General features: G+C 58.0%; 35 protein-coding genes and 1 pseudogene (1 of these 36 cut by a window edge). 14 read left to right on the forward strand and 22 right to left on the reverse strand.

What is annotated here, in order from left to right; translation table 11 throughout:
* From ACESMZ_RS02660 to ACESMZ_RS02670, 3 genes are all read right to left on the reverse strand, one after another.
* On the reverse strand, nt 1-1,144 hold the 5' portion of the coding sequence (locus ACESMZ_RS02660) for an OsmC domain/YcaO domain-containing protein (RefSeq protein WP_372956955.1). 1,067 nt of this gene lie to the left of the window's left edge; only the first 1,144 of its 2,211 coding nucleotides appear in the window; its start codon is at nt 1,142-1,144; its stop codon lies beyond the left edge, outside the window.
* Nucleotides 1,145-1,289: 145 nt separating this feature from the next.
* A complete protein-coding gene (locus ACESMZ_RS02665) occupies nt 1,290-1,769 on the reverse strand; it encodes a GNAT family N-acetyltransferase (RefSeq protein WP_372956956.1) in 480 nt (159 codons plus the stop codon).
* A 158-nt stretch (nt 1,770-1,927) separates the two neighbouring features.
* The gene (locus ACESMZ_RS02670; protein ID WP_372956957.1) at nt 1,928-2,461 is read right to left on the reverse strand and encodes an outer membrane beta-barrel protein; all 534 of its coding nucleotides are present in this window, start codon (nt 2,459-2,461) and stop codon (nt 1,928-1,930) included.
* 464 nt (nt 2,462-2,925) lie between these two features.
* On the opposite strand from ACESMZ_RS02670, the gene ACESMZ_RS02675 reads away from it, so the two are divergent.
* Nucleotides 2,926-3,588, forward strand: coding sequence for a DUF2202 domain-containing protein (locus ACESMZ_RS02675; protein WP_372972151.1), 663 nt, complete (start codon nt 2,926-2,928; stop codon nt 3,586-3,588).
* A 106-nt stretch (nt 3,589-3,694) separates the two neighbouring features.
* Here the strand turns inward: ACESMZ_RS02675 and ACESMZ_RS02680 are convergent, their stop codons facing one another.
* Together ACESMZ_RS02680 and ACESMZ_RS02685 are read right to left on the reverse strand one after the other, a co-directional pair.
* Complete coding sequence (locus ACESMZ_RS02680) at nt 3,695-3,952, reverse strand: TIGR02647 family protein (protein ID WP_372956959.1); 258 nt, start codon at nt 3,950-3,952, stop codon at nt 3,695-3,697.
* A 121-nt stretch (nt 3,953-4,073) separates the two neighbouring features.
* Complete coding sequence (locus ACESMZ_RS02685; RefSeq protein ID WP_372956960.1) at nt 4,074-5,663, reverse strand: ABC-F family ATPase; 1,590 nt, start codon at nt 5,661-5,663, stop codon at nt 4,074-4,076.
* 420 nt (nt 5,664-6,083) lie between these two features.
* Here ACESMZ_RS02685 and ACESMZ_RS02690 point away from each other — a divergent pair, with 420 nt between their 5' ends.
* Nucleotides 6,084-14,672, forward strand: a complete 8,589-nt coding sequence (locus tag ACESMZ_RS02690; protein WP_372972152.1) for a GH36-type glycosyl hydrolase domain-containing protein — start codon at nt 6,084-6,086, stop codon at nt 14,670-14,672.
* A 256-nt stretch (nt 14,673-14,928) separates the two neighbouring features.
* The gene (locus ACESMZ_RS02695) at nt 14,929-15,135 is read left to right on the forward strand and encodes a cold-shock protein (protein ID WP_248234132.1); all 207 of its coding nucleotides are present in this window, start codon (nt 14,929-14,931) and stop codon (nt 15,133-15,135) included.
* Nucleotides 15,136-15,281: 146 nt separating this feature from the next.
* On the opposite strand, the gene ACESMZ_RS02700 is transcribed toward ACESMZ_RS02695, so the two are convergent.
* The 6 genes from ACESMZ_RS02700 to ACESMZ_RS02725 form a co-directional block, all read right to left on the reverse strand.
* Complete coding sequence (locus ACESMZ_RS02700) at nt 15,282-15,668, reverse strand: DUF4168 domain-containing protein (protein ID WP_372956963.1); 387 nt, start codon at nt 15,666-15,668, stop codon at nt 15,282-15,284.
* Between the two features lie 224 nt (nt 15,669-15,892).
* Nucleotides 15,893-16,996: a histone deacetylase gene (locus tag ACESMZ_RS02705; protein WP_372972153.1), complete on the reverse strand. Its 1,104-nt coding sequence runs from the start codon at nt 16,994-16,996 to the stop codon at nt 15,893-15,895.
* A gap of 115 nt (nt 16,997-17,111) precedes the next feature.
* A complete protein-coding gene (locus tag ACESMZ_RS02710; RefSeq protein ID WP_372972154.1) occupies nt 17,112-17,501 on the reverse strand; it encodes a nuclear transport factor 2 family protein in 390 nt (129 codons plus the stop codon).
* On the reverse strand, nt 17,443-18,957 hold the full coding sequence (locus ACESMZ_RS02715) for an MFS transporter (protein WP_372972155.1): 1,515 nt from the start codon (nt 18,955-18,957) through the stop codon (nt 17,443-17,445). Before ACESMZ_RS02715 ends, ACESMZ_RS02710 begins: the two co-directional genes overlap by 59 nt.
* 267 nt (nt 18,958-19,224) lie before the next feature.
* A complete protein-coding gene (locus ACESMZ_RS02720) occupies nt 19,225-19,902 on the reverse strand; it encodes a glutathione S-transferase family protein (protein ID WP_372972156.1) in 678 nt (225 codons plus the stop codon).
* 99 nt (nt 19,903-20,001) lie between these two features.
* Nucleotides 20,002-21,120, reverse strand: coding sequence for an endonuclease/exonuclease/phosphatase family protein (locus ACESMZ_RS02725; RefSeq protein WP_372972157.1), 1,119 nt, complete (start codon nt 21,118-21,120; stop codon nt 20,002-20,004).
* A 332-nt stretch (nt 21,121-21,452) separates the two neighbouring features.
* Between ACESMZ_RS02725 and ACESMZ_RS02730 the strand changes: the two genes are divergently transcribed.
* Both ACESMZ_RS02730 and ACESMZ_RS02735 read left to right on the forward strand, forming a co-directional pair.
* A complete protein-coding gene (locus ACESMZ_RS02730; RefSeq protein ID WP_372972158.1) occupies nt 21,453-21,968 on the forward strand; it encodes a hypothetical protein in 516 nt (171 codons plus the stop codon).
* 63 nt (nt 21,969-22,031) lie between these two features.
* Nucleotides 22,032-22,295 (forward strand): DUF6506 family protein, encoded by a 264-nt coding sequence (locus ACESMZ_RS02735; RefSeq protein ID WP_372972159.1) that lies wholly within the window; start codon nt 22,032-22,034, stop codon nt 22,293-22,295.
* Nucleotides 22,296-22,333: 38 nt separating this feature from the next.
* Here the strand turns inward: ACESMZ_RS02735 and ACESMZ_RS02740 are convergent, their stop codons facing one another.
* Nucleotides 22,334-23,623, reverse strand: coding sequence for a PQQ-dependent sugar dehydrogenase (locus ACESMZ_RS02740; RefSeq protein ID WP_372972160.1), 1,290 nt, complete (start codon nt 23,621-23,623; stop codon nt 22,334-22,336).
* A gap of 245 nt (nt 23,624-23,868) precedes the next feature.
* Here ACESMZ_RS02740 and ACESMZ_RS02745 point away from each other — a divergent pair, with 245 nt between their 5' ends.
* From ACESMZ_RS02745 to ACESMZ_RS02755, 3 genes are all read left to right on the forward strand, one after another.
* Complete coding sequence (locus ACESMZ_RS02745) at nt 23,869-25,425, forward strand: BCCT family transporter (protein WP_372972161.1); 1,557 nt, start codon at nt 23,869-23,871, stop codon at nt 25,423-25,425.
* Nucleotides 25,426-25,598: 173 nt separating this feature from the next.
* The gene (locus ACESMZ_RS02750; protein WP_372972162.1) at nt 25,599-25,748 is read left to right on the forward strand and encodes an entericidin A/B family lipoprotein; all 150 of its coding nucleotides are present in this window, start codon (nt 25,599-25,601) and stop codon (nt 25,746-25,748) included.
* 139 nt (nt 25,749-25,887) lie between these two features.
* Nucleotides 25,888-26,211 carry a thioredoxin family protein gene (locus ACESMZ_RS02755; RefSeq protein ID WP_372972163.1) on the forward strand — a complete coding sequence of 108 codons (324 nt, stop codon included), beginning with the start codon at nt 25,888-25,890 and terminating at the stop codon, nt 26,209-26,211.
* Between the two features lie 59 nt (nt 26,212-26,270).
* Here the strand turns inward: ACESMZ_RS02755 and ACESMZ_RS02760 are convergent, their stop codons facing one another.
* The 4 genes from ACESMZ_RS02760 to ACESMZ_RS02775 all read right to left on the reverse strand — a co-directional run bounded on the left by ACESMZ_RS02760 (nt 26,271) and on the right by ACESMZ_RS02775 (nt 29,499).
* A complete protein-coding gene (locus ACESMZ_RS02760) occupies nt 26,271-26,435 on the reverse strand; it encodes a hypothetical protein (protein WP_372972164.1) in 165 nt (54 codons plus the stop codon).
* Between the two features lie 161 nt (nt 26,436-26,596).
* Nucleotides 26,597-27,223, reverse strand: a complete 627-nt coding sequence (locus ACESMZ_RS02765; protein WP_372972165.1) for a glutamine cyclotransferase — start codon at nt 27,221-27,223, stop codon at nt 26,597-26,599.
* A gap of 65 nt (nt 27,224-27,288) precedes the next feature.
* Nucleotides 27,289-28,509, reverse strand: coding sequence for a helix-turn-helix domain-containing protein (locus ACESMZ_RS02770; protein ID WP_372972166.1), 1,221 nt, complete (start codon nt 28,507-28,509; stop codon nt 27,289-27,291).
* 120 nt (nt 28,510-28,629) lie between these two features.
* On the reverse strand, nt 28,630-29,499 hold the full coding sequence (locus ACESMZ_RS02775; RefSeq protein WP_372972167.1) for a sulfurtransferase: 870 nt from the start codon (nt 29,497-29,499) through the stop codon (nt 28,630-28,632).
* 368 nt (nt 29,500-29,867) lie between these two features.
* On the opposite strand from ACESMZ_RS02775, the gene ACESMZ_RS02780 reads away from it, so the two are divergent.
* Both ACESMZ_RS02780 and ACESMZ_RS02785 read left to right on the forward strand, forming a co-directional pair.
* Nucleotides 29,868-31,952, forward strand: coding sequence for a putative bifunctional diguanylate cyclase/phosphodiesterase (locus ACESMZ_RS02780; RefSeq protein WP_372972168.1), 2,085 nt, complete (start codon nt 29,868-29,870; stop codon nt 31,950-31,952).
* 205 nt (nt 31,953-32,157) lie between these two features.
* A complete protein-coding gene (locus ACESMZ_RS02785; protein ID WP_372972169.1) occupies nt 32,158-32,985 on the forward strand; it encodes a MipA/OmpV family protein in 828 nt (275 codons plus the stop codon).
* Nucleotides 32,986-33,102: 117 nt separating this feature from the next.
* Here the strand turns inward: ACESMZ_RS02785 and ACESMZ_RS02790 are convergent, their stop codons facing one another.
* Nucleotides 33,103-34,662, reverse strand: coding sequence for an NAD(P)H-dependent oxidoreductase (locus ACESMZ_RS02790; protein ID WP_372972170.1), 1,560 nt, complete (start codon nt 34,660-34,662; stop codon nt 33,103-33,105).
* A gap of 176 nt (nt 34,663-34,838) precedes the next feature.
* Here ACESMZ_RS02790 and ACESMZ_RS02795 point away from each other — a divergent pair, with 176 nt between their 5' ends.
* On the forward strand, nt 34,839-35,270 hold the full coding sequence (locus ACESMZ_RS02795) for a hypothetical protein (RefSeq protein ID WP_372972171.1): 432 nt from the start codon (nt 34,839-34,841) through the stop codon (nt 35,268-35,270).
* A gap of 138 nt (nt 35,271-35,408) precedes the next feature.
* Here the strand turns inward: ACESMZ_RS02795 and ACESMZ_RS02800 are convergent, their stop codons facing one another.
* Nucleotides 35,409-36,062 carry an AraC family transcriptional regulator gene (locus tag ACESMZ_RS02800; RefSeq protein ID WP_372972172.1) on the reverse strand — a complete coding sequence of 218 codons (654 nt, stop codon included), beginning with the start codon at nt 36,060-36,062 and terminating at the stop codon, nt 35,409-35,411.
* 109 nt (nt 36,063-36,171) lie between these two features.
* Nucleotides 36,172-36,636, reverse strand: a complete 465-nt coding sequence (locus ACESMZ_RS02805) for a carboxymuconolactone decarboxylase family protein (RefSeq protein ID WP_372972173.1) — start codon at nt 36,634-36,636, stop codon at nt 36,172-36,174.
* 321 nt (nt 36,637-36,957) lie between these two features.
* Between ACESMZ_RS02805 and ACESMZ_RS02810 the strand changes: the two genes are divergently transcribed.
* The 3 genes from ACESMZ_RS02810 (at nt 36,958) to ACESMZ_RS02820 (ending at nt 39,054) form a co-directional block, all read left to right on the forward strand.
* Nucleotides 36,958-37,449, forward strand: coding sequence for a hypothetical protein (locus ACESMZ_RS02810; protein ID WP_372972174.1), 492 nt, complete (start codon nt 36,958-36,960; stop codon nt 37,447-37,449).
* Nucleotides 37,446-38,021 (forward strand): hypothetical protein, encoded by a 576-nt coding sequence (locus ACESMZ_RS02815; RefSeq protein ID WP_372972175.1) that lies wholly within the window; start codon nt 37,446-37,448, stop codon nt 38,019-38,021. Before ACESMZ_RS02810 ends, ACESMZ_RS02815 begins: the two co-directional genes overlap by 4 nt.
* Nucleotides 38,022-38,082: 61 nt before the next feature.
* The gene (locus tag ACESMZ_RS02820; protein WP_372972176.1) at nt 38,083-39,054 is read left to right on the forward strand and encodes a transposase; all 972 of its coding nucleotides are present in this window, start codon (nt 38,083-38,085) and stop codon (nt 39,052-39,054) included.
* 254 nt (nt 39,055-39,308) lie between these two features.
* Here ACESMZ_RS02820 and ACESMZ_RS02825 read toward each other — a convergent pair whose 3' ends face one another.
* The 3 genes and pseudogenes from ACESMZ_RS02825 to ACESMZ_RS02835 form a co-directional block, all read right to left on the reverse strand.
* Nucleotides 39,309-39,899, reverse strand: a complete 591-nt coding sequence (locus ACESMZ_RS02825; protein ID WP_372972177.1) for a hypothetical protein — start codon at nt 39,897-39,899, stop codon at nt 39,309-39,311.
* Between the two features lie 95 nt (nt 39,900-39,994).
* A complete protein-coding gene (locus ACESMZ_RS02830; RefSeq protein ID WP_372972178.1) occupies nt 39,995-40,588 on the reverse strand; it encodes a hypothetical protein in 594 nt (197 codons plus the stop codon).
* A 336-nt stretch (nt 40,589-40,924) separates the two neighbouring features.
* Nucleotides 40,925-41,060, reverse strand: a pseudogene (locus ACESMZ_RS02835) (NrdJb); the annotation flags it as partial.

Consider the following 41,060-nt stretch of genomic DNA (forward strand, 5'->3'; position numbering starts at 1 on the left):
GCGCCTGTACACCTTCCAGGATGTGGGGATACTGCTCCAGGACAGACAGGGGCACATCCGGCAGCGCGATTTCCTCTTCGATGATCTGTTTTTTCACCGCCCGCTCGAAGATTTCCGACAGGCACTGCACCTGGGCTTCCTGCAGGGTGTTGCCGGCACTCATACCGTTGCTGAGGAAGAGGTTCTCGATCAGGTTGGAAGGAAAATATACCACTTCTCCGTCAGACCGCCGTTCAAAGGGCAGGGAACAGATGCCCCGGTCCACCCGGCCGGAGTTGGTATCGATCAGGTTGGAGCCCTGCAGCTCGCCTTCCGGGTTATAGATGGCCAGGCAATGGTCATCCAGTATGCCCGAAGGCAGTTCGTCATCCGGTCCGGGTTTGAACCACTTTTCATTCGGGTAGTGGACGAACTCCCGGTTGGCAATGTCTTCGCCAAAGTACTGGTCGTTATAGAAGAAGTTACAGCTCAGACGCTCGATGAACTCGCCCAGGGCGGAACACAGGGCGCTTTCCTTGGTGGAACCCTTGCCGTTGGTGAAACACATGGGGGAGGAGGCGTCCCGCACATGGAGCGACCAGACGTGGGGCACGATGTTGCGCCAGGAGGCAATCTCGATCTTCATGCCCAGGTCCCGCAGGATTCCGGTCATGTTAGCGATGGTTTCTTCCAGCGGCAGGTCCTTGCCCTCAATAAAGGTGCGACTGCCCTCAGGCGTCGTCATCAGCAGGGCCTGGGCGTCTTCGTCCAGGTTGTCCACGGTCTCGATCTCGAAGGTCGGGCCGGTCTGGACCACCTTTTTCACGGTACAGCGGTCGATCGAACGCAGGATGCCCTGGCGATGTTTTTCCGGCAGGTCTTCCGGCAGCTCTACCTGGATCTTGAAGATCTGGTTATAGCGGTTCTCCGGATCGACGATATTGTTCTGGGACAGCCGGATATTGTCCGTGGGAATATCCCGGGCCAGGCAGTAAACCCGCACAAAATAGGCGGCGCACAGGGCAGAGGAGGCCAGGAAGTAGTCGAACGGACTGGGAGCGGAACCGTCACCCTTGTAACGGATAGGCTGGTCGGTGAGAACGGTGAAGTCGTCGAACTTCGCTTCCAGTCTCAGGTTGTCGAGAAAATTGACGTTGATTTCCATGGCGAGGCTACCGGATTCGGGAAAATGGCGGGCTTGCTGAACTGGCCGCCATTATCCAGATTTTGCCGGGTCTCGTCTTGGTGGATTACCCCGATATTTTAAGCGGACCGGCCGGAAACCGGTCCATCGTTGGGGCTGTGGGAGCTTACAGGGGCTTGCGCATGATATACCGCAGGAAGTGGGCACCACGCACCGTGGTCTGATGCTCCTGTTCCACCTCGAACCCGTGACGCTGGAAGAACGGCTTGGCGACCACGCTGGCTTCTGTGTGGAGCTCCGTTACATCAAGGGACCTGAGGTGTTCCTCGGCCTTGCGCAGCAAGGCGGAGGCCACACCCTTGCGGGCATAGTTGGGGGCCGTGTAGATAAGGTCAATCTGGCCGTTCCGTTCATAGGAAATAAAGCCCGCGAGCTGGCCGGCTTCCTCTGCCACCAGGGTCTCCAGTGACTCCAGCCGGTGCTGCCAGGTATCCAGGTTGGGTGTGCGGGACGCCCAGGCATAGCGCTGGGTTTCGTCATAGGCGGTCGCAGTCAACTCGTGCACCGACTCGGTAAACAGCCGGACCAGCGGACTGAGATCCTGAATCTGGTATTGACGGATACTGATATTACTGTCGAGCGGCATTGGCGATTCCATCGGGTATGTTACTGATAAACACAGTACGACAAAACCGCCCTGCGGCAAACCGGGAATTCAATTACAAACTGGCAGGATAGCCCCCTGAAAATTCCGGATGCGGATGCCTGATCCGTCAGGGGGCCAGCAGGGTGTGCGTCATATGATCAGAAATTGACCTGTATTCCGAGGCCGATACCATCGATGGTCACGTCACTGTCGTCGTAATAACGCATGTATTCAACATTGCCTGAGAGGTTCTGGGCCAGCTGGATATTAACCCCTGCGCCGTAGGAGAAATCCGACTCGTCATCGGAACGGGAGCCTGCCTCCAGTTCCACCCGGGTGAAGCCAAGAACGGCATAGGGTGTGACCGGGCTTTCGTTGGCCATATTGATCGTGGCATAACCACCGAAGAAATTATCCAGTTTGACCTTTGTGCCATTGACGGTGTCGTCGTTTACGCCGAACCCGGCCCGTGCTTCGGCCCCGAAATAGTCTGTAGCCTGAACGCCAACCTTGGCAGAGAGGGTGCCTACGTCCGCATCCTCCTGGGCATCAATATTCATAAAGGTGTAGTTCACGCCGGTGTAGAGTCCGCCAACACCAGACTTGTACATGTCTTGGGCGAGGGCAGCGGATGACAGGGTGAGACCGGTTGTGGCGATGGTGGCAACGAAAATCTTTTTGCTGATACCCATGCGAAATCTCCTTTCAATGGAAGGTCAGAAGCTGACCGTAGCCGGAACCAGGTTGTCCCGGGCCCGTATATCTGATGGCCAGGTTTCAGCAAGGCCTGACTTTACAGATACAGACTGCATCAACACCAGTGATCCTGCCAACGAGATTGCTGCTTTTTACACGGTCTTTACGCTCACCCGGGGTGGTTTGGGCGTATCTTTTCCTGGCCCGGGGCAGTTCTGGCGGGTCACTGCCGGAGCGACAGAGCGGTCCGTTAATAGGAAACGGAAAGCTGGAGCCGGCTCGCAACATAGTGGAAAACGAAACGAGGACACGTCGCGTTATCGCGAAAATGCTGCCAACGTTCTGCAACGTGACACCAAAATGTCATAAATGTCATGTAAAACGCCGAACCTTTTTGTGCGGGGGAGCGTCATAGCTGATGTGTAAGGGCATTTCCACGCCCATTTAAAGAGAGGTAGTTATGAATGCAAAATCCCTGATCACCGTTACGCTTGTCGGTTCCCTCATCCTTGGTGGCTCTTCACTTGCCCTTGCCGGTCCAGGCAACGGCAAGGGAGGCCAGGCTGCCGACGCTCCCGCATCAGCGGTCGTCGATCCGGATCTCACCGAGGTTGAAATCAGTGACCTCCGTTATATGAGGGAAGAGGAAAAGCTGGCGCGGGATGTTTACCTGACACTCGACGAGCAATGGGGTACACAGACCCAGGTGTTTGCCAGGATCGCCCTTTCCGAGGAAACCCATACATCGACGGTCGACTACCTGCTCGACAAGTTTGGTGTTGAGGATCCCGTCGTTAACGACACCATTGGCGTATTCACCAATCAGGAGTTACAGGCCCTTTATAACGAGCTGGTTGCCAGGGGCAAGGCATCCTTCATTGATGCCCTTTATGTCGGTGCACTGATTGAAGAAAAGGACATGCGCGACATTCTGGCGGCCATTAACCAGACCGACGAGCGGCCCATTATTATTGCCTATTCCAACTTGCTGGATGGCTCCAAAAGCCACCTGCGGGCCTTTGTCTGGGTAATCGAGAACCAGGGCCTGAGCTACGAGGCCCAGTTGCTGGACCCTGAAGAAGTCCGTCTGATCCTTGAGGATGAAAGTGCGGTTGAAGAGTAATCTGCTCTGAAAACAGCAAGGGCGGCCTCCCGGGGCCGCCCTTTTTTGTCCGTTTGCCCGCCGCGGTGCCGCCGGTGGCAGCCCCGAAAACGTCCGATGTGCTGTGCTAGGAAACGGTATTACCTGCGCTGCTGGTAAGGACAGCGAGGGTTTTCTGAACATGCTCGGCGACTTCCGCCCCCAGTGGTGTGAGATAGCCGCCATCCTTCTGGGATATCAGCCCCTTCTGATGCAGGCGTTCGGCCGCTGCCACTACAGCCGGGTCGGCGGTGTGTTGATGTACCTTGATGCCTTCCAGCGTAGAGGAAGAATCAAACAGCGCCAGCAGGTTGAGCTCGCTGAGGTGATCCGGGGAAAAGGGCATGGGGTTTTCCTTTTTGATGATGACTGGAACCACCGTAATCCCGACGGAAAGCCGGGGTGTATCCGGTCTGTGACTTTTCGCAGTGTCGGTCAGATCCACTGCCTTGTCCAGACAACAGCCGTTATACCGCAACACCCAGGTTACGGAGGTAGTCGTCGTAGGTACCGCTGAAGTCAGTGACGCCATCTTCGGACAGCTCGATGATGCGAGTGGCCAGGCTGGAAACGAACGCCCGGTCATGGCTTACGAAGATCAGTGTGCCCGGGTAGTGCTCAAGCGCCAGGTTCAGGGCTTCGATTGACTCCATGTCCAGGTGGTTGGTGGGTTCATCCATTACCAGTACGTTGGGCTTCTGGAGTATCAGCTTGCCAAACAGCATGCGTCCCTGTTCGCCACCTGAAATGACCTGCACCGATTTGCCGATATCGTCGTTGGAAAAGAGCATCCGTCCGAGTGTGCCCCGGACAAGCTGTTCACCGCCCTCGGTCCACTGGGACATCCACTCGAACAGGTTGCTGTCATCAGCGAAGTCGTCCCCGTGTTCCTGGGCAAAGTAGCCCACCTGGGCCGCATCCGCCCATTTTACGGTGCCCTCCCGGGGTGTCAGGTCTCCTACCAGTGTGCGTAGCAGGGTGGTCTTGCCAATACCATTGGGGCCTATGATGGCCACGCGCTCACCAGCTTCGATCTGCAGGTCCAGGTTGCGGAACAGCACCTCGTCGTCAAACCCCTGGCTGACCTTCTCTGCAACCACGGCCTGGCGGTGGAGTTTGCGGTGTTGCTCAAAGCGGATAAAGGGACTCATGCGGCTGGACGGCCGGATTTCCTCCAGCTGGATCTTGTCGATCTGCTTCGCTCGGCTGGTGGCCTGCTTGGCTTTGGAGGCATTGGCCGAAAACCGGCTGACAAAGGTCTGCAGCTCGGCAATCTGCGCTTTCTTCTTGGCGTTGTCGGCCTGGATACGCTCACGGGCCTGGGTGGCGGCGGTCATGTACTCGTCGTAATTGCCCGGGAACTGGCGCAGCTCGCCATAGTCCAGGTCGGCCATATGGGTGCAGACACTGTTCAGGAAATGGCGATCGTGGGAGATGATAATGATCGTGCTGTTGCGGGCGATCAGAATCTGCTCCAGCCAGCCAATGGTGTTGATGTCCAGGTGGTTGGTTGGCTCATCCAGCAGCAGCACGTCCGGGTCGGAGAACAACGCCTGGGCCAGCAGCACGCGGAGTTTCCAGCCGGGAGCGATCTCACTCATGGGGCCGTTGTGCTGGTCCAGCGGAATGCCAAGGCCAAGCAGGAGTTCCCCTGCCCGGGACTCGGCGGTATAGCCATCGAGTTCCGCGTATTCATTCTCCAGCTCACCCACGGCCATGCCGTCTTCTTCTGACATTTCCGGCTTGCTGTAGATACGTTCCCGTTCGGCGTGCACCTGCCAGAGTCGCTCATGGCCCATGATGACGGTATCCAGAACGGTATAGTCCTCATAGGCAAACTGGTCCTGCCGGAGTTTGCCCAGGCGAACGTCCGGGGCCAGCATAACCTGGCCACTGGAGGGCTCGAGCTCGCCCCCAAGGATTTTCATGAAGGTGGACTTGCCGCTGCCGTTGGCGCCGATCAGGCCATAGCGGTTGCCGCCGCCGAATTTGACAGAAACGTTCTCGAACAGGGGTTTCGCCCCGAACTGCATGGTGAGGTTTGCGGTAGAAATCAAAAGAAACGGTCCTGGAAGGAAGAGGGCGGCCCGGCGGAAGGGGGTTGCCCGAAAAATTGGGTGCATAGTGTACAGGTAGTTGCCGGGGGTTGATAGCCCAGGTTGCCAGAGGCTGGTCCTCCCCGCGCCATGCTCTGGCACAGGGCCTTCTGGCCACTTGCCCAACCGCTGGTGCGGGTCTATTGTCTACTCATACAGTGTGTTTCTCGTCCCTCCCCGAAATGGCCGGCTGCCAGTGCCTGCCTGCATTGTCCGCATAGCCATACGGCCTGCCTTTACGGACTCGTGTTCGGTCGTTACCGGTCTCGAACCGGGCTGCGTTGCTCATCTGAGGCCCGGACAAGGAGTCTTGCCATAGCCACCAAAACGTTCGGATTCTCGACACGCCACCACGGCCCGCGTCATGCACTGGATACCGGGTTGCTGCAGGCAGAGCTGTTCAGCATCGAGCAGCTGAAGCGCCATGCGGTAACCCTGGCAGACCAGCATCGGCGTGGTTTACGTACCGGACCGGACCGGCTCCTGCCCAGGCTGGCAGATAACGAGCGGGTGCTGCAGGAGGCTTATGACGTAGTGACCAGAGACGTGGCTTCGGGGCAGCAGGTTGTGCCTGCGGAAGCCTGGTTACTCGACAATTTCTATCTGATTGAGCAGCAGATCTCGCTGGCACGTCGTCACTTGCCCCGCGGATTCAGTAGCCAGTTACCCGGTCTGGTTACAGGCCCCCTGGCGGGGCTGCCCCGCATTTATGAGCTGGCGCTGGAGCTGATTTCCCACATGGACGGCCGTGTCGACAACGACAACGTGACCAGCTTCATTGCGGCCTACCAGAGTGTTGAGCCGCTGATGCTGGGTGAGTTGTGGGCGTTTCCGATCATGCTGCAACTGGCATTACTGGAGAACCTCCGCTGCGTGGGGTTACGGATCGCACAATCCCGTGAAGAGTATAACGCGGCGGTCAGCTGGGCAGACCGAATGCTGGCCACAGCAGAGACTGAACCGAAAAAGCTGATCCGGTTACTTGCCGAGTTTGCCAACGCCGATATTCCATTGACGGCGCCTTTTGTGGAGGAGTTCTACGAACGGCTCCGGGCGCAGGAGTCCGCGCTGGCATTCGTACAGACCTGGGTTGAGCAGCAGTTGCTTGAGCAGGGAGTGACCCCTGCCAGCCTGTCTGAAGCGGCTGGCCGTAACGCAGCGGCGAACCAGATTTCCATGGCGAACAGCATTGGCAGCCTTCGTTTTATAGACACCATGGACTGGTCGGACTTCGTAGAGTCACTGAGCGCCGTCGAACAGATACTGCGGGAAGACCCGATAGGTGTCGGGGGCAATGGCGAGGGATATGCCAGCCAGGATTTTGCCACCCGGGATCGCTACCGGCATGTTGTCGAGGACCTGGCCCGGTCCAGCCAGTTCAGCGAAATGGAGGTTGCGCACGAGGCCATTGTGCTCGCCCGCCAGAGTGCTGCAAAGATAGAGCACGGTCTCGATCGCAGATCGCACGTCGGCTACTACCTGATTGATGAAGGGCGGGCCAGACTGGAGCACGCCGTTGGTTACCGGCCCGGCATCAGCACCCGGCTAAGCCGCTGGCGTAGCAATCTCCGGTTGCCGCTCTATGTGGGGCCTATCCTGTTATTGTCGGTGCTGTTGACGGCGGTGGTGCTGGCTGCACCTGGCTCCTGGTCCGGTGGCCTTTACCGGGGCGGCTCTGATGGTCTCGGCTGGTGGGTTTGGTTGTTCAGCCTGCCCCTGTTGATCGCAGCGTCTGCGTTGGCGACACCCCTGGTGAACCTGCTGGCTGCACTGACCCTGCCGCCCCGCGTGTTGCCGCGCCTGGATTTTGCCAAAGGCATTCCGGAGCATCACCGGACCATGGTGGTCGTGCCTACCCTGCTGACGTCAGAGCAGGATGCAGACGACCTGCTTGAGGCCCTGGAAATTCGCTACCTGGGCAATCGCGACGCCAATGTCTTCTTTGCCTTGCTGACGGATTTTGCCGACGCGTCCGAGCAGACCCTGCCGGGGGATGAGGCCCTGCTGGATTATGCCCGTAACGGGATCAAAGCCCTGAACGAAACCTACAACGATGACAGGCCATGTGTTTTCTACCTGTTTCACCGGCCAAGGCGCTGGAATCCCTATGAGCGGGTGTGGATGGGCTATGAACGCAAGCGGGGCAAGCTGGCGCAGTTTAATGCGCGGTTAAGGGGCGAGGCGGTCACAGCCTTCTCGGCCATCGTCGGCGATTGTTCCGTTTTCAGGTCGATCCGGTATGTCATCACCCTGGATACCGACACCCAGCTTCCCCGGGACGCCGCCCACGCCCTCGTTGGCAATCTGGCGCACCCCCTGAACCGGCCCGTGTACGACGCCGGGAAGGGGCGTGTTGTCGAGGGGTACGCCATTTTGCAACCCCGGGTGTCCATAAGCCTGGTCAGTGCGGGGCAGTCGCGTTTTGCGAGGCTGTTCGCCGGTGACTCGGGTCTCGATCCCTATACGCGGGAGGTATCCGACGTCTATCAGGATGTGTTCGGCGAGGGCTCGTTTATTGGCAAGGGTATCTATGACGTTGATGCGTTCCGTGAGGCAACCAATGGCCGGTTTCCCGAGAACCTGATCCTGAGCCACGATCTGCTGGAAGGCGGTTACGCCCGCTCCGGGTTGGTAACGGATGTTGAGCTGATTGAAGCACACCCGGCCAGTTACACCCAGGAATCGAGCCGCCGCCATCGCTGGATACGGGGAGACTGGCAACTGGCAGGGTGGCTGCTGCCCTGGGTTCGCGAGCCTGCCGGCCCGGAGGGCGAGAAGCTGAGGTGGCACCGCAACCCTCTCACAGCGTTGTCCCGGTGGAAGCTTTTTGACAATCTCAGGCGCAGCCTGGTGGCGCCGTCGCTGCTCGTTCTGCTGATCGCCGGTTGGCTGACGGGCCCCGGGCCCGGCTGGCTTTGGACGTTATGGGTCCTGGCTGTGATAGTGCTGCCCGCTGCCATATCCAGCGTCATTGAACTGATTCGCAAGCCCAGGGAGCGGGACTGGCTGGTGCACCTGGCCCTGACCGGAAAATCCACAGGACGTCCGGTGGCGCTTGCGCTGTTGACACTGGTCTTTCTGCCTTACGACGCGCTGGTTACCCTCGGTGCGATGTTGCGCTCTCAGGGACGTATGCTGTTCTCCCGACGTGGGCTCCTGTTATGGCAGTTGCCGTCGTACGCCCGCCGCAATGCCTGCCGCACACTTTCCGGGTTTTTCCGGGAAATGTGGGTTGCGCCTGTCCTTGCACTGGCGCTCGCGGCGTTATTTTTGACCTCAGGCCAACCGGCGAACGGGCTCTTTGCTGCACCGGTACTGTTGCTCTGGGCGCTGTCACCGGTCTTTGCCTGGTGGATCAGCCTGCCCCTCGTCGCGCCACCACCCGGCCTTGGTGCGGGGCAGCGGGCCTTCCTGAGAACATCAGCGAGGCAAACCTGGCGTTACTTCGCGGACTTTGTGGGCCCGGATGATAACTGGCTACCTCCCGACAATTTCCAGGTACACCCGGCCCCGGCGATTGCATCCCGCACCTCGCCCACCAACATCGGCATGTCATTGCTGGCGGATCTGACCGCTGTGGATTTCGGTTACCTGACGGTAGGGGAGTGTCTGCAGCGTACTGAAAGCACACTGGCCTCCATGGAAAAGCTGGAACGCTACCATGGCCACTTCTATAACTGGTACGACACCCGGACGTTACAACCCCTGCGACCGTGCTACATCTCATCGGTGGACAGCGGCAATCTGGCAGGCAGTCTGCTCACTCTGCGGGGCGGGCTGGCCGAACTGAAAGACATGCCGATACTGCCCCCGTCGGCATTTGCCGGGCTGCAGGACACCCTGACGTTACTTGCGGCGCACCTGCCGGATTCGGTCCCTCCTGAGCTGGCGCAAAGGGTGGGGGTATTGCAGGTCTGTCTTGAGCGTCTTATCGGCGAGGCGGACCAGACACTGTCAGGGGGCCTCAGGGCGCTGAACGACATTGACGACGCCTGCAGTGACCTGGCCGACCTGGCGTCGGTCACCCCGGGCCTGGGCGATGAGCCGGTGTACTGGGCGAGGTCATTCGACAGCCAGCTCCGGGCTTTTCGTGAAGAGCTGACCGCTCTGGTTCCGGAAACCTGGCAGGGGAGCGGGCAGCCCTGCCGGCAGGACCTGGTTGGTGCCGGTGGGGAGGCATGCAGGCAGGTTGACCAGATTGACCGGTTGATCCGGCGCTGCGATGACCTGGCCGAGATGGATTTCAGCTTCCTTTACGATACCGCCAGCGGCCTGCTGACCATCGGCTATGACGTGGGGGAGCGACGCCGGGACCCGGCCTGCTACGACCTGTTGGCTTCCGAGGCCCGGCTGGCAAGCTTTCTGCTGATCGCCCAGGGTCAGGTGCCACAAAAGCACTGGTTCACGCTCGGGCGTCTGCTGACCAGTCATGGCAGTGATATCAGCCTGATTTCGTGGAGCGGCTCCATGTTCGAATATCTGATGCCCCAGCTGATCATGCCGAGTTACCCGGATACGTTGCTGGATCAGACCTGTAAGGCAGCAGTCATGCGCCAGATCGAGTATGGCCGACAGCGGGCGGTGCCCTGGGGGATTTCCGAGTCCTGCTACAACGCCACCGACGTGCACCAGGTCTATCAGTATCGCGCCTTCGGGGTGCCGGGGCTGGGGTTCAAGCGAGGGCTGGGCGATGACCTGGTCATCGCGCCCTATGCCACCGCCCTGGCCCTGACGGTCATGCCCCGGGAGTCATGCCGCAATCTGCAGGTACTGGCGGAGCAGGGTTTTGTCGGGTCCTATGGCTTCTATGAGGCCATTGATTACACACCCTCGCGGGTCCCCCATGGCAAGTCGTACGTCATCGTACGGACCTTCATGGCGCACCATCAGGGTATGAGCCTGCTTGCCTTCGCCCATGTGTTGCTCGGTCAGCCCATGCAGCGCCGTTTCATGGCCGATCCGCAGGCACGGGCTACGGAACTGCTGTTGCAGGAGCGAGTGCCCAGGAAGGGGGCGACGCTGCACCCCCACGCTGCCGAGGTCAGTGCCGCAGCGGCGCCGCCGGGCGCAGACGCCGATTCCACCATGCGCGTATTCAGCGATACGGACATGCAGCTCCCGGAAGTGCACCTGCTGTCCAACGGGCGCTACCATGTCATGGCGACCCATGCCGGAGGGGGCATCAGCCGCTGGCATGACATGGCCATTACCCGTTGGCGTGAAGATGCCACCACCGACAGCTGGGGCACGTTCATCTATTTGCGGGATGTTGATACCGGTGACTACTGGTCAGCCGCTCATCAACCCACCCGACGCCAGGCCGACGACTACAGTGCCATTTTTGTACAGGCACGAGCGGAATACCGGCGGTGCGACCTGGGTATTGAAACCCATACCGAGATCAGCGTTTCGCCGGAAGATGACGTCGAGATCCGCCGGCTCACACTCACGAACCAGTCCACCCATACACGCCATATCGAGGTGACCAGCTATGCGGAGGTGGTGCTGGCACCGTTAAATGCCGACCTGGCGCACCGTTCCTTCAGTAACCTTTTTGTGCAGACCGAAATTCTGCCGGAGCATCAGGCGATCCTCTGTACCCGCAGGCGGCGCACGCCCGGCGAGCAGGTACCCTGGATGTTCCATTTGCTGGCCGCACCGGGGGTGACCGCCGACCAGGCAAGTTACGAAACGGATCGTGCCCGCTTTATCGGTCGCGGCAGAACGGCGGCCAACCCCCTGGCCATGGAGAACAGCAATACGGGCGGGCCCGCAAATAACGCCCTGTCCAACACCGAGGGGCCGGTGCTGGACCCGGTCGTGGCCATTCGCAATACGCTGTCGCTTGCCCCGGACAGGTCGGCCACGGTACAGATCATCTCCGGAATTGCGGATACCCGGGAGGCGGCCCTGGCTCTGCTTGAGAAATACTGTGACCGACACTTTGTCGAGCGTGCATTTGAGATGTCCTGGTTCCAGAGCCAGGAGGTACTGCGCCATCTGAACGTCACAGAAGCAGACGCCCAGGTATTCGGCCGGCTGGCCAACTCGGTCATTTTTGGTAATGCCCTGCGTCGTGCAGAACCGTCGATCATTGCCCGCAACCGTTTGCGCCAGTCCTCCCTCTGGCCATTTGCCATATCCGGTGACCTGCCGATTGTGCTGTTACATATCGGTGATGTGCACAGGATTGACCTGGTCAAACAGGTACTCAACGCCCATGCCTACTGGCGAATGAAGGGACTGACTGCGGATCTGGTGATCATCAATGAGGACTTCTCCGGTTATCGCGCGGTGTTGCAGGACCTGATCGTCGGGCTGATAAACGGGGGATCCCAGGCACAGCTGGTGGACAAGCCGGGGGGGGTGTTCCTGCGGCGCGCGGAGGAGATTTCCCAGGAAGACCGGGTACTGCTGCAGACCGTTGCCCGTATCGTTTTCAGGGATACGGCCGAAACCCGCATTGAACAGGTGGAGCGCCGCATCTCAGCAGAGCGACGGTCCGACCGGCTGGAACCCCAGGAGCAGCCAGCTGATCACCCGGTGGTGCCACTGGAGGCGCCGGAGCGCATTTTCTTCAATGGCCTGGGCGGTTTTTCACCCGATGGCAGGGAATACGTGATTACCCTTGAACCGGGGCAGGTAACGCCAGCCCCCTGGGCGAACGTGATTGCAAGCCCCCATATCGGCACGGTGGTGAGCGAGAGCGGCAGTGCCTACACCTGGGCCGAGAATGCCCATGAGTTCAGGTTAACCACCTGGCACAATGATCCGCTGTCGGATATCAGCGGAGAGGCCTTCTATCTGAGGGACGAGCAGACCGGGGAGTTCTGGTCGCCGACACCCCTGCCAGCGGCAGGGCATTCCGGTTACCTGTGCCGCCACGGTTTTGGTTACAGCGTATTCGAACACCTGGAAGCCGGTATCGCCTCGAAAATGATTACCTATGTCGCTATGGATGCGGCGGTCAAATTCGTGGTGGTCACCCTGGAAAATCGGACGTCGCAGGCCCGGAGCCTGTCGCTGACCGGATACTGGGAGCTGGTCATGGGAGAGTGGCGGCACAGTAACCTGATGCATATCGTCACCGAGACAGACCCCCTCAGCGGCGCGTTGTTTGCCCGCAACGCCTATGGTCGAGAGTGTGCCAACCGGGTTGTGTTCGCCCAGGTCAGCGACCTGGAGCGCTCGGCGAGCGGCAACCGGGCCGAGTTCATCGGCCGCAACGGATCGCTGTCGGCGCCGGCAGTGATGCGCAGCAAGCGCCTCTCGGGGCGGACCGGGGCTGGACTGGATCCCTGTGCTGCCCTGCAGACCCGCATCGACCTGGCCGGCGGCGAGAAACATGAGGTTGTGTTCGTCTTCGGAGCCGCGGCCAACACCGCCGAAGCCAGACAACTGCTCCAGCGGTTTGGCGGGCGGGCTGGCGCGCAGCAGGCCCTGGATGATGTCGGCGATTACTGGACCCGGACCCTGGGGGCGGTGCAGGTGGACACACCTGATCCGGCACTCAATGTGCTTGCCAACGGCTGGCTTGTCTATCAAACCCTGTCCTGCAGGCTCTGGGGACGCAGTGGCTATTACCAGTCCGGTGGGGCCTTTGGATTCCGTGATCAGTTACAGGATACCCTGGCGCTGATCCATACGGTGCCATCCGTTACCCGGGAGCAGCTGTTGCGTCATGCCGGCCGCCAGTTCATGAAAGGCGACGTCCAGCATTGGTGGCACCCGCCCAAAGGGCAGGGCGTGCGTACACACTTCTCTGATGACTATCTCTGGCTCCCATACGCCACATGCCTGTATGTGCGGGCAACCGGCGATATGGACGTGCTGGATGAGCAGGTTCATTTCCTGGAAGGACGGGAGCTTTATGTCGACGAGGAATCCTACTACGACCAGCCGAGCCGCTCGACGGAAACCGCGAGCCTTTACGACCACTGTGTCCGGGCCATCCGTTACGGGCTCCGCTTTGGCGTACATCACTTGCCGTTGATTGGTTGTGGCGACTGGAATGACGGCATGAACCTTATTGGCAAGGAGGGCAAGGGAGAAAGCGTATGGCTGGGGTGGTTCCTGCTGGAAAACCTGGAGCTGTTCGCTGACCTGGCGCACCAGCGTGACGATATGGCGTTTTCGCAGCTGTGCAGGGAGCAGGCGACGAGCCTCAAACGCAACATTGAGGCCGAGGCCTGGGATGGCGACTGGTACAAGCGGGCCTGGTTCGACGATGGCACCCCGTTGGGCTCGTCCCGGAACGATGAATGCCAGATCGACTCGATCAGCCAGAGCTGGGGTGTTATCTCGGGCGGCGCGGAACCGGAGCGCGCATTGGCGGCAATGACGGCCGTTGACCAGCGCCTTGTGAGGCGGGACAAGCAGATCATACAGCTGCTGGACCCTCCGTTTGACCGGTCCGACCTGGAGCCCGGTTACATCAGGGGTTATATCCCCGGTGTGCGGGAGAATGGGGGGCAATATACCCACGCGGCCATCTGGGCAACCATGGCGTTTGCCCTGATGGGGAATACGAGCCGCGCATGGGAGCTGTTTGCGATGCTCAACCCGGTCAACCACAGCAAAACGCCGGAAGCGGTGGCTCGTTACAAGGTTGAACCCTATGTCATGAGCGCGGATATCTACGGGGTTGCTCCCCATATCGGCCGGGGTGGCTGGACCTGGTACACTGGTGCCGCAGGATGGATGTATCGCCTGACGGTGGAAACCCTGCTGGGGCTGGAGCTGGAAGGCGACTATCTGCGGATCACACCGCGTGTCCCGCCGGAGTGGGGTGGGTATAAAATCCGTTACGCCTTCCACGATACGGTGTACCACATAAGCATAGGGAAAATGAGCGGGCCGGCAGACGCCGACCTGCGTACCAGCCTTGACGGTACCGAATGTCCGGGTGGTCGCATCCCACTTGTAAACGACGGCGATGAGCATGTCGTCCATGTTGAAGCCCGGACCTGAGACCGCTTGTCACTTCCAGTTCCGGTTCAGAGGTTTGTACCTATAAAAATAAATTAGGTCCCAGGGACTTTATGGGTTACTGTGGGTGGGTAGAAAAGATTTGTTTCGAACTTCAAGAATAAGACGTTTCTCTGGTTATTACTGGTAGTCCACCGTCCTGTTTTCGAGTCTTCATATTTTTTCCGCATACCGCTGACCGGCCATTATTCTGATGAGCTGGCGGCAACCAAAATTAATGAATACAGGATATTTTTATATGTCTCTTACTACCGGCACAGTCAAGTTCTTTAACGAAGCAAAAGGCTTTGGTTTTATCACTCGTGAAAGCGGCCCGGACGTGTTTGTTCACTTCAGCGCCATCCAGGGCAGCGGCTTCAAAACCCTGGCAGAAGGCCAGCAGGTTGAGTTCAATGTCAGCGATGGCCAGAAAGGCCCGCAGGCAGACAATGTAGTCGCTATCTGATTCAGCGAACTGCATGACCTGAAAAGGCAGCTTCGGCTGCCTTTTTTGTTGCGCGCAGGAATGGAAAGCGAATACCCCAGACCGGCACGCAACAAAAAAGCCCCGACCAGTGGCCGGGGCTTTCCAGGGGACCGTGACAGCGCTGCTTACATCATGCTGTCGACACGCTCACGGGTTTCCGGATCGCTGTTGTAGGCGGTGGCGATCTCGTTGTAGGTCTCGATATCCAGATCTTCCCCTTCGATCGTACCTACCATTTCCTCGTTGGCCTCTTGCTGGAGTTTCTGTGCTTCCTCCTGGCTTTCAGCGGATTCGATCTTGGTCATGTACTCATCACGGATTTCGTTGATGCCTTCCTGGGCGGAAACGAACTTTTCCAGCTCGGCATCGTCAAAATTGGCCTGGGCACTTTGTTGGCCCTGCATGGCTGAACCGCCCTGTTCCTGGCCCTGCTGCTGAGACTGCTGAGCGATGGCCGGACCGGCTGCGAGCAGCGCCATGGATACGGTCAGTGAGGTCAGAAGCTTGTTCATAATGCTCTCCTTGGTTTGGTGCTAAGCACTCGGGACAGGGTTTAATGAGTCCCGAAGATGAATGCACTCTCTCCCTTACAACCCCCGTGCCAGGTTTTCCTTCTTCGATAGAATATTTAAAAAACGTTTTAAAACAATGCGATAGAAATTTTTCCGAGTTACTTTTGCTTAATGGGGTCTGTGGCAGATTGCCACATGAGGCATGGTGATGTGACATCGGGGCGTCAGGCTTGCTCACCGAAGGCCGAACGGTGGAACGCCAGGGCTTCTTCTGCCTCCGCAATACCGGGCTCCTTCAGAACAGGGGCATCACCGCCGGCGAGAATTTCCAGAACCGCATGCACACCACGGCCGAGGGACGTCAGGTTGTAACCCCCTTCCAGTACGCAGGCGATCCGTCCATGGCAGTGTCGGTCGGCAATGTCCCGAACGATGCTGGCCATCATCCTGAAACCGTCATAGGACACATTGAAGGCCATATCGTTGCGGTGGGGGTCGAAGCCGGCAGAGACCAGCACCAGGTCTGGCTCGAAGTAATCGGCGGCAGGCACCAGAATTTCCCGGAACACCTTCTCAAAAGCGATGTCACCGGCCGCCTCTGGCAGGGGGATGTTGATGGTGTAGCCCTCGCCCATACCTTCGCCCACGTCCTGCAGCAGCCCTGAGCCGGGGTAGAACGGCGCTGCACAATGGGTATCGAAGAACAACACATCCGGGTCGGCCCAGAAGATTTCCTGGGTCCCGTTGCCGTGGTGGGCGTCCCAGTCCACGATCAGGATGCGCTCGCAGCCGAGTTTGGCATGGGCATGGGCCGCCGCTATGGCGACATTGTTGAGCAGGCAGAAACCCCTGGCCCGTACCGGTTCGGCATGGTGCCCCGGCGGCCGCACCAGGGCAAACGCACTGTCAGAGTTCCCGGCAATGACGCTCTCCACGGCCGCAATCGCATTGCCTGCGGCGGCCGTGGCTGCGTGGATGCTGTCAGGGGATACAGCGGTGGTGTCCCGGTCGAGCCAGGCCCGCTGGCCCGTCAATGAAAAAAGATGGTCCAGGTAGGAGGTGGTGTGCACGCGGGAGAGCTGCTCATAGGTTGCCGCAGGCGCTCCCTGTTCAATCCGTACGCCAGGCACCGGGTAGTTGTCCAGCCAGGATTTGATCGCGGACAACCGGCCCGGGTGCTCCGGGTAGCTCCACTTGAATTCAAGGTTCTGGAGAATCGAGCGGACGCGTTTTTCCACACGGCTTGGCATGAAGGGCAGGTCAACCTGGGGATTATGCCCCAGCATGACTTCATCGTAGAAGACACTGACAGTTCGATCGCCTATCACGGGGTTTTCCCTTCCCAAGTGTTGGTTTATCTCCCTTCAGACTAGTCGGCCGGGGCCTGAATTGGGAGGAAAACAACGATTCGCGGGAAAATCAGGCCGTCGAGGCTCGCCGTGTTTAGCGGCTGGTGTCGACGGCAGAGGGAAGGTTGCCTCCCAGCATGTTCTCTACCACCGCCGCGTTATAGAAAGCTTCAACGGTCCGGATCCTCTCGCCCTGGACCCGGAACCAGAGGGCAAGCCGTACATCACCGATCGGCTCGAAGTGGGTCTGATAATCGAGGATGGCGAACACATGCTCTCCGTCAGCGCTGAGTTGACGAACAATCAGGTCTTTCTGGATGGCCGCCATGCCAAACTGGTAGGCCAGCATGTCGTCCCGGCTGAGGAAACGCATATTTGGACCGACATATTCGAAGCCTTCGGTGGCCAGCAGCTCTTTCGCCTCATCAAAGCATTGGGCATGAATATGAGCAATAAACTGTGCCACGAGATCTTTTGGTTTCATGAACGGATTTCCTTTGCCCAGCGGGCGGGTGACCGGTAGCCAATGCCCGGGCTTTATGCGTTGGCGGAGTCGGAAAGGGCTTTCCACGACACGCTTTCCGGCAAGTCTTCAGCGGACGCCAGATTTTCGGTTGCCAGGGAGCCCGGCGTCGACCCCGGCCTTCGTCGGCTTCCTCCAGCGCTGCTGAGCCCGCGGTGGGGGTAGGCGTAACAGGCCGGAAGGGCTCTCCGTGCTCGTCCTGTAACTGATAATCATACGCCGCCTGAAGGCCGGTCTCCTCTTCGCGCTCCTCATCGGACTCCGGTTCGAGATAGCGGGGATACAGGGGGGAAAGCATGGCTACCACAATGCCGGCTGCCGAGAATAGGGCGAAAGCAAAAGCGTAATCGGACTCCTTAACCAGCAAGCCGACCAGGGGAGACCCTGCAGCCTGCCCCAGGGAAATGGCCATGAAGGGCATGACCGGTCCCATGGACAGCCTGCCGGGCAGCAGGCGGATTCCGGTCATGAGATAGAGCCCGGTCAGACTCATGTAGGCCAGTCCGAACACCAGGGCGGAGAATACGGCGGTCACCATCTGGTCAGGGCTGGCCGCGAGCAGCGCCAGACTGGCAGAGAGCATAACCAGCATCAGCGCGTGGGTAATGGGGGGGTTATTGCGATCGGCAAGGTCGGCCACCACGGCGCCGCCCAGGCCTGCGACACCTACGGCGAGCCACAACCAGCCTGTCATACTGGCCGGCAAATCACCGAGGGTGACCATCAGATCAGGCGCAAACACCCAGTAGGCTGCGGAGACAAAGCCCATCACAAAGGCGAACAGCGATAGCCGGAACAGCCGGGACCATTGCGCAAGGGTAATGGCTGGGGGCGGTGCCGCGTTTGCCGGGGTGACCCGGGAGACCGAGGGAATGAAATACCAGGTGGCAACGATGCCGATAACCGCAAGGATAGCGAAGGAGGCATAGGCATAGCGCCAGGCATCCGCCAGCAGCAGCACCGCCGGCACGGACACGGCCACGCCAATACTGGTGCCGGCGTTCATTACCGAGCTGACCCGCCCATGCAGGGACCGCTTTACCAGCACCTGCATCGCCGCGGTGAGAGCAGGCATCATCAGCCCCGTGCAGATACCGCAGGCAAAAACGCCAACCCCAAGGGATATGGCCCCGGATGCCTGGCTGATCAGCCCCAGCCCCAGCGCTCCAAAACCGCCGGACAGGATGGCGGTATTGCGGGCGCCAAGGCGGTTAGCGGCCAGAGGGGCGACCAGGCTGGCCAATACAAAGCTGATGAGGGGCAGGGCACCGATCAGGCCGATCACGTCTGGGGAAAGCTCCAGTGCGCCCCGTATCGGTGGTACGAAGAGGCCGAAGGCGAAGCGCGCCAGGCCGTAGCTGATCGCGATAAGTGCCGCGCCCAGTAGGGCAAATGCTGTGCTTGAAGGAAACTTCATGCTGCTCCCGCCGGTGTTTAAGCAAAGATTCCGGGCCACGGCGTCTCACCGTCGTCCGCGCGGATGCTGTAACGCGGCTACAGGGTGCACAGGCAGCCACAGCGGTTTCAAGTCAGCGTAGACCGCAACGAAACGATCAGCCAGCGTCACCGTTCGGTGATGTCGCCGGGCCCGGGGTAAGGCGTGGCCCGGCGGCTGGACCGAATACGCCGGCCACCGGTGTTTGTTGAGGTCTGTGTTGTCTGTGTCAGGCAGGGTTGGGGCGGGTCAGATTCCGTAAAGTGCCTTCAGGTGTGCCATGAAGTGCGGCCTGTTCTCGGCAGCATCGGCCTGGACCTTCTGCACCGCCGGTCTTTGGGCCATGCGCTTGAAGTAGTCGTGCAGTCCGGGGACTTCCGCCAGCGGGTCGCGCTCAAGGAAGGCCTTGCCAACGTTACGCACGATGGGCAGGTTCAGAATCGCAGCGATATCCGCCACGGTGAACGTGTCGCCATAGGCAAACTGATCGAACGACGACAGTTTCGGCAGTGCTGCCGCCGCCTTGTCGAGACCGGTCTCTACCTCTTTCAGTACGGCAGGATGCGGCTGTGTGCCGCCCAGAAGGTTGGGTATCAGGCGACGGGCCACCAGCTCGAAGTAGAGTTCGATGAACTGCGACAGCTCCTGGACCTTGGCGATATCGAAGGGGGAGGCGGGCAGCAGGGAGGGGTCCGGGTAGGTCCGTTCAATGTATTCGAGGATGGCTCGGGACTCACTGATAAACCCTTCCGGTGTTTCCAGCGCCGGCACCTTGCCGAGGGGGCTCTTGTCGAGATACTCCGGCTTGTATTTGGGGCCAACGCCGGTGTAGGACAGCACTTCCTCAAAGTCGACGCCTTTCTCCAGAAGGGCGAGCTTGGGTACGTTGTAGTAGTTGCTGGCAGAAAAGCCGTGGAGTCTGATCATTATTGTTTCCGTTGTTGGTGACATGGCGATGAGCCACACAGTATAGGGGCTGGAGAACCGGGGGTGCCACCACCGTCCGGTAATTGCCGGAACGATGGGTCAGTCCTCAGTGCGTCCCTCGTGAATAGATTCGTCGACCTCTTCCCAGTCCTCCTGGTCCGGCTCGGGCACTTTCTCTTCCAGCTCGGCACCCGGGGCGTAGTCGAAAACCGCGAAGATGGGAAAATGATCCGAGCCAATGTCGGGCAGGCGCTCCAGTTGCGCCACGCGAAAGTGGCGGGAGGCAAAGGCGTAGTCCAGTGGATACCGGAACAACCAGTTACTGGTGTCAAAGGTGTTGTAGAGGCCGCGACCGATCCTGGGATCGAGCAAGCCGCCGACCCGCTGGAAAAGGCGGGTTGTACCGGACCAGGCCACATCATTGAAATCGCCGGCGACGATGACAGGTATTTCGCCGATTTCCTTTACTTCCCTGGCGACGAGCATCAACTCGGCATCCCTGACATCCGAGTCTTCCCGCTCATCACTACCTTCGGTGCCTTCGCCCTTGTCTGGCGGCTTCAGTCCTGGTGGGCGGGGGTGTACACCATAGAGGGTCACTGTGGTGCCGGAGCGTAGCTTTACCTGCGTGCGAATCGACGGGACCGCCGGTTCCACCAGGAAACGGACTTCTGGATTCTCCAGCTCCAGCCTGGAATACAGCAACATACCGTAATGGTTATCCTGAGGCTTTTCTATGGTGTGGGGGTAGTCTTCGGTGAGTCCCTTCAGCTGGTCTTGCCACCAGGGCGTCGGTTCGGTCAGCAGTATGACATCGGGGTCTTTCTCATCTATAAGGTCAAGCAGGGGGTCGATACGGTCATTGTCAAAGCGCACGTTGTAGATGAGCAGAGAAATACGGCCCGAATCGTCCTTTTCAGTACTGACCGGTAGTTGCCTTGGATACAGGGAGGTGTATGGCGCTATAAGGCTGCCCTGCCATACAAACGCGGCGCCCGTTGCCGCAACAAGGGCCCATTCCCAGGTGTACAGGCGGCGCCAGAAAAACAGCGCGATGTAACCCGCGAGGGCTGCAAGGATCAGGCAGACGATCTGGATACGGGGAAAGTCGAACACCCGTATCCACCACTGGTCAGTATGCACGAGGGGGACCAGGGTAGCTGTTACCAGCCCGATAGCAAGCAGGGCCAACACAGCACGACAGATCCTGGCCTTCATAGCTCCCTCTGTTTCAGCGGTATTGTTTTCCGGAAAGTGTAGCACTCGCTGAGGTATCACGAGCCTTACGCTTCGTTATGGTCGAGCCGGGCGCCACGTGTGCCGGTAGATTTTACCGGGCAATCGGTAAGTTTTACCGGCCAGGGCCAGATGATCCGGTGCGGGAAGGTCTGGTGGAGTCCTAGATTCTGGTTGAAAACCTTTCTATAACCGTCTATTGCCTAAAATTTTTTGATCTTTTGAAAGCAGGCGGCACGTGGCATGCGATCTGCAACATACCGAACAGGCGTGACATTCGGCGTCTCGCCAGATTAATGTTCGGAGGACACAAAATGAACAATGTACTGAAAAGCACATTCATAGTAGCGGCCCTGGCCCCCTCCATGGTCTTCGCCCAGGCGGTAAGTGGCGAAAAGGAAATTACTATCAGCGGCCAGGGCGCCAGTGACAACGATCTGGATACCACAGACTTTTCGCTGACCGGCAGCTATGGTCACTACATCAACGACCGGGGCCAGGTGGGTATTCGCCAGACCCTGAGCATCTCCGACCGTGAAGGAGAAAGTACCGACTTCGACGGCGCCACTGTTGGCTACTATGACCATCACTTTGGGCGCAGCGATCTGCGGCCGTTTGTCGGCGCCAACATCGGCTTCAATTACGGTGATCGCACGGAAGAAACCTTCTCTGCAGGGCCGGAGGCTGGTCTGAAATACTATGTGCTCGACAAGACCTTCGTCCAGGGCATGGTGCAGTACCAGTTCCTGTTTGAAGATGGTGGCGACGTAGACGACAACTATGACGACGGTGTGTTGTATTACAGTGTCGGTATGGGCTTTAACTTCTGATGCATTGACACTCGCCCGGCCTTCACCAGGCCGGGCAGGCACTGTTTCCGTGGCGACATACCCATGACAAACCCGCAGCACATCGCTTTCCTGATATTGCTTCCCCCGGGAAGTGGCAACTCCGTCAGCACCCAGGCTGGTGGAGACCTTACACTGACCCTTGCAACCGTTGACTCACTGGAATCCGCAGAAAGACTTGTCAGTGACATGGCAGGTCAGGGGATTGACCGCGTGGAATTGAGCGCTTCATTCGGCGACCACGGACTGGCGGAGATTCGTGCAATGGTAAGTAATCCGGGAATGGTCGGCCTGGTCCGGTTTGAATGATCGCCAGTGCCTGGGCACTGGCGATCAGGGTTTGGTGCCTATTCCGGCGTAATCCGGTAAATCGTTCCTTCATCCACTGCGACGTACAGGTCGCCATCCGGCCCCTGGACCAGCGAGCGGAAACGCGCGGCGCCCATGGGTACAGGCATTTCGCTGACATCGTCAGCAGACTTGCCGTCATCTGCCAAGTCGATCATGTCGATGCGCTGGCCCACAGGCGTATCCCCGAACCCGATACCCAGGAAGCTGACAAGCAATCGTCCTTCCCATTCGCCCCACTGGTCCCCGGTCAGGAAAGCCGCGCTGCTGATGCCCTGGGACAGACCCTCGTTATCCCAGACCGGTTTCATGGCGTCTGGGTAGGTTTCCATATCGGTCATTGGCATGTAGGCAGACCGCTCCTTCGGGTCCATGCCTTCGTTCTGGTTCGGCTGGTAGCCGCAGTAGTCGTCGGGACAGTCTTCCCGGCCAGCCATGTTCGGACGTGGATCCCAGCCGCTGTTACCTCCGGCTTCCAGCACATTTACCTCATCGGTATGCCAGGGACCGTGCTCCGTAACATACGGGTGTGAGTTTTCCGGGTGGAACGCGAGGCCCTGAACATTACGGTGGCCATACGTAAAGATCCTGGGATCGAAGTCATCCGGTGTTGCGTCGGCATTCTCCGGCGCGGCTTCACCCTCACCGTCGATGCGTAACACCTTGCCGCCAAGTGAGTCGCCCGCCTGGGGCAAGGCGCTGTTGTGGTTGTCGCCGGTGGGTACGTACAGATAGCCATCGTCGGGGCTGAACCGGATACGTCCGCCATTGTGTGCACCGGGGTCGCCGAACGGATGGTCGCTGGCAGCGACCTTATAGGGAATGTCCTCGACAATATCGGTGCGGTCGGACACGTTCGAGAGATCATCATTCAACGTTAGACGAATAACACGGTTGGTGGGCGGGTCGCTGAGGGTAGAGGTCGAATAAACGTAGATGGTTTTGTTGCTCTCAAAACCCGGATCAATGGCTACGCCATTCATCCCTGACTGTCCCTCGCAGAACAGGTCATCCTCGGTTGTGGCGTAATCCTCAGTGTTCTCCATGCCCAGCAGTTTATTCACATCGCCGTCGGGCAAACGGACGGAGAGACCGCGGCACCGCTCCGTAAAGAGCATTGCACCATCCGGGAGAAACGCCATATCCCAGGGATTTTCCAGGTCAGACACCACCGTTGTATGGCCAAACTTCGGGCCTTCCGCCTCTTCGGCCAGGGTTGTGGGAGCGCTGATAATCAACGCAGAGACAGTCGTTGCGCCAAGTATTCCTGCAGACAGTTTCGGTTTCATTGATCGTACTCCGGTGGGTTTTAAATTGTGATTCACATCACAAAAAGTGTAGGTGTGCCTATGGGGTGGTCAAGTTTTGATCAGACCGTCCGGTTCGGCATCGCAAAGAGTTAGTTTCCGTGGCAGAGCCGCGTCGGTCTTCATGACCCGGGACTCGTATGGAGTGATCTTTTAGCTCGTCTTTCTGTACAAGTCGTAGGCGTCTCCTGTAGGGTGCGCCGTTTTTTGCTGAAGGCCAGCCCCCCATGACCTCGATGACCCTTTCTGAATCGGGAACCCGATCCCGACTGCTCACCGATAGTGATCCCGTGGTGCTCACGCTAACCATCGGTTTTATCCTGTTGTTTGTTGGTGCCTCGGTGGTCGATAGCGACTACGTTGCTGGCATGATTGGCAGCGGATTTACCTGGACCGCCAAGTACCTGGGCTCATTTTTTCAGGTGCTTTTGCTGCTCACGTTCTTTATCGCCATTGGAACGGCTCTCAGCCGTGCCGGCGCCGCCCGGATTGGCGGTCTGGACCGACCGGAGCTCAGTCGCTTTCGCTGGCTATCGATGATCCTCTGCACCTTGCTCGCCGGTGGGGGCGTGTTCTTCGCCGCCGGCGAGCCGGTGTATCACTTTGTGGTATCGCCGCCTGCGTTTGAGGCTGAAGCCGGCACCCCTGCCGCGACGGCGCCGGCCCTGGCTCAGTCATTCACTCACTGGGGCTTCCTGGCCTGGGCCGTGTTGGGCTCCCTGACGGCACTGGTACTGTCGCGGGCGCACTATGGGCAGGGTAAACCTCTGCAGCCCCGCACGCTGTTGTACCCGGTGCTGGGGGAAAAGGTTATCCAGGGGCGCCTGGGCGGCGTGATTGATGCTTTCTGTGTTATTGCCGTTGTTGCGGGCACTGTGGGGCCAATCGGCTTCCTGGCGACACAGATGAGTTTTGGCCTTCATGAACTGTTTGGCATTGATGATGGTTATGGCACCCAGTTGACGGTACTGGTGGTGCTGGCCGGGGTCTACATGGCCTCTGCCATGAGTGGCCTGCACAAGGGGATCCAGCTGCTGAGCCGCTTCAACGTTTTGCTGGCCCTTGCCATTGCGGCGGTGATCCTCGTGTTTGGGCCAACACTATTCCTGATCAATACCTACACGCAGTCGATGGGTGAATACCTGTCTTCGTTCTTTGCCATGGCCACCATGACATCGGAAACCGCCCCGGCCTGGTGGATGAAGTGGTGGACCGTGTTTTTCTTCGCCTGGTTTATCGGCTACACCCCGCTGATGGCGGTATTTGTCTCCAGGATCTCCCGTGGCCGTACGGTGCGGGAGATGATCGTTGCTGTGGCGGTGATGGCGCCAATTGCGACCACCGTGTGGTTTACTTTGCTGGGAGGTTCGGGCATCTATCACCAGTTGGCCGGCACGTTCGACCTTACCGAAGCACTGGGCAATTTCCGGTTTGATGTCGCCACCCTGACCGTGGCCCAGGCTCTTCCCGGCGGCACCTGGATGGCCGCTGCCATACTGCTGCTGACCACGATTTTCGTAGCCACTACCGGTGACTCCATGAGTTATTCCATCGCCATGGTCGGCGCCGGCCATGACGAACCCAACCCCTGGATCCGGGTATTCTGGGGCGGTGCGATGGCACTTATGGCAGCCATACTGCTCTACATGGGAGCCGGTCAGATCGGCGTGCTTCAGCAGTTTATCGTGCTGACTGCGATACCGGTCTCCCTTATTATCCTGCCCTCCCTCTGGACAGGACCAAAAGCGGCCATGGCAATGGCCAGGGAGCAAGGTGTGGTCTGAAACCAGCGTCAAATCCTTAGGGCCGGCATGTTTGTCCTGACAGTAATCCAGGACCGTTCCCGCTTGAGGCCGCTGGCGAAGTTGACGGCCACTATGGCGCCGGTTTTCTGTACTACAGTAATAATGAGGGTTGTAATTACCAACGCTGTTTACCGTTTTACAAGGAGGTCGTCATGAAGCTCGAAAGAAGCGCCGGATCGAAAATTCACCTGGTGTTGCTTATGGTGTTGCTGGGCATCGGCCTGGCCGGATGCAATACTATGGAAGGTTTCGGAAAGGACGTTGAAGCCACAGGTGAAAAAATCGAGGATGAGGCTAATTGATCCATCGGGGCCGAACCGAGGCCAGTGATCGTAATCTGCCGAAAAGGTTGGCCCACCCTGGCACCGTCAAGAGGACCCTGTTCCAGGAGCAGGTGCGGCGTTATGATGGAAAAAACCATTAATCGACGGGAGAGCTACCATGGCTTTCGTCAGCCAGTACAGCGCCGAATCACCCACCCGCGAAGAAATCGATGAGGCCAGCGGGTCGCTGGTGATCGAGTTTGGTACGGGGTGGTGCGGTTACTGCCAGGCCGCGCAGCCGATGATCGCAGAAGCCCTTGAATCGCACTCCGACATCCGCCATCTGAAGGTCGAGGATGGTAAAGGCCGACGGCTGGGGCGAACCTTTGGCGTCAAGTTGTGGCCGACGCTGATTTTTCTAAAGGATGGAGAGGAAGTCGCTCGGGTTGTAAGACCCACTGACGGGAGCGCTATTGAGGAAGGGCTGCGCCGGATTGAATAACCGGCACGGCCGGAGCAGCTCAGGGCGGAAATGGAAAACCTGTTCTGGGCGCTTTTACATTATCCGTTAGCTTTCAGGTTAATCTGTTTTGTGCCGGTCGATGCGAACTGGCCGCTCTTACCTTTAACCACATATTCGACAGTTCCGCCGGCCTTTAAAAAAGCAGCGGTCTGCTCCTCGATCATGGCCGTAGTCAATGTGGCTTTTGCAGGTTTTTTGCTCATTGTATTCTCCAGGTTAACCGAAGGCCTGTTTGCCCGCGGTTAAATGTTGATCATACCTGAAAACGAAAAACTTGGCGAACAATCCCGGGGTCGGGACTACAGGCAGGAAGGTACGTCTCTCCTCCCGGAACCCCGGTCTATCCCGGATCGCAAACCTCCGTTCAAGGTTTTCGCACGACCCTGAGTTTCCCGCTCTCTCCGCCGCCGCAGAAGAACCGATCGTCGCCGTCAGACTCTAGCCCGGACACCCCTGTACCCGGAGGCATGACCAGGCTTTCCAGCGTTTCACCCGTGTCCGGATCGATGTGTCTGAGCTCGCTTTCGCCATTTTCCCAACTGCCATGCCAGAGCTCGTCATCCACCCAGGTAATGCCCGTGACGAAACGATTGCTCTCGATGGTGCGCAAGACCTTGCCCGTTTCCGGGTCAACCTGAAGGATCTTGCGGTCCTGGTACTGGCCAATCCAGAGGCTGCCTTCTGCCCAGGCCATTCCGGAGCTGCTGTCTCCCGGCGCGGGAATGGTGGATATCACTTCGCCAGTACCGGGGTCGACTTTCTGGATACGGTCTTCGGCAATCTGATAAAAGTGGGTGCCATCCCAGGCGGTGCCGGCGTTGGCCGATAGTTCAAGGGTTTGACCGAATGCGCCGCTCGCCGGGTCAAGTGCTATCAGGCGATCGCCTGCGGCGAACCAGATGTTCTCGCAGTCGTAACTGACACCGCATACGACATCGACGTCCCGGAATGGACCGTATTCACGGATAATTTCGGCGTTGGTTTGTTTCATCGGAGTTCTCCTTGGCTTGTTGAGTCGAGGCTACGGTATAAACCGGAGGCCCCTTCAAGCCCATCCTAATGCGCTGGCAGTGGGGCCGGGAGTAACAAAGTTGTCGTGAATCCCGGCACCGACGGTGTTACCCAGCGACGGGCCCGGCCCCGACCGAACCCCTGTACCCGACCCGCCTGCGCCAGCGCGTCAAGCCCGCGCTGAACCGTGCGCTGGCTGGTGCCCAGGGCTAGTGCGAGTGACGAACTGGACCAGGCCTCGCCGTCGGCCAGCAGGGCAAGAATCGCTGCGTATTTTTCATCCACCGGCGGCGCCAGCACCACGACCTCCCGTCCATACCGGGGCACGAGGACGAAGCCGTCGCCACCGGAGCGAACGTGGGCCAGTGTCGACAGGGCTGAGCGCAGCCTTCCCATTTCTACTCGCAAGCGTCCCCGCGCAGACTCATCGGCGTGTTTCAGCCTGAATGCCTTATGAATCAGATTGCGCCGAGGTACGCTCTCCGGCCAGGCTTCGCCCAGGGCTCGGGCAAGGCTGAACAGTACCGGGCGACCGGCAAGGGATACCGCCTGATGCTGATATCGTATGCGGAAGCGGCAAGCATCAATCACCAGGGTGTCGGAAGAGCAGAGTGCTTCCACATCGGCCAATCGCAAGGGTTGTGTGACCTCAGACGTCATGCGGTAGGCTGCTGGCGTGTCGAGCACCTGAAGTGCGTTGGCTACTTCGTTGATCAGTGCCGGGATACGTGCTGCATTAGCGGCCAGTTCCGCGCGCTGGAGCGCGGCGCTGGCAGGGCCGGTTTGCAGCCGACGCAGGGCGATGCCTGCGCTCAGTAATTCATGGACAGCGACGGCCGCTGCCGAGAGAGGGCTGGGGTCAATTCCGGCAAGGGTGCTTTCCGCATCATGGACATGACCGGTCAGAAGCTGGCGCCTGGCTGTGAGGTAACTTGCCTGTGCTGCGTTGGTGCGGTCGCCGTTAAGTTCCAGAACCGCCCGGGCCCGGTGGAGTGCCTCGATCGGCCATTCCAGATGGCGGGACGCCAGTGCCACCTCGGCCTCGGCGACGAGGCACCTGGCCCGGGCCAGGGTATCCTTGCGCCCAAAGGAACGTCGGGCGCGTTTCAGAAGCGCTGTCGCCTGCTCGAACTGTCCAAGCTGGGCCATGGCAATGCCACGCAGCGCCAGTGCTGGAGCGTCGTCGCGCAGGGCGACCCGCTTCAGAGCCCCGAGAGGGTCGCCCCCCGCCAGGGCACGTGCGGCTGCGGTGATCAGAGCATCCATTCAGTTTCTGTCCTGTCTGCCATATCCGCCGGTATTCCCTTGAATAAGGTAGGCGAAATGGGGCAGGAATAGAATGAAATGGGCGAATGTTTGTCTGCACGTCCCTTCCCGGTTGCGTGATCAGGCTGCGGCCGAAGGCGCCACCTCGATGGGCAGTGACTCATCGGCACTCCATTCGTACCAGCTGCCCAGGTAATTCCGCAGTCGGGTAAAGCCCGCCATTTTCAGGGCGGCAAAGGTGTTGGAGGCCCGTGAACCCTTGAAACAGTAAATGATGATGTCATCGTCCTTGTGAATGCCCCTGGCGGCCAGAATGTCGACGATCTCGCTGGCGGATTTGAAGCTTGGAATGTCACTGTCATCCAGCAGTTCGTACCATTCCAGCCAGCGGGCCGTCGGAATCCGGCCACGTCGGGGCGAATAGTCGACACCGTCGGCGTCGTAGGGGGAAGAACCTTCGCAGAGCCACTCCCGGGCATCGCGGTTATCCAGCAGGACGACACTGTCGTCTTCAATAGCGGCGAGCACATCGTCCCTGGTGGCGATAATGTCGTTATTCACCGCCACCTTGAAGTCGCTTGGCGTGACAGCAACCGTGTGGTTATCGGTGACAAAGCCCGTTGCCTTCCAGCCGGCCAGGCCCTTGTCCAGGATGGCGGTATTGTCATGCCCCAGATGACTGAGCAGCCACCAGCCGCGACAGGAACTCCCGAAGCGCGTAGTCAGGCCGTCTTCGTAGAGCACCGCTTTCTGCCCGGGCTGGAGGCCGACGCCGGAAAGTATGTCCTCGAATTTCTGGTAGGTGGCACTGAGTTCATCATCCGAAGTGGTTGTCAGATGATAAAAAATATCCGGTACGTTGACGGCCCCCGGGATGTGTTCTACGGCGTAATCGGCGGCATCCCGGACATCGATCAGAAGGATATCGTCGTCGTTGTTGTCGAGTGCGGCTTTGAGTTCAGTGGCGGTCAGTACGATGGATTTGTTCATGGTCCACTCCTGGAAGTCTGTCTGAGCCCGGGCAGGAAAGCATGTCGGACGGGCTGAATGCCTTGCTGACGGACAGTGCAGGTTCAGATTTGCAATGGGTATGCCATTGACCGGGCGCCGGGAGAGACTATGGCGAGACATGGCCCGGGCCCCTGACCAACGCGGGGTGCGATGGATATGCGCCATCAGCGGGACCTGTGTAGTTCCCGGACGACCGCAATGACACTGTCAGACATTGTTCGCCACTTGGGCAAATCCGGGAATCTTGTATCCGTATAGGCAAAGTTTTAAATTGGTCGTGTAACAAAAAGAGCGAAATACATGAATGCGCATTGTCTGGCCGCATACACACTGTGGCTGATGCACGGATGAGTCGCGACGAAAGGCGGGACGAAGAGGTGATCGCCCTGCTCGGGCAACTGCCTGTTGCTTGTATGCTTTTGCGCGAGGCCGACTATACCGTGTTGGCCGTCAACCCGGCGTTTGAGGCTTTATTCGGCTGGAGCGCTTCCCCCATGATCGGTTGTTCTTACGCCGAGCTGCCGTTATGGTCCAGTTCGCGGCAACGGGAGGATTTTCGCCGGCAACTGTTGACCAGCGGCCGCGTCCAGCAACATGAAACCCACTTCCAATGTCGCGATGGCCAGAACAGGCCCTGCCTGGTCTATGTCGAGCAGTTCCGTATCGGTGACCAGTTCTACCAGCTGGCGATGGCCCATGACATTTCCGAACGCAGTGACGCTGACCGGGAATTGAAGCAGAGCGAAGCCAAATTTGCTGCCCTGTTCATCGACTCCCCCGAGCCTTATGTACTGTTTTCCAAACGTACTGCAAAGATCATCGAAATCAACCACCGGTTTACCCAGGTGTTCGGCTACGAGCCACAGGATGTGATCGCCAAGAATGCCAACGAATTCGGGTTCTGGCGCTATCCGGAAAAACGTCCGTCGGTCATCGACAAACTGATGCGCGAGGGTTGCCTGCGCAATGAGCCGGTTGACCTTGTCGCCAAGGATGGTCGCGTGCTGAACTGCGAGGTGTCCAGCAACTTCATCCTCGTCGGCGAGGAGTGGTGCACCCTGTCCTGCTTCAAGGATGTCACCGAGCAGCGGAGAATCGAGGCGCGCGTCAAGCATCAGGCTTATCACGATGCGCTGACGGATCTCCCCAACCGTCTGCTGTTACACGACCGACTGCAACAGCACCTGGCCCTGGGTGAGCGCCACGGTCTGGGTTGCGCGCTGCTATTCTTCGACCTGGACCATTTCAAGCGCGTCAACGACTCCCTGGGGCACGGCTGTGGCGATGCGGTACTGCAGGAAGTAAGTCGCCGCCTGCAGGAGCGGGTGCGAAGGGCTGATACCGTCGCCCGCCTGGGCGGCGACGAGTTCGTCATCCTGCTTACCGGCCTGTCCGGCAAGCCGGAACAGGTTGCCGAGCAGGCGCGAGTCAGTGCGGCCGAACTACTGGAGGTGGTGTCTGCCCCCATGCAGATCGAGGGTTACGGACTGCAACTGAGCTGCAGCATCGGTATTGCCCTGTCCTCCGAGCATGGCAATACACCGGAAGATCTGCTCAAGCATGCTGATACCGCGCTGTATGGGGTCAAGGCCAGCGGGCGCAACAACATCGCCTTTTTTGAACCGCAGATGCAGGTGGCCGTCAGTCAGCGCCTGCAACTTGAAACCGAGTTGCGCCACGCGCTGCTGGAGGGAGAATTCCGGTTACACTACCAGCCGCAGGTCGATGCCTGCACGCAACGCATAACAGGTGCCGAGGCCTTGTTGCGCTGGCAGCACCCCGGAATGGGAATGATCGGTCCAGGTACCTTCATGCATGTGCTTGAAGACAGCGGCATGATCCTCGAAGCCGGCCACTGGGTCCTAGAGCAGGCATGCGACTTCATAGCCCGGCTTCTCGACCGGAGGCTGATTGCCGCTGACCAGTTCTGCCTCAGTATCAACATAAGCCCCCGGCAGTTTCGCCAGGCCAGTTTTGTCGCCCAGGTAGCAGCAGCTATTGCCGAAAAGAAGATACCCGTGCAGTGCCTGAAACTGGAAATCACCGAAAGCATCATGATCCACAACATAGCCGACACGGTGGAGAAGATGAACGAGCTGCGGGACATGGGTATCCGGTTCGCGATTGACGATTTCGGGACTGGCTACTCTTCGCTGAGCTATCTCAAGCGATTACCGGTAGACCTGCTCAAGATCGACCAGTCGTTCATCGGCGACTGCACCCATGACGATAATGACGCCGAGATCATCCGCGCTATTATCGCCATGGCCCGCAGCCTGAAGATGGAACTGATTGCCGAGGGAGTGGAAACCGCTGAGCAGTTGGCTTTTCTGAAGCAGCATGGGTGCCGAACCTATCAGGGTTACTACTTCAGCCGGGCTGTCAGCGAAGAAGCCTTCTGTGCATTGCTTGGTCCACCCGCGACGCGTTGATCGACTCCGAAGTAACCTGGGACGTCCGACTATTTTTCCAGGTGCCTGTCCCGAATACCCCATGCCCCAAATACACCGTTCGGTGTTCCGCCATGACCGCTTCATTGGTCGCGGACGACGATTGACATATTTGATCTATTCATTCGCGCCACACGTATTCATTACCGTGCTGTTCTTCATCAACTCATAGCCGAGCGGAACTCAAGTGAGAAAATTTACAGGCCTACTGTTGGCCATCTGCGCACCTGCATTCTTTGTTCAAACCGCATTAGCACAGGAAGAAAAAACGGCGTTGGTGCCATTACCCTCGCTCGACGACTTCACGCGGGGTGAAGACGGCTGGGGATTCGGCCTGGGTCTGGGTGTTGAATACGAATCGGCCTACGAAGGGTCGGATGAATTCGACTTCGAAGTCAGTCCTGCTGGCGCGGTACAATGGCGCAAGGGCGATGATATCTTCTACTGGGCCGGTGAAGCGTTGGGGTGGCGTGGTCTTCGTTCTGACACCTGGCTATTGCAGGCATCAGTAGGCTTCGAAGAGGGACGCGAAGAAAGCGATTCTGACGACGGTCGGCTGGATGGACTTGGCGATACCGACGAGGGCGTTGAATTCGTGCTGCAGGCACGTCGTGCGTTCGATGCGGACTGGCGTTACTGGTTGGATGGTCGAATTGTGACCGGTGAGAATGGAAACCTGGGTATTGTGGGGGTGGGTCGTCGCTTCGGTGAGCGGAACGACGGAACCGGCTCTGAACTTTCAATCGCGGCGGTTTTTCACGATAGCGATCTCGCCAATGAACAGTTTGGCGTAGACCCAGCTCAGGCTGCGGCATCAGGACTGGACGAGACCGAACTAAGCGGGGGCTTCCGCTCCATTGGCGTCAATTACAATTATCGTGCTTACATCAACGATAACTGGCAGATTTTCGGTGAAGCGCTCTATGAGCGCTATAGCAGCGATATTGCGGATAGCCCGATCGCACGCAACAATTATGAAGCCGAAGTGGGTGTCGGGTTCATTTACGTCTTCTAGACTGCCGAACGCCCTCGCTCGAGCATATGGATTCGCCGTTACTTTTTGCATCGGGGCGTTGGCGATGGGCGAAGTAAGTGTCTGGCTACCAGGGAGAGAATCAGCCCCTACCAGCACTTACCGTAGGTCCAGGTTCAGTAAGGGCACCAGCCCAAACCACGACACGTAACCAAGCGCAGCAACCATCAGCCCATCAATGCGACCCGGCGCTTCATCAGTCCGGAGATGCCGGTACAAGAGCCACGCGAGAAACGCGGCGTGAGGGACAACCAACCACGCAATGCCGTTATAGGCCCCTGCGGCTAGCCCCCAGACATCCCACGCCCACGCAGCCGTGCCAGAAAGCAGCACGAAAACGAGGGCGATAAGCAACGCGCTCCTGAACCCGAAGCGAACCGCCAGGGTGCGCTTCCCCGCGGAAGCATCCGCCTCAAGATCGGGTATGCCCGACAGGGTAATCGACGGCAATATTCCCAGTAACATCGGCAGGCTTAGTAGCCACGGCATAGGGTCGTACCAGGATCCACCAAGGAACACGTACCCGCACAGCATCACACCGATGCTGTGGGTAACCGCAACATCCACTTCTCCCAGGCCCCGGTAGCTGAGCTTCAATGGCGGCGCCGTGTAGCCAATGGCCAGCAGAGCCAGAACGGCAAGCACCACGATAATGGCCGCCGGAGCTGCGGGCGGTAGCGACAGGAGCCACGCTGTACTGGCCATTAAGCCCAACAACACAACGCCAATCCCGGTCTTGACCTCCTTCTGGCTTAGCGAGCCATCCACCAGTACCCGCGAGCCGCCGGTAAAGGCGTTGAAATAGCGATTGTTCTGATCCGTCGGCAGATCAATCAACTCGTTAACCAACACCGTGGCCACCTCCAGCAGGAAGAGGCAAAGGTAGCCCACCCAGAACACCGGCGATCCCAGAACCGAACTGCCGGGAGCGACCGCCAGAGCACCGATGGCATAGGCCATCCAGGACATTGGATAGAACTGAAGCCGCAGGCTTCGCAACCAGGCGCCGGCTTTTTGTCGCAGCTGCTCCATCCGGGTGACCCGCCCGTGTTGCAGGCGCCGGCCTTGCCTTTCGGCGCGGGCGAGCCAGGCTTGCCGTTGATCCGCACCGGCGTTCTTGACGGAGCCAAACACCAGCGAACGCACTGGGCGTATACCGCAAAAGCCCAGGGTCGCCCGTGCCAGGGCATTTTTTCCCGGTTCCCGGTATAGCAGGCGATGGGCAAGCGGAGGGGTATCCATGGTAGTAATCAACTGAGCGGACCGGTCCTGCAACAACCCCTGGTAACCTATGCCGCCTTCGCAGGTCCTGAAGGCAAAACCGGGAGCCATGATCCGGTCCAGAAAGCCCTTGAGCAAAGCGGGAGCGGTGCCCCACCAGGTGGGGTAAACAATGACGAGGTGCTCTGCCCAAAGAATGAGCTCCCGTGCCTTGCTCAGATCGTCTTCAAGCGGCTGGTCGTTGGGGGATACACGATGCAAATCCGTGTCGAAGTTCGTTTCGGACAGGTTCAGCCTGCGCAGCTCCACCCCGGCTGCTCGCGCGCCTTTGCAGAAAGCCTCAGCCAGGGCTCCGCAAAAACTGTCAGTGCGCGGGTGCCCAAGAATTACCAGCACATTGATCGCCGGTGAAGTCGGCTCTACTCTTTCGGCCTGCATGATGTTCCTCCTGAACAGCCGCTGTTGGACTTGCGTGACTCCCTGGTGATACCACACATCAAAGGTAGGCACCCCGGGAGTGCCCGTCCAGATTCCGCCTCTTGTTTTAACTATGGTTACAGGCAGGCGTTGGTGTGAATTCAGCGACTCAACCTTTCAGCGGAGGAGGCCCTTGTATGAATCGATATCTCGCGGGTGCGCTTGGCGGGTTGCTCGCCACCGTGCCAATGACCATCGCAACGGAAAAGGGACACCGCAAATTGCCCAGGGAAGAGCAATACCCATTGCCCCCGCGGGAAGTGACCGAAGACATAACTGACCGGTTACCCGTCCATAAGCCCCGTAGTGACACATCCATGACGCTACTTATCCTGGGGGCTCACTTTCTCTACGGTGCCGCTGCGGGAAGTCTCTGGGGGGCGGTCACAGACAAGAGTTCCCGTCCGGCGGTCGGTGGCGCGGCATTTGGGACCGCTGTCTGGGCGGCGAGCTATCTGGGCTGGATTCCCGCCGCAAAAGTGCTGCGCCCGGCAACGCAACACCCGGTCCGACGAAACCTGCCGATGCTGGCGGTACACTGCATGTGGGGCGCTTCCACAGCGGGATAGACTCAGGTACTGACCGAGCCTCGAACTCACGGGTTTGGGCGGAAGGCGCGACGGAGGTAGTGAAGGTTGGCCGATGCGCCGGCGGTAAGGGTGACAGCTAAGCGTGGACAGGCATCGAAAATAGGCCTGTTAAATTGCTCACACTTTCCCCGGCGTAGTGCCCGCTATTGCACGAAACTCCCGGGTCATATGGGCCTGGTCACTGAAGCCGAACTGGTGAGCAACCTCCGCCAGATTCACGCTGGCATGTTCACGAATGTAATTTATAGCCCGTTTCACCCGCAGAATGCGCTGGTACTGCTTGGGCGTCATTTCCATCCAGTGCTTGAAAAGCCGTTCCACATGGCGCTGACTGATATCCAAGTGTCTCGATAGTGCTCCCGGTTCGGTATCGTCTTTCATGCAGTCCAGAGCCTGCTGCAGTGCGCCGGGGATGAGCTGGGTAAGCCGGAAATTGTTGCTCGCCCAGCTCTGCAACGTGCGCACGCGGGTCACGTTATCGTGGCAGATTTTGAGGCTGGAGAAGAGCGCGAGGAGGCCAGGCAGATGCGCCGGGTCGCGTGTCAGCACCGTCGGCCGGTCAAAGTGCTGGCGGATCAGCCCATAACCGATGGCCGGCTGAAAGCGAACTCCCGCCAGCTGTGATTCCGGCGCCAGTGAAACCTGGGCGGCCACCTTTGCAACCGGCAGTACAACAACTCCTCCCGGAATTGTTGTATCCCCGATTCGCACGTCCCCTGCGAGATTAAACCAGATGCTGCTGCACGCCTCCGAATGCAGCAGCTTCACCACCGGTTCAGCTGCTGATTCGGCGACAGACGCAGACCATAGCCCCTGCACAAAGGCCGAAAGCGGCCCCGAGGGGCAGGACAGCTTAAAGTTGAACGCAGGTTTGCGAAGGCTACTGTGGTTTATAGCTGCCGACCTCTGGCTTGAAAGTTTTGACGATCCGGTTCCAGCTGTTGATGGCGTTGACCGCAATGGTTACGTCAACCAGCCCCTTTTCTCCAAGGGCTGTCACCGCTTTGTCATAGCAGTGGTCATCTACCGGCTTGCCCTGGGTAAGATGCTCCGCCCACGCAAGCGCTGCTCGCTCTGTGGTAGAGTACATCGGCATATCATGCCACGCACTCAAGCCAATCAAACGTTCAACAGTTTCGCCATGTGACAGGGCATCCTTGCTGTGCATATCCACGCAAAAGGCGCACCGGTTAATCTGCGACACCCGCAGCTTCAGCAACTCCCACAATGCCGTGCTCAGGATGCCGGATTCGCTGAACTGCTCTCTCAGATAGGCTTCCTGATCCATCAGAATCTGCATGGCCTTTGGTGCCAGGCCGATATAGTTCGCGCGTGCTGTCATCATTCGTGTCCTCCAATAATATTGGAGCTTCACGATAATGGATGCGCAAGAGACGGTATTGAAGATTTTCGACTCCACGCCAGTCAATCAACAACAGCGCCGGCTGTCCCAGATATTCTCTGTAACGTTAACGAGTTATCCGGTCGTTACTGTTGTGATCGGTGGGCTGATTTTCGTTCTGATGACGCGCCCGGCATAGTCCGTCTTCGTTCTTACCGGCGTATGCTGTGCTTGGCGTCACTTGGCATTAACGGTACCCATGTTAGGATTCAGGCAGTCAATTACCAACTGACCCAAAAAACCTAAATCACACGGAGTGTGCATATGACCGCATGGATGATCACGTCGAATGACCTTCAGAAATTTCACTCGTTCCGCCCGGAGAAAAACGAATTCTCCATTCGGAGGGCATCACATCTGCCTGTCGAAGGGATTGGTATCAACGGGACTTTTTTCATAAAGGGATGGGTGGTTGTGCGAGGTGACACCCTACATGTGAGTGCTGCAGGTTTTTCCGCTCCTATGCAGGCCCCTGCTCACAGCGGTGCCTTCAGCTTCCATGGAACCGTGGCGCTCCTTGAGCATGGAGAGGTGGTACGTAAAAAGTCCCTGTTGCGTGGTTCGAATGAATTGTGGCCTGTCGACGACTATGCACCAATCGGAGCCGCCTCTGTCCTGATTCCTCCAACCAGTGACCCATTGGCCTATTCTGTACGCATTGAAGCCAGCTACGTCTATTCCTCAGCCGAGGGCTCGGCAGTGCCTATCCCCCAGTTTGCTCGTGAGACTATTCAACTGAGGGGAGTAGGGCAATGAAAAAACAGCTACTAGCCCTCGCGGCAGTTCTACTTCTTGCAAGTTGCAGTACGCATGCAGAGCAATCTCCTGAAGACCTGAACGCCGAAGCCCTGCAGCTCATGCACAGCGGGGCAGATCAGCAGGAACTCGAAAGGGTGTTGGAGTTAACGGGCAAGGCGATTGAGCTGGACAGGGCCTACCTGCCCGCTCGGAGCGTTCGAATCAACGCTCTGATACAACTTGGGAAACTGGACCGGGTTGTTCAGGAGGCAGAAGAAATGGCTTCCATCGACAATAGCCCCGAGAATCTTCTATACGCCTGCATGGCCCAGGAAATGGCTAACCCGGGATACCCTGGACAGCAGTTGTGCTATTCAGATATTGCCGGGCAGATGGAAGGAGATGGCCGCTCCCCCGAAACTGACGCCAGTTTGCTAATGGCCCTGAAACTGGCGAACAATGCCGGATTCGAGAGTGCAGTGTGGGATTACATCGAGAATCAGGAGTCAGAGGCCGCCCGGGAAGTGGCCGAATACCTGTTCATCGAGAGGAGCAGGGACGAGGTATTGAACTCATATTTTTCCCCCTAGTAGTAAACGTGGGGGCGCTTCACAGGATCTGTTGTTCTGCCACTATCTGGAAAGGATTTCCATGACACGCCCAAGGGAACAACTCGTTTTGATCGCCGACACGCCGTACTACCATGTTGTGTCTCGGTGCGTACGTCGCACCTTCCTGTGTGGCTACGACCGGGACACCGGCAGGAACTACGAACACCGTCGGCAATGGATTGAAGACCGGATCCGAATTCTGTCATCTCTCTTTGCGATCGATGTCTGCTCGTATGCGGTGATGAGCAACCACTATCATCTGGTTGTGAAGCTGTCTCCAGAGCAGGCGGAGGGGTGGGGTGACGACGAGGTCCTGGCTCGTTGGAGCAGCCTGTATAAAGGACCGCTGATTATTCAGCGTTACCTCAAAGGTGAGTCGCTGGCCAGTGCCGAGCGCCGGTCCCTGGAGAGCACTGTCGCCGTCTACCGAAAGCGACTTACCGAACTCAGCTGGTTTATGAAATGCCTGAACGAGCCCATTGCCCGTGAAGCGAACCGGGAAGATGACTGCACTGGCCACTTCTGGGAATCTCGCTTTAAGTCGCAGGCTTTGCTCACAGAGCAGGCCGTCCTCAGCTGCATGGCCTATGTGGACCTCAATCCAGTGAGAGCCGCCATGGCCGATACCCCGGAAGACTCCGACCACACCAGTGTTAAGGAAAGGCTGGCGCCACAGTTTGACCTCGCCCAGGCCATGCAGAACCAGTTGGACTCCGGCTACCTGCGCCAATTTCCGGTTTCCCTGAAGCCGCTACTGAACTTTGAGGGCAATGAGCGAGATAGCGTTCAGCGAGGGATTCTGTTCAGCTTGAGCGACTATCTGGAACTGGTGGACTACACCGGCCGCAGCATCCATCCCTCGAAGCGTGGGTATATACCTGATACCAAACCGCCGATCCTAACCCGGCTGGGCCTCTCCCCCGACGAATGGCTTCGGGAAGCTTGCGAATTCGAAGCGCGCTACGCTCAGAACCTGCGGGCAGAGCAGGGCAGGCGACGACGAGCGGCATAACGAACCTACCCTCCAAGTCAAAACGTCGAGACTGGCCCTAGCCAGGGGTACCGCGTGGGCTCAATTCGTCGATCCACGCCTGATTGTGGCGGAACTGGTCAAAACATAGACAAAGAGGCTGAGCAGCGTGTGATCACGACTGGAGCGGCAGCCTCGGCACGCGGTTTATTGGTTTTCTTTCTTAGCAGTGCCTGTCCCTGTTTTTCCAGGGGAGGCGTCCATATATGTCCACGTTCAGTTTCTTCGTTAAGTTGTTAACTTTTATCTCGGTTTACAATTTGATTAATTGCTTTGCTGGCTGAGATAAATGATTGATTTAGAGCTTTAAATTCTTTTACCAAGTTCGGCCCATACCCGTGCTCTGCCGATTCGCTACGCTCAAATGTCCGTACATCGAGAGACGAGGTTGCACTCAGCCGTCTAGAGTAAAATCTCGGCTTTGCCGCCGCATAATACTGGGCCTCAACCTGAACCGGTTCATCACCGATATATTTGTAAAGGCCGCCGTATTGCCCCCAAGTGAGCGTGATCTGTTGCCCAGGCGCTAAAAATGGAATGCCAGTAATAATAGGGCCAACCTCCATTTGCTTGGGCATTTTCTCTGGCACCTCTATGCTGAACGCTTTGTAGGGCAGCGGCCTAGTTGGTTTAAATTTTATGTTGTGCGCAGCGCCATTTCCAATGTTCTTGATAATAAGGTTAACAATGGAAGGCCGTTTGATATCAGGATCGGCATAGACGATAACGATCGGATCAGTTGACGACCGAAAGACAGCGTATGTGACTACTACAGACGCTGTTGCTATCAAGGCCATAAAGACCGAAATCCAGTTACCCACATCCATTTTGTTGTGACCTCCAAGAAGTTAACGCCCTGGCTTTGCGGCGAACCGGAGCCCTAGTGTAGGTGCATCAGACAACAGCCATTTGTTATGTGCTCTCAAGCAGTTGTAATTTTACCGATAAACGTAGCTACAATTATCGTAGCTACTGTGACAAACCAAAATGCAGCTGGATCACGGTAATTAGGAAAAACCGTATTTGATGTTGTTGCTGTAAAACTAGCAGTGAACGTTAAAACGAGGATGACCGTGTAAATGCTTATCCAAGTTGTATTTTCCCGTAAAAAAATTGCGATAACTGGCATAAGGGCAAAAAGCGAGGAAAATGGGCTATTTCTAGGTCCCCCACTTGAAAAAACAAGAACAGAAACACAAAGGATATCCAGTATCACAAAAATTTTGATGGAGGTTTGCCATTTTATTGTTGGGAAGTGTGTATCGCTTAATAATGGAGCCCATAAGTCATAAAATACATCTGAAAAGAAAAGCGCTCCCAAAGTGACAAGTGTTAGCACAATTAGTAGTGCAGAGTATGACTTCGCTCGGTTGGAAACACTATTTCTATAGAATGGCTCCCACAATACAGAAAGCCGACCCATAATCTGGCTGGCAGCAACAAGAATAGTCAGAATCATAAATTGTGAAATTATCGCTGCAGCAACGATGTTTTGTGGGGTTAATTCATTATTCATAACTTACTCTAGCGCATAACAGTTTATTGGATGTCCGTCACGAAAACATACCAAGCCGATGTTTTTCAGGAAAAAATAATAGTCATTAATATCAGTAATCTGCGTTCCTTGTCGGCTCAGCTCTGTTGCGCATCCATCCCAGAAAAAGCGACAAAATACCGGTAAATTTCGAATCTACCACTAAAACTTTCTGAATATTCGATGGATCTTCGGAAAAAGCGTCATCACCCACCGAAACCAAGAAGCACATCACCCCAAACCACGAACCCCAAAAAAAAGCCCGATCAGCAAAAACCAACCGGGCCTCTTCGTACTACCTCATCTGCTTATAACCCCTCAACCACACTTAGAATCGCCACAAGACAAACAAGTAGCACACCCATCCATCATAACCACAGCCTGGGTATGGCACTTGTTACAAAGCGTGGCATTGGCCGGATATTCGCTAACGGATTCATCGTTAGAGGGCGTC

Source organism: Marinobacter sp., from assembly GCF_041690615.1.
Lineage (GTDB): Bacteria > Pseudomonadota > Gammaproteobacteria > Pseudomonadales > Oleiphilaceae > Marinobacter.

Coding starts and splice junctions, on each gene's coding strand:
- ACESMZ_RS02680 (WP_372956959.1), bottom strand. CDS start 3,952: ATGCCCTTTTCCCCGGATCACCTCAGCGAGCTCAACCTGCTGGCGCTG.
- ACESMZ_RS02675 (WP_372972151.1), top strand. CDS start 2,926: ATGAATGCAAAATCCCTGATCACCGTTACGCTTGTCGGTTCCCTCATC.
- ACESMZ_RS02810 (WP_372972174.1), top strand. CDS start 36,958: ATGACCGCATGGATGATCACGTCGAATGACCTTCAGAAATTTCACTCG.
- ACESMZ_RS02730 (WP_372972158.1), top strand. CDS start 21,453: ATGAACAATGTACTGAAAAGCACATTCATAGTAGCGGCCCTGGCCCCC.
- ACESMZ_RS02740 (WP_372972160.1), bottom strand. CDS start 23,623: ATGAAACCGAAACTGTCTGCAGGAATACTTGGCGCAACGACTGTCTCT.
- ACESMZ_RS02815 (WP_372972175.1), top strand. CDS start 37,446: ATGAAAAAACAGCTACTAGCCCTCGCGGCAGTTCTACTTCTTGCAAGT.
- ACESMZ_RS02695 (WP_248234132.1), top strand. CDS start 14,929: ATGTCTCTTACTACCGGCACAGTCAAGTTCTTTAACGAAGCAAAAGGC.
- ACESMZ_RS02805 (WP_372972173.1), bottom strand. CDS start 36,636: ATGATGACAGCACGCGCGAACTATATCGGCCTGGCACCAAAGGCCATG.
- ACESMZ_RS02755 (WP_372972163.1), top strand. CDS start 25,888: ATGGCTTTCGTCAGCCAGTACAGCGCCGAATCACCCACCCGCGAAGAA.
- ACESMZ_RS02670 (WP_372956957.1), bottom strand. CDS start 2,461: ATGGGTATCAGCAAAAAGATTTTCGTTGCCACCATCGCCACAACCGGT.
- ACESMZ_RS02820 (WP_372972176.1), top strand. CDS start 38,083: ATGACACGCCCAAGGGAACAACTCGTTTTGATCGCCGACACGCCGTAC.
- ACESMZ_RS02765 (WP_372972165.1), bottom strand. CDS start 27,223: ATGAAACAAACCAACGCCGAAATTATCCGTGAATACGGTCCATTCCGG.
- ACESMZ_RS02760 (WP_372972164.1), bottom strand. CDS start 26,435: ATGAGCAAAAAACCTGCAAAAGCCACATTGACTACGGCCATGATCGAG.
- ACESMZ_RS02830 (WP_372972178.1), bottom strand. CDS start 40,588: ATGAATAATGAATTAACCCCACAAAACATCGTTGCTGCAGCGATAATT.
- ACESMZ_RS02720 (WP_372972156.1), bottom strand. CDS start 19,902: ATGATCAGACTCCACGGCTTTTCTGCCAGCAACTACTACAACGTACCC.
- ACESMZ_RS02715 (WP_372972155.1), bottom strand. CDS start 18,957: ATGAAGTTTCCTTCAAGCACAGCATTTGCCCTACTGGGCGCGGCACTT.
- ACESMZ_RS02745 (WP_372972161.1), top strand. CDS start 23,869: ATGACCTCGATGACCCTTTCTGAATCGGGAACCCGATCCCGACTGCTC.
- ACESMZ_RS02735 (WP_372972159.1), top strand. CDS start 22,032: ATGACAAACCCGCAGCACATCGCTTTCCTGATATTGCTTCCCCCGGGA.
- ACESMZ_RS02770 (WP_372972166.1), bottom strand. CDS start 28,509: ATGGATGCTCTGATCACCGCAGCCGCACGTGCCCTGGCGGGGGGCGAC.
- ACESMZ_RS02700 (WP_372956963.1), bottom strand. CDS start 15,668: ATGAACAAGCTTCTGACCTCACTGACCGTATCCATGGCGCTGCTCGCA.
- ACESMZ_RS02780 (WP_372972168.1), top strand. CDS start 29,868: ATGAGTCGCGACGAAAGGCGGGACGAAGAGGTGATCGCCCTGCTCGGG.
- ACESMZ_RS02790 (WP_372972170.1), bottom strand. CDS start 34,662: ATGCAGGCCGAAAGAGTAGAGCCGACTTCACCGGCGATCAATGTGCTG.
- ACESMZ_RS02795 (WP_372972171.1), top strand. CDS start 34,839: ATGAATCGATATCTCGCGGGTGCGCTTGGCGGGTTGCTCGCCACCGTG.
- ACESMZ_RS02775 (WP_372972167.1), bottom strand. CDS start 29,499: ATGAACAAATCCATCGTACTGACCGCCACTGAACTCAAAGCCGCACTC.
- ACESMZ_RS02725 (WP_372972157.1), bottom strand. CDS start 21,120: ATGAAGGCCAGGATCTGTCGTGCTGTGTTGGCCCTGCTTGCTATCGGG.
- ACESMZ_RS02710 (WP_372972154.1), bottom strand. CDS start 17,501: ATGAAACCAAAAGATCTCGTGGCACAGTTTATTGCTCATATTCATGCC.
- ACESMZ_RS02825 (WP_372972177.1), bottom strand. CDS start 39,899: ATGGATGTGGGTAACTGGATTTCGGTCTTTATGGCCTTGATAGCAACA.
- ACESMZ_RS02750 (WP_372972162.1), top strand. CDS start 25,599: ATGAAGCTCGAAAGAAGCGCCGGATCGAAAATTCACCTGGTGTTGCTT.
- ACESMZ_RS02665 (WP_372956956.1), bottom strand. CDS start 1,769: ATGCCGCTCGACAGTAATATCAGTATCCGTCAATACCAGATTCAGGAT.